We start from the raw sequence: 57671 nt of genomic DNA, 5'->3' as shown, positions 1-57671 counted from the left end.
CGAGCATCGCATCGATGGTCACCGCACCGGATTTGTAGCCGGATTGAGTACCGGTCTCGGCGGCTCCGGCGATCGTGCCTCCCGTGGCCAGAATGGTCACGTGCGGCTTCCTCTGCTCCGCGGCCACGGCCGCTTGCCAGCAGATCGCACAGAGCAACAGTGCAATCAGCGACCCCGCCCAGCTTCTGAGTGGCGCATTCATACCCTCCTCTCCTTTCCCCGACGGGGTCGAGTCAGCGTGGATATTTGCTCTTGTCCAGATTCGCCAGCTTGACCGGATCGAGCAATTCCTTGATCTGTTCCTCGGTCAGGACATGCTTCTCGCGGATGATCTCCAACAGCCCCTTGTTGGTGGCATAGGCTTCGTTCGCCAGCTCGGTGGCCTTCTCGTAGCCGATGACGGGATTCAGCGCGGTGACAATGCCCACCGTTTCCTCCAGAAAGCGGCTGAGCACTTCTTCATTCACCGTGATGCCGTCGACGCATTTGGTTCGCAGCGCGTCCATGCCCCTCGCCAACAATTGCTGCGATTCCATTACTGCCAGGCCTACCAGCGGCTCGTAGGCATTGAGTTGCAGTTGACCCGAGTGCGCGGCCATCGCGACGCCCGCGTCGTTGCCGACGACGCGGAATGCGATGATGTTGACGAGCTCGGGCATGACCGGATTCACCTTGCCGGGCATGATCGAGGAGCCCGGCTGAATTGCCGGCATATCGATCTCGTTCAGACCGGCGCGGGGCCCGGACTCCAGCAGAATCAGGTCGCTGGCAATCTTGGACAGCTTGATGGCCACGCTCTTGAGCGCCCCCGAATACACGACGAAGCCCTGCTGATCCCAAGTGGCGGCAAACAAGTCGCTCGCCGACACGATGGGCTTGCCGGTGAGCTTGGCCAGCTCCTTTGCAACGGCCTGCGCATAGCCCCTGGGCGCATTGATGCCGCTGCCGATCGCAGTCGCACCCATGTTGACCGCATACAGGTATCGCTCCGCGTCCTTGAGCAGATCGATCTCGCTTTCCAGCGACGCACCGAACGCATGAAACTCCTGACCCACGGTCATCGGTACCGCGTCCTGCAGCTCCGTGCGCCCGATTTTAGGAATCTCCAGGTACTGATTGCCTTTGGCACGAAACGACTTCGCCAGCTGCTGCAGCTGGTCGATGACCTTCGCGTTGCGCAGAATGAAGGCAATCTTGATCGCGGTCGGATAGGAGTCATTGGTCGACTGCGACATGTTGAGATCGTCGTGCGGATCGAGGTACTGGTATTCGCCCTTCTTGTGCCCGGTGAGCACCAGGCCGACGTTCGCCATCACTTCGTTGGCGTTCATGTTGGCTGACGTGCCGGCGCCGCCCTGATACCAATCGACCAGGAACTGATCGCGATAGCGGCCGGCCTTGATGGCTTCGTAGGCTTTCTCGATGGCCGCGAGCCGCTCCGGCTTCATCGCGCCGACACTCGTGTTGGCGCGTGCCGCCGCCACTTTCACAATCGCGAATGCCTCGACGAACTCTGGGTAGTAGTTCATCGGCACATTGGAGATCTGGAAGTTCTCCAGGGCGCGTGCCGTCTGCACGCCGTAGTACGCGTCCGCCGGCACCGCCTTTTCGCCGAGCAGATCATGCTCGATGCGCGTTCCCTGCGTCGCCTGTTTTTTCTGCGCGTCGGCAGCAATCGAAGTGAGCGGCAGACAACAACACGCGAGGACCGTCGCGAATCGAGCTGTCCGGGTCATTTGCGTTTTCCCCTCGCCGAGGTACGCAGAAGTATGAGTCGCGGCGACACCAATAAGATGCGTAGTGAGGGCACCGCGGACAGCTGGCGGCGAGATCGACGGCGCTCAGCCGTTCATATTGTTTAGAAGTCGGCACGCCATACGACGGCGTGCCGACGAGGCGCGATTACTGCTTCTGGGGTTGAGGCACGACGCGCAGATACGACTTCACGGTCTTCCAACCCTGCGGGAAACGTTGCTTGGCTTCCTCATCGGAGACCGACGGCACGATGATGACGTCTTCGCCGTGCTGCCAGTTCACCGGCGTTGCGACCTTGTGTTGCGCGGTGAGCTGAATCGAATCGAGCAGACGTAACACTTCATCGAAATTGCGGCCGCTGCTCATCGGGTAGACGAGCAGTGCCTTGATCAGCTTGTCCGGGCCAACGATATATACCGTCCGGACGGTTTGATTCGTGGCAGCGGTGCGGCCCTGCGAAGTCGTGCCGGCATCGCCAGGCAGCATGTCGTAGAGCTTGGCGACCGCCAGGTCGTGATCGCCGATCAGCGGATAGTTCACCGCGGCGCCGCCGACGTCCTTGATGTCATTCAGCCAGCGCTCGTGATCCGTCACCGGATCGACCGACAAGCCCAGGATCTTCGTGTTGCGCTTGGCAAACTCCGGTTCGAGCTTCGCCAGATAGCCCAGCTCGGTGGTGCACACCGGCGTGAAGTCCTTGGGATGCGAAAACAGAATGCCCCACGAATTGCCCAGCCATTCGTGAAACTTGATGGGGCCCTTAGTGGTCTGCGCCTGGAAGTCCGGCGCCTGATCGCCAATTCTCAGTGACATGGTGTTGCTCCCGTTCAATCGCTGACTGCACGTCACTATAGAACGAAGACAGCGGCGCTGTCGCTGACTGAAATGTCACTAACCGGCCCACTTGCGACGCATCGCGACGTCATGTCGCGGCACGCTCAAGCGGCCTGTTTGAACACCTGGCGCAGATACGCAAGGAATGTCTCATCGGAGCACAGCGTCTTGCCCGGCGTGTCGGACAGCTTGGCAACGGGTTGCCCGTTGCACTCGGTCAGCTTCATCACGATGTTCAGCGCCGGCACGCCCAGGTCGTTGGAAAGGTCGGTGCCGATACCGAAGCCGCATTGCACTCGGTCCGAGAAATGCTCGTGGAGCCGCAGCGCTTTCGGAACGTTGAGCGCATCGGAAAACACCAGGCGCTTGGTGTGCGCATCGATTCGCAAACGCTGATAGTGAGCCAGCGCCTTCTCGCCCCACACCACCGGATCGCCCGAGTCGTGGCGCAGGCCATCGAACAGTTTTGCGAAATACAGATCGAAGTCGGCCAGGAACGCGTCCATGCCGACCACATCGGTCAGGGCCACACCGAGATCGCCGCGATACTCGTGCACCCAGGCTTCCAGCGCTGCCTTCTGGAAATTTCTCAACTGCACGCCCACCGCCTGGAAGGTTTGCAGATATTCGTGCGCCATGGTGCCAATGGCTGCGAGGCCGTACTTCTTCGCGAGGTACATGTTCGAGGTGCCGGTGAAGTACTGCGGCACTTCACGAGCCAGCGTGGCTACGACCTCCTCGTGCCATTCACGAGCAAAGCGGCGGCGCGTGCCGAAGTCGAAAAATTGGAACGGATGGCGGATCGTGTGCAAAGCGCCGCCGGCCAGCGGTGCCGTCGTGCCGTTCGCAAACTTCAACACGTTTGGCGCCGGCACTTCCGCCACCGGGCTCTGCGTTCGGAAATCGCGCAGCATGAGCATCTTTTCCGCGAGCCGCTGGCGCCCCTCCTGCAGCACCTCCGGGGTCGCGTAACGCCGGAAGTACAGCTCGTTGATGATGGACAGTACGAAGATCTCGAAGCCCATCACATGGATCTGCGGGCCGCGCGCCGTCACGTTGAGTGCATCGCCGTCGGTGCTCACCGTGATGTAGCGCCGCTGGAAATGGAAGATCCGCAGGAAGTCGATGAAGTCGCTCTTGAAGAACGACTTGGTGCCGAGGTAGTCGAGTTCGTCCTCGGTGTATGTGAGCGAGCATAGATGATCGAGCTGCTCCTCGACCTCGGCCTTCAGGCTCGCGAGCGGATACTGCGGGGTGTTGCGACAGACGAAGTTGTAGACCGCCTGATTGGCTGGGAACCGATGCAGCATCGGCGACAGCATGGTCAGCTTGTAGAGATCCGTGTCGAGCAGCGAGCGAATGATGGGTGTGAACATGGAGAACTCGCAGCTCAATTCCTGGAGATTTCAGTCAGCGCTTGCGCACTGTTCAAGGTTCGCGCGCCGCACGTCACGGACTTGTCGAGGAACGCTTTGGCGTTGGCTTCGAAGCCTGACACTGGACTCATGCAATCCTCCAACAGCACCACGCGGCGACTCTCGTCGTCCGAGAAGGCCTCGAACAAATCCTCGAGCGTCGCCGCCACACAGTGGCTGGCGGCCTCGCCCGCCACGAGCAGCAACCCCGACCTGGGCCGGCACTTCTCGATCAACTCGTGGTCGGTCTGAGTGCGAGGATCGTCCGCTCTCGGCACTTCAGCGCGCACCGCGCTGTACTGCTCGGTCAGCGGATTCTGCCCCTTCAGCGCTTTGAACGCTCCGCGTTGTACCTGCCTCTCCCACTCACCGACCGCATCGAACACGGGGCCGTAAATATTGTGCCCCCAGGCGCCGATCACACAGTGGACCGGCCAGACCATCAATTTATACCGTCCCTGCGACTCCAGAGCTTGCAGATACTTCAGGACTTCTGGGAGCAATGACGCGTCGATCGGAGCGTACTCGCTGGCCGCGACCTGCTCATGGGTGATCTGCGTGAAAGGTGCCACCGGCCGACCATCGCCGCGCTTCCAGAACGTCGGACGCTCGATGGCGACGCTCGGATGCGAATCCAGGGTGACCACGACTTCGCCCAGCCGGCTGCGGGCCGAGCGGACAAACCCCGCCAGCCGCTGCATGTCCTCCCCTGCGCCGGGGACGAACAGCGTCCCCTGCCGGTCGCAGAAATCGTTCTGGGGATCGATGATCAAAAGGGTGTGCATGAGTTGCTCCAACCGATGCACCACCTTAACACCCCGACAGCAACAACCGGAGTGCCCCGAAGCGCGGCAATGAGGTATTCAGACCATCCAGCGAACACAGGAGCCAAGCCGTGCACTCGCTATGGCGCAGCTGTTTTCTGACGCTCACCTCTTCGGCGGTGCTGGCCGAGTCCATCGACTCCGGTCGTCTTTATGACGTGACCACCGAAACCAGCATGCCCCACCTGGAGGAAAACCTCAGGTACGCCATTGAGCACGGTCAGCATTGCTTGAGCCGGGACGATCTTGCGTCGGCCTTTCCGGTGCTTCATCACCCAGCGCTCGCCGGCTGCAAACTGCGCGAGCAATATCATGACGGGGACACTCTCTCCTACTTGCTGGTTTGTGAGGGGTCCTCCGCAACGACTGGCACAGCAAAGTGGCGTTTGGGAGAACACATCATCCGCGGCACGCTGTATGTGAAGCTGGGCGGTAAGAACATGACCTTCTCTCAACGCATCACCGGCAGGCTCATCGGAACATGCCCGCCTGCTTGAGACTTCTCAAATAGTTCGCCTGGTTGTTCGTGTACGGCGCGTAGGCGAACCAGCGAGCGACGCCTCGCGTCCCGTGTACGAGCTGCATTCAGTGTAGCTTCGGAGCCCAACTGTACTGCTGACAAGTCGAAACGATGCCCGGACGAATTGAAGATTATGCATTGATTGGTGATCTCGAAACCGCCGCCCTGATCGGGCGCGATGGCTCCATCGACTGGCTCTGCTGGCCACGCTTCGATTCGGATGCCTGCTTCGCAGCGCTGCTTGGCGACGCCGGACACGGCCGCTGGTTGCTGTGCGCACGGGATGCCGACGTCAAAGTGACCCGCCGTTATCGCAAGGACACGCTCATTCTCGAAACCAGACTCGAGAGCGACGCCGGCGCAGCCACGATCATCGATTTCATGCCGCCGCGGGGTAATGCGTCGGACCTCATCCGCCTCGTGATCGGCGAGCGCGGCGAGCTGCGTTTGCGCACCGAGCTGGTGATTCGATTCGGCTATGGCGCCGTCGTCCCGTGGGTGACGCGCGTCGCACCCGGCCAATGGCAGGCGACCGCAGGCCCGGACACGCTCGAGCTGTATGCCGACGTGCCGATGAAGGGCGAGAACTTCAAATCGGTGAGCTATTTCAGCATCAAAGCGGGCGAGCGCGTTTCGTTCGTGCTTACACACTGCCCGTCGCATCTGTCGCCGCCAAAGAAACCCGATGTCGACAAGGCGCTGAGCGAGACCGAGCACTTCTGGCGCGATTGGGTCGCGAAGGGTCAGCAAGCGCAGCCCTGGCCCGCCGCTGCGACTCGCTCGCTCATCACGCTGCGCGCTTTGATCTACTCTCCCACGGGTGGAATCGTCGCGGCGCCCACCACCTCGCTGCCGGAAAAGATCGGCAGCGTACGCAACTGGGACTATCGATTCTGCTGGCTGCGCGATGCGACGCTAACGCTGCTCGCCTTCATGAATGCCGGTCATTTCGAGGAAGCGGAGGCCTGGCGTCAGTGGCTGTTGCGCGCCATCGCGGGCAGTCCGGAGCAGTTGCAGATCATGTACGGCATCGCTGGCGAGCGCCGGCTCACCGAGTGGGAGGTGCCCTGGCTGCCTGGCTACGAAAACTCGGCGCCCGTGCGCATCGGCAACGCGGCTCACTCACAATTGCAACTCGACGTGTACGGCGAGGTGATGGATGCGCTTCACCAGGCGCGCAAAGGCGGCATCGCCATGCTGGAAACCGGCTGGCGACTGCAATGCGAGCTGCTGGAGCATCTGGCGAACATCTGGGAGCAACCGGACTATGGCATCTGGGAAGTTCGCGGTCCGCCGCGACATTTCACCTATTCCAAAGTCATGGCCTGGGTCGCATTCGATCGCGCCATCAAAGATGCGCGCAGTTACCAGCTGGACGGCCCCATCGATGAATGGCGCATGCATCGCGCTCGAATTCATCGACAGGTGTGCGAGCAAGGCTATGACTCGCAGCGCAATTGTTTCGTGCAGTCCTACGGCTCCACCTGTCTGGATGCGAGCCTGCTGTTGATTGCCCAACTCGGCTTTCTGCCGGCTGACGATGAGCGGTATCAGGGGACGGTACGCGCCATCGAGGCCGGCCTGTTACAGGAAGGCTTCGTGAAGCGCTACGACACGCAAGTCACGGACGACGGCTTGCCGCCTGGCGAAGGGGTGTTTCTTCCCTGCAGCTTCTGGCTCGCGGACGCTTACGCGATGTGCGGACGGCTGGATGAAGCCCAGGTCCTGTTCGATCGCTTGCTGGGATTGTGCAACGATGTGGGCCTGCTCGCGGAAGAATACGATCCAGTGGCGCGCCGGCAGGTCGGCAACTTTCCGCAGGCGTTCTCGCATCTGTCCCTGGTGACCACGGCCTGCAATCTTGCGCACGCGAACAAGCCAGCTGAACAACGCTCGGAGGTGACCATGCTCACGCGAGCAAGCGCTCAGATGTGAGTTGGTTTTTATCCCTAGAGATGTACGCTACCATCCCTCGCCAACACAGGACGAGGGACGGCAATGATTCGAGGGATAGTGGCGGTTGCCCTGGCGTTGGCGTGTGCCTCCGTAGCGGCCCAAGTGGGTCGGCAGTTTCCGTCCGAAAAACAGACCGTGGTCGATCGAGTCACCGGTCGGCCGCTGGCCGTGCTGACTGCCGGCACCAGCAGCGACGCCAAGATCTACCCCACCCATCCGCAGTGGGCCGCCGACGGCGTGCACATCCTGTTTCGCTCCTCCGACCGCAGCACCGACCGGACGCCGCAGATTTTCGTGGTGAACGAGATCACCGGCGTCATCACCCAGCTGTCCGACGGCCCGGGCGTCGACGCCGGCAGTATCAACGTCGCCCGCCAGACGAACAAAGTTTATTACCTGCGTCGAGCGGCCAACGATGCGCCAGGAACCCTGATCGAAGTCGACCTCGATGCGTTCTTCCGAGCCGTCGCCAATGGTGAGGCGGGTGCGCGTCGTTTCGAAAGAACGGTTGGAACGTTGCCGAAGAATTTCATCGGCGCTGGCGGTTTCACCCTGGATGCCGATGAAAAGACCGCTTACCTCGGCTTCGATCAGCGCCGCGCTCCTGCGCGCCAGCCCGGCCAACCCGTACCGCAAGTGCCCGGCGGCTTGCTCGCGATGGATCTGGCGAACGGCAAGACCCGCACCGTGCTGGAAGTGCCGTTCCGCATGGGTCACGTGCAAGCCAATCCGCTCAAGCCGGGCGAGATTTTGTATTGCCACGAAACCGGCGGCGACGCTCCGCAGCGCATGTGGATCGTCAATGCCGATGGCTCCAACAATCGCCCGGTGTTCCCCGAGCACGATGACGATTGGGTCACTCACGAACAGTTCGCCGACGCCGATCATGTGATCTTCAATCTCATGGGCCATACGACCAGGCTGCGCCAGCGCCCCACGGGCATCATGGTCGTGAACCTGCGCGATGGCACGATGGAGAATCTCGGCCAGCCCGACAGCTACTACAATGCCGCCCAACAGCAGCAGTACTCCGATCCGAACATTCCCAGCGGCAACGAAGCTCGCGGCGGCTTCTGGCACAACGCTGTGACTTACGACCGCCGCTTTGCCGCTGGCGACGATTTCGACGGCAATGTGCATCTGATCGATCGACGCACCGGCGGACGCACCCTGCTCACCACCGGCCATCGCATGCGCCCCGATCACACGCATCCAAGCTTCAGTGCCGACGGCACCCGCCTGCTGATTCAGTCTGGCCTGCTCACGGACGGACAGCGGCTGTCGCTGATCGTCGTTCCCACGGGCGTCACGGTCGGGTCGCGATAAGGAGCCGGAATTTAACATTCGACACTCCAGCTGGAAGATGCAGCCTCGAGAGTCGAATCCGCGCTTCCTTCTCCGATCGCCACGCCCTTGTGCTTCTCCGCGGAACGGGTATCGCTTGATCGGCGCATCGAACGCGCTTGCCCCCTGATGACGCCAGATTGACGCTGGTAGCGATGCGGCACTATCTTGACCGCCGGGCGGAGCCCGCTGCGGTCGTATTACTGCCCGAATCACTCGATAAATGCCCTAAGTCATGAAGAGAGCGGACCAAAGCGGCAAGCTGAGCGAATCTGCCTGGGCGATACACCGCACTTTCGCGGCACCCGAAAGTACGGCGCGGCACGCAGTGCCGCGGTTGGGCGGCCGATACAAGAGTTAGATGCTGAAGAATAAATAATGGATGACACACTCTCGAAAACGCTCTTCCTATTTCTGGGCTGGCTGCTCGGACTATTCAGTCCAGTCATAGTCGACGCGATTAAGCGTCGCAGAGAAAATCGGGAGATTCGCGATGCCCTCCGCATCGAGCTCTCGGAACTCAGATATCGGCTGGCGTGCGCTCATTACTTCATCCAAATGCGGTTTGGTACGGTCGACAGGGCGCTGCTGAGTTGGGTCAGCCCCATTTTGAAGAACTACACTGGCTTGAATCCGTCGGAAAATATCTCCAAAAGCATAGAAATGCAGCTGAGCCTTGATGATGGGCAGATCGCGGCACTGGCTAGAAACGACAAGGCATCCCCGGATGCCGGTCTTTCCGTGAAAAAGTACACGGCACCATTGCTCGAGTCGAAATTTGCATTGCTTTCGGGACTTGATACGCCGCTCCAGAATCGATTGCTTGAGATCCGAACGAATCTGAATTTGCTCAATGAGGAAGTGGATCAATCTCGATACTATTTCCAGCTGACGTTCAACAGTGGCGTTACGGAAAACAACCGGTCCAGGGCCGTAGACAATTTGGGACAGTGCTATCTCAATCTAGCGTCGAGAGCGAAGAACGTGGCGGACCACATCGGTCAGATCTCGTGGTAGGAGCATCTAACAAATTGCTGCACGCGACGCGCAAAACGCGCGCGCGTGAGCAATGGCGTTGGGCAGTGAGGGAATAAGATGCTTGATCTGGTCGAGATTGGCGAACTCTTCTTGTCGTGGCGTCTCTATGTTGGATTGGCGCTGACCGGCTTGTTATGCTGGCTCATCATCTTGATAGTGCCAGGCGAGGCTTTGCAGCTTCTCATCTGCATCCCCGTTGGTCTGATTGGTGTCATTCTCGGTTTCCGCTGGCAGATCAGAGTGGACAGAGCCTGATGCTACACGCGTCGTCAGCGAGGGTTGTCGTTGGTGCGCGGCCGTTGCCCAACAAGCCGCTGGTTCCGACTCGCACAGGCGAGGCGCCTGTGCTCGCGGCACAGCGGCAGCGTTATGCAACAGAGGAAATGCCAGCGTGACCGCAGGTGAGCAAGCATTCCAGCGGTTCTGCCTATTCAACTCCATACCTTGTGAAAAACTGGCTGAGGCAGGAACGCCTGTGCCCGACTTCACAATCGAAGTCGGCAGCGCTCATGTATTCGTCGAAGTGAAAGACATTGAAGAGGATGAAAATTTTCGTGGGCCAGTGATGACAAGAACAGTAGGAGCGCACGTGCGCGCCAAGATCGGAGAAGCAAGGCTGCAGCTGCAGCCAGTGGCAAGGTCGGGTGTGCCGACGATGCTGCTTATTTACAACGCCCTCGACCCGTTTCAAGCGTTCGGAACCGAACCTCACGACTTCCTGGCAGCGATGTACGGTGATCTCACTGTGTCGATTGATCTAAGTTCCCGCCGGGCGGGCAAGCCTTTCCATGGAAGGAATCGGGCAATGGGAGAGAACAAGAACACGTCCTTCAGCGCCGTCGGAGGCCTCTACGCGCGTGGCGAAAGCTTGTCGGTCGTTCTTTACGAGAACGTCTTTGCAAGAAACCCTCTCGATTACGGCGCTTTGCCCGCCTGTTTCGGCGCTAGGCGAGTTGAGCTGGTTCAGAACGAAGATGCATAACAAGCGCGTCAAGTTCGCGCCCTTCGGGCGCCCGACTCGCAAAAGCGAGGCGCTTTTGCTCGCGACTTACGCGCGGAGTTAGACATTGCGGAGAATGCCGGAGTGAAAGAGAGCCTCGAGCGAACAGCGACCCACATTCTTCTGCTCCTTGCGAAGATAAGAGCAACGCCAGACGTTCCTGACGAAGTGGATGGTGAAACTCTGAGAAAGATCACTGAGCTGTCGGTGAACGATATTAATGATGCTTTCTGGCTGCTCAAGAATTCAGGCTATGTCGATTCCGTGCAGTACCTGGAAACGCGCGATTACAACTTCACCAAGGTTTGGATCACACCTCTAGGACGCTATGAGGCGGAGCGTATCACTGGGCCTCTATCTGATCCCATAAAGTTGCCGGTCACAGGGCGGATGAGCGCTGAAGAGCACCGAATCTCTCTCCCGCCTGCGCCAATTGGCTCTCCCTTCGGGTTCACTGATGAAGACTGGGAGTTTATCGCCCGTCAGAAGAGTAACGAGGAGCAGCTGGTCGTGGTGATGGGATATCAGTTTCGCTCCGAGTGTTACGACACAAATCTGCTTCAGCGAAACGTCAAATCGATGTTTCAGGATGCGGTAGACCGCTACAACGCCACCGCTGGTGCTTTACAGACCGCGCTATCGTTCCGTTCCCTGGCTGCAGGGTACGGAGAACACCTCTTCAACGAGATCGCGCGAGACATCATCGCATCTGACATCGCTGTATTTGACACTTCCGACTTGAATCCAAATGTCATGCTAGAGCTCGGCGTCGCTCTTACGTGGGGTATTCGCGTGCTTCCTATCAGGCTTCACTCCAAACCGCCGCCTCCTTCAGATATTTCGGGACAGACTTGGGCGCAGTACACAGACAATGCGGCAGCGTTTCTGGATGCGGACCATCCAGACAAGCTCGTTCGAATGGTGGAGCGCGCGGTTCGAAAGAAGGGGCGTCACAGATGATGTCTAGCAAGCGAATCGAGTGCGCTCCCTTCGGTCGCCCGACTCGCAACGGCGAAGCGCCATTGCTCGCGGCTCATTCGCGGCGTTGTGCGTCATGAGTTGCAACTTGCATTGGACTACCTATATGGCGGCACTTGCGGTACCTAGCATCGCGGTCTTGGGTGCCGTTATCGCCTTCCTCCAGTCTCGTATAGCGCGTAACAAGTTGAAGCTCGATCTCTTTGATCGAAGGTTCGCGGTGTATGACAAGACGGTTCTCTACTACCAAGCCTATCATTCGTCTGGCTCAGACCCAGATGCAGTAAGCATCGCTGCAGGGGAATTTATTCGAGCGTACCGAGAATCTCGGTTCTTGTTTGGCCCCGACTCTGAAGTCTATAAGGCGATGACAAAGGTGAAGGACACGCTCAGCTTTCTGGTCGGGTATGAGGAAAAATTTCGATCTCAGCCCTATGACGAGAGCGAGCACAAGGCTTGGTCGGAGCTCAAGGCGGAGAAGCCGGATCTGAGCATGCTCATGGGGGCACTTGAAAATGCGTTGGTGCCTTGGTTAGATTTTCGCGGAGTCAAATGAGACAACATCATTGCATGCCCAACAATCCGCTGGTTCCGACTCGCAACGGCGAAGCGCCGTTGCTCGCGGCACAACGGCAGCGTTAGGCATCCAACGAGAAAACCGCCAGATTCAGTGTGAGCCTTTCTCATTGAATCTTCCTTGTCCCAGGAGGAGTGTCATGAAGCGACTCAAACTAGTTTTTGCTGGCGCCCTGATCTCAGCTCTCACCGCGGCATTCTCAGCTGAACGGTCTTCCCCGCCGACGTTTAGGATCGAAGTGGACCTCTCGGGTTCCCAAGCCAAGATGCGCTGCACCGCCGGCTGTACCTGGACCACAACTTCGTACTCATGCGGTGCTGCTAACAGTTGTACCTTTGTGGTTGATGAGTCGGGAGTAGGTGGCGTTGCGCCGGCCGGACGTTGAGTGAAGCGTAACAACGCCATCAACACGGACGTCGAACACGCACGCGCCGCTGGCGCGCACGTATTCGCCGCCGGTTATGGCGAGCGTTGGGCGGGCGGACAGAACCAGAGGTCCATCCCCCACCGCTGCTCTCAATGCTTCATTGAGCCGGAACAATCGTGATGCAGCCATCGGCGACATGCACTCTCACGCGTTGTCCCGCGGAGAATCACGCGTGTTGCAGCCAGTAGCCACGCAGGCGTAAATAGGGAACCTCGGGTGGCCGCGGCCAGCGGCCATCTAGTTGATATTCGTAGCAGGAGCCGGTGATACTCAGCAGGCGGGGCTTGTGCGGAACGGAAACGTGAGCAGCCATAATGGCCCGAGTCCGCTCCCTTCGGTCGCCCGACTCGCAAAAGCCTGCGGCTTACGCTCGCGGTTCATTTGCGGCGTTATGTCCCGAACTATCCTAGGCCTGTCCCGTCTGATAAATTCGATACCGCTCTACGGAGATACGCATGAACGCCTCAGTCAAATCGCTTGGAATTGATCGCCTCCCCCTCGAGGAACGGCTGGCACTGGTTGAGGAAATCTGGGACAGCATCGCCGCCGATAGCGGGGCAGTACCATTGACCGAGGCTCAACGTGCCGAACTCGAGAAGCGGATCGCCGAAGACGACGCACATCCTCATGACGTAACACCCTGGGAGCAAGTCAAAGCATCGACCCTTGCTCGTCTGGGGAAATGAGTTTACAGCCTGCTTTCCGAAGAGCTGCACGTCTTGAGTACGACGAAGCAGCGGGTTGGTATGAGAGTCAGCGGGGCGGGCTTGGAATCGAGTTCGTTTCCGAAATCGAACATGCATTGTTCCAGGCATGCGAAATGCCACAGCGATTCCCCCGAATGCTGGCCGATGTTCGTTGCGTTCGGGTTCGGCGCTTCCCGTATTCCATTTTCTTTCGCGTTCGCTCACCCCAGCTCATCGTGCTTTCAGTATTTCATGTACGCCGCGACCCTGCCATTTGGCGTGAAAGAACATAACAAATAGCTCGCGTCGCGATTCCAGCGACGCGAGCCCGATAGGAGTCAGTTACCTCCGCGGTCGTGGAAAGTACAGCCGGGGCGCCGGCGGCAACTTCATGTCTGTGCCAAGGAAGAAGCCGGGATGCGGCGGCTGGTTGTACGCAACGTTCTGCCAGGCGACGGCCAGACGGTACGTCGGATCATGCATCAGCGTACGCAGCTTATGCTCCGTCGGTGTGGTCGTGGTGTAGATGCGCAGCTCGCTGCTATCTTGCGAGCGCCAGAGCACCTCTTCGCGCCAATCGCCGAGGATGTCAGCTTGCAACGCCGGCGTTCCCTTGGTGCCGTTGTTGGAATACGTGCCGTCGGCAACCAGGGTGGGCACCGAGACACCATTCAAGTAATCCCACTTGTCGATGCGGCCGACGCCCGCGCCCGCTGCCGCGTCATAGCTGTGATCGAGCAGCTCACGTGACAGATCGCCGTCCCACCAGATGCCGAAGTTGATCGACGAAGGAATTCCCGTGAGTGGCTCGCCCCTCGCGGTGTGCAGTCCACCGCCAGTGCTGGACCACATTTCCTCACCGGGATGCGTGGGATCGATGTCAGCAGACATTCCGCGGCCTGTATCCGCACCGGTAAATTTTCCCCACAGGATTTCACCGGTGGCCGCATCCCAGGCGGCCAGACCATACGGTGAGGCTCTCGACTCCATGACTTTGAACACCTCGAGCCCGGGCCGCGTCGGATCCAGATCGCCAACGTGCAACGCATCGCCGTGGCCCAGATTGGTGTTGTAGAGCGGCGTGCCGTCATCGTCGATCGTCATGGCGCCGAACACGATCTCGTCCTTGCCATCGCCATCCACATCAGCCACGGCCAGCTGATGGTTGCCCTGCCCGCGATACTCCGCGCCGGAAATGTCCGAGTCGAACACCCAGCGCTGCGTGAGCTCGCCGTGTTTCCAATCCCACGCCACGATGACCGTGCGCGTGTAATAACCGCGACTCATGATCAAACTCGGACGCCGGCCATCGAGATAGGCCACCCCACCCAGGAAACGATCGACACGGTTGCCGTAGTTATCCCCCCACGATTCGACCGCTCCGCGCGCTGGAACGTAATCGATGGTGGCCAGCGCCTTGCCGGTGGCGCCATCGAACATGGTCAGAAACTCCGGGCCGCTGAGCACGTAGCCGGCGGCATTTCGATAGTCGGCGGTGGGATCGCCGATCACGGTACCTCGCGCGTCCGTCGTGCCGTCCGCTGTTTTCATCGCCACTTCGGCTTTGCCGTCGCCGTCGAAGTCATACACCATGAACTGCGTGTAGTGCGCGCCGGCCCGAATGTTTTTTCCCAGCGAGATACGCCACAGCAGCGTGCCATCGAGCTTGTAGGCGTCGAAGAAAACTTCACCGGTGTAGCCGCTTTGTGAGTTGTCCTTCTGATTCGAAGGGTCCCACTTCAAGACGATCTCGTACTCACCATCGCCATCCAGATCGCCCACGCTCGCGTCATTGGCGTGATAGGTGTACGCCTCACCCGCCGGCGTGACGCCACCCGCCGGCCTTTGCAACGGAATAGGAAGATACGACCCTCCCCAAACGGTGGCGGAATCCGCCTTGCCGCGCCGTCCCTGCGTCAGCGCTTCGATCAATGCAGCGAGCGGTTGCTCGCGGCCGTCAAACACACGACGCACGGTGTATGTCGAATTTACTGTGCCTGCAGGATCGAGATAGTTCGTCGTCGCAGTCAGCGGCTTGCGATTGAGCTTCTTGCCGTTGCGATAGAGATTGAAGCCCGCGTCATACGATTCGTCGCCCAGCAATCGCCAACTCAGAAACACGCCCTGATCCGTCTTCACCGCCACCAGTCCGCGATCCAGAAGCTCCGCCTGCCTTGCAGGCAACCCCCGGGTGGTTTCGGCCTCTACACCGGCCTGAACCATAGGCACCATCAGTCCGATACAGCCAGCGGCAATCCCCCGCCGCCATCCTTTCAGCTGGTCCATCGAGCACTCCTTATATATGAGCGACTTTCGTCGCCCGGATGACGCCCCCTAATCGAATTTGCTCGAATTTGCTCTTTACTGATTTATTTTGCAACCAAAGTGAGGTCGAGGCGGTTGTCGGCTGAGTTAAAGTAGCCGCCTTTCGAATTCCTGGAGTTGCTTTAGTGATGACCTCACCCCCCGCGACCTATCCCATCGGCACCCCCGGCGTTCCATGGGGCACTGACGAGCGGGCGCAGTGGCTGTCGCGTCAGGTTCGACATCGCAGCTATGACGACGACGTAGCGAAAGCAGTGGAGCGGCTGGCAGATCGATTCGATGTCGAGGTGTATGGACAGCTCGACTATCCCCCCGACCAATATCGTTTGTTTGCTGTTCGCAGCCGCAACTGGCGCGATGATCTTCCCGTCGCGCTCGTAACCGGCGGCGTCCATGGCTATGAAACCAGCGGCGTGCACGGCGCGCTGCAGTTTCTCGAGCGTCGCGCCGCTGACTATGCGAACCGGATCAACTTGCTGGTTGCGCCCTGCGTGAGTCCCTGGGCCTATGAGCGCATTCATCGCTGGAACGCGAATGCCATCGATCCCAATCGCTCGTTCCGCGAGAACAGCCCGGCGGAAGAGTCGGCGGCATTGCTGCGTTTGATTGCTCCCCTGCGCGGACGCTTTCTACTACATGTCGATCTGCACGAGACCACCGACACTGACGAAAGCGAGTTTCGACCCGCCCTCGCCGCACGTGACGGCAAAGCGTTCGAGCCCGAGGGCATTCCCGACGGTTTCTATCTTGTCGACGACAGCGAGAATCCGCAGACACCGTTTCAGCGAGCCATCATCGACGCCGTGAGCAAGGTCACTCACATTGCGCCGCCCGATGAGAAGGGACAGATCATCGGATCGCAGGTCGTCTCGCCGGGCGTCATTCAATACGCCCTGCGCTCACTCGGCCTGTGCGCCGGTATCACAGGTGCGCGGTACACCACGACGACCGAAGTCTATCCTGATAGCCCACGCGCCACGCCCGAACAATGCAATGACGCTCAAGTCGCGTCGGTGTGTGCGGGCATCGAGTTTGCGCTGGGCGCGGCTCGTTAGTGCGGATTACTGAGTGTTGACGATCTCGTAGCTCAACGAGTGCTTGTCGCCGAGCAGATCGACGCCCAGCTCGGCCATGGCATCGTCGTCGACTTCGACCAGCCAGCGCACCTCGATGTTCGCGCCGTCACGAGCGGCGCCATCGAGCAAAGTCAGCAGCTGTTGCAAGCTTCGGGTACTGGAGCTGTTGACGTATGCAAACTGCAGCGTGACCGTCGTTTTTCCCGACGGCTCGCTGCCGCTCGTATATGCACGCAGCGCCGCCAGGATGGGGCCGTAAAACTCCGCGGCGTTTTCCGGATAGGACTCGCCCTGCAGGATGAAGGCGCGGCTCGTGTAATCGAAGTCCACCAACGGCGTGAACTGAGTTGCGGGAAGAGTCAGACGTTCCATGGCGCTCTCCTGCTATTGAACGACGGTGTGGATGGTGAGTTGCAGCCTGCCGTCATGCGACGGCACTGGCATCAGCTCAAAATCGATGGGCTCGACAGCGTTGCGAGCGATGGTGAGCAAGCCGAGTCCCGCACCACCGGTGGGGCTCGCATCCTCCGTGTACTGCAGATTCGTCAGCCGCAAACGGAACTCGAACCGGATCTGCTCCGGCGTGAGATCGCGCAGCGCTGCGAGTCGCTGCTCGATCGGTGGCGCGTTGACAGCCGAGATCAAGCTGCGCGAGCGCAGGTGATAACGCTGGTCTTCCTGCCACACCTCGATGGCGCCGCAGCGGACGATCTTCACATCCCGCGCCCCTTCCGGCTCGCCATGATGAATGATGTTGTAGGCCAACTCGACGAAGCTGGAGAATATCTTGCGCGCGCGATGACTCTCCACGTTGAGCGCTGCCAGCCGGGCTCGCAACGATTCACCCGTAGCGCCGACGATGCTGGCGCTGACCGCGCCAGAGTAACTGAAGATCTCTCGTTCGGATGATTCCGGCATCATCCGATGTGCAACATTGGCATTCATCTAAACCTCGAACATCAATAACGTCGCATCGTCGCGGCGGGTCTGAGATCCCTGCCACTGCCGGTAACGTGACAACGTCGCTTCGAAACTATCTTGCAGCCCCGTACCGGGGGCCGCACCCAAGGACTGCGCGAACCTCGCTTTGCCGTAAGCAATGGCACGCGCTTCACCAATTTGATCGAACAGTCCGTCAGTGGCGAGCGCCACGCGCATGCCCTCCTCCAGCGGCGTCTCGCTGACCGGCCATTCGGTATCGTCGGGCGTGTCGGCGTAACCGACGCCCGGCCGGCCCGCTGGCAGACAGATCCATGAGTCGCGACTGGCATATGACACGAACACCGGCAGCCGCGCGCCCGCGAACTGCAATCGGCCCCTGCGCCGATCGATCAGCACCAACGACGCGTCCATGCCATCGTCGGAAGCGTCTTCAGCTACGTCATCGCCTGGCGCACGTTGCCGCTGCCCTAACGCAGCACGTGCGCGCCGATTGATGCTTGCAAGCAGTGCACTCGGATCCCAGGAATCCACCTCTGCGATGGATGCTTCGAGATTCGCCGACATGATCATGGTCAGCAGCGCGCCCGGAACGCCGTGGCCAGTGCAATCGAGCACGGCGACGAAAACTCGATCCTGGTCGCCGCGGCAGAAGTAATAGTCGCCACCGACAATATCCCTGGGCTCCCAGAAGATCCGATGCTGCGGCAAATGCTCGGCGAGATGCTCGTTCGAGATATGCAGGAACGCGCGCTGGATCCGGCTGGCGTAGCGGATGCCCTCCATCACTTGCCGGCTGCGCTCGACTTGCATATCGGCGAGCACTTGCATCAGTGTCGGTCCAGTGCAGGTGCCCAGATACTTGCCCCGGGTGGTGACGATTACGCCATCGTGCAGCGCTCGTCGCGAGTCGCTGGCGGCCACTGCACCGACGGTAGCGATCGAATCCGCCTCGTCGACCAGCAGCGGCTGCTGATCCATGAACAACGAGCAGCTCTTGTTGCCGAACAGCTCGTGGTGGAACGGCCGGGAGAAGCGCTCGAGCAGAATATGGCGCGTGACCAGCCCGACCGGGCGCTCGTCGCTGACGATGGGCAGGATGTCGTAGTCGGGATGGCTCGAAAAATAATCCAGCGCCTCTACGCAGGTATGGCGCGGCGTCAACGATGGGCAGGCAATCGCCAGCTGTCCGATGCGAAACATTGAGCACAACGGTTGGAGGACATGCACGCCATTGTGCTCAACGCCCCTCACAGCACAGTAGGACGCAAGTCCTACTTTGTAGCCGCTTCACGAGACTGTCACATTGCAGAACAGGCACAATAGCGCACTGCATCGATCCCTCGGAGCTGCAACCGCGTGGAAAGCATCACCGTCACATTGTTCCTGTTGCTGGCAGTGGTCGTGAGTGGCTGGCTGCAGCGGGGCCTGCCCTGGTCGGTGCCGCTGCCCATCGTGCAGATCGCACTCGGAGCGCTGATCGCGCTGGTCGCCAAAGCGCCGGTGGAGCTCAATCCGGACGTGTTCTTCCTGCTGTTCCTGCCGCCCCTGCTGTTCCTCGATGGCTGGCGCATTCCCAAAGAAGGCCTGTTTCGCGACAAGGACACCATTCTCGAGCTGGCCGTGGGCCTGGTGATCTTCACCGTCGTCGGCCTGGGCTTCCTGATCAACTGGATGATTCCGGCGATGCCCCTGCCGGTTGCGTTCGCACTGGCCGCGGTCGTTTCGCCCACAGATCCGGTCGCAGTCTCAGCGCTGTCGTCACGCGCGCCGATTCCCAAGCGCTTGCTGCATATTCTCGAAGGCGAATCGCTGCTCAATGACGCGTCGGGTCTGGTCTGCATGCGCTTCGCGGTCGCGGCGGCCATGACGGGCTTGTTCTCGCCGCTCAGCGCGATCGGCACGTTCTTGTGGCTATCGCTGGGTGGCATCGTCATTGGCGTGGTGGTCACCTGGGTCATTACGCGCCTGAAGGACTGGCTGAGCTGGCGGCTCGGCGAGGACAGCGGTTCGCAGATTCTGATCAGCCTGCTGATTCCTTTCGGCGCCTACTTGATGGCCGAACATCTGCATTGCTCGGGCATTCTGGCCGCGGTCGCCGCCGGTATCACGATGAGCTATGCGGAACTGAGGGGCCGTGCGCTGGCCACGACGCGGGTGCGCCGCTCTGGTGTGTGGGACACGATTCAATTCTCGGTCAATGGCGTCATATTCGTGCTGCTCGGCGAGCAGATGCCCAAGCTCATCGAAGGCGCGACTCGCGTCGTGCAGGACGCCGGCCATCATGACCCGCTGTGGCTCATCGGATACGTCATCGCGATCAATGCGGCACTGGCCGCGCTACGCTTCGTCTGGGTGTGGGTGTCGTTGCGATTGACGCTGTACCGCGCATCGCGGGCCGGTCACAGCACACCGGCCCGCCGGCCGAGCTTGCGATTGGTTGCCGCCACTTCGCTGGCCGGCGTTCGTGGCGCGATCACGCTCGCCGGCGTGTTGACGCTGCCTTTGTTTCTTCCCGATGGCTCGCCGTTTCCCGCTCGCGATCTAGCCATCTTCCTCGCCGCCGGCGTGATTCTGACTTCGCTGGTGGCCGCCACCATCGGCCTGCCCTTCGTGCTCGGTGGTCTGCAGATTCCGGCGGAACCTGCACACGACGAACAAGAGGACGCCGCGCGAATCGCTGCCGCCGAAGCAGCCATCAAAGCGATCGAGCATGCTCAACACGAGTTGAGCAAGAACCGTCCCGACGCCGATCTATATGCGGATACAGGCGCGAAGATCATGGATGTGTACCGCGCACGCATGACCAGCCAGCCACGCAGCGTCGAGGAAGCGGAGAAGATGCGGTTGATCGGCGAGATCGAACGTCAGCTGCGCCTCGCGGGATTGCGAGCGGAACGTGACGAGCTGTATCGGCTCGTTCGCGGACGACAGCTCTCCGAAGAGCTGGTGCGCAAGCTGGTTCGTGAGATCGATCTGCACGAGGCGCGACTCACCGCTAGCTAGCCGCCGCTCAGACTGGAACCGCCGACCGCCAGCAGCAGCTGCGCTGTGTTCACGAACCGTTTGGATTGCGCGTCCAACAATCCGAGTCGCGCTTGCAGACTTTGCCGTTCGGCAACCAGCACTGTCAGCACGCCAGTGTTGCCGGCGCTGTAACTTCTGCGAGCGAGGTCGACGCTGGAGCGTGCGGTCTCCATCGCCTCGGTCTGCGACAGCAACAGCTCCTCGTCGTGTCGCGCCGCCTGCAGCAGGTTTGCGACTTGTCCAAATGATTGCAGCACGGTCTGCTGATAGTTCGCCGCGCTCACCTGCACGGCCTGCAATGCCGCGCGGCGCTCGGCTCGCAATGTTCCACCGTCAAACAACGGCGCAGTGATGCCGCTGATGATGCCCCAGGCAAGGCTCGAAGCATCGAACAGATGGCCGGTGGTGGTTGCCTGCTGGCCCACGTTTCCTGACAGCGTGATCTGCGGATACAGGTTTGCGGTGGCGACACCGACGGCAGCGGTCGCCGCATGCAACTGCGATTCGGCCGACAGAATATCCGGTCGATGTCGCACCAGCTCGGATGGCAAACTCACCGGCAGCTGCTCCGGCAAGCGCAGATCGCTTGCCGACGCAAATTGGGTTTTCGCATCCGCCCACTCACCGGGCGCCTTGCCCAGCAACACTGCAAGCGCATGTCTCGCCGTATCCAGCTGCTGCCGCAGCGGCGGAAGCAACGTCGCATCCTGCGCCAGCTGCGCACGTGCGCTCAGCTCGTCCACCTTCGTTACCATGCCCGCCTGCTGTGCGCGAGACACCAGGTCAACATTGGTTCGATCTTCCGCCAGCAGGTCTTCGAGCGCCTGAATCTGCGCCTGCGTGAACACGATGGTGAAATATTGAACTGCCACATTGCCCGTGAGCGACAACCACGCGGCGTCCAACTCGTGCTGGTAGTACTCAGTGAGCGCCCGTTGCTGCTCGATGGAGCGCGCGATGCCACCCGTGTAGTCGAGGGTGTAGCGAACATCCGCGCCAATGGCATAGTAAGTGAACGTCGGCAGATGAAAATTACCGAGCGACTGCGCGCCCAACTGTTGTCGACCTGCACCACCGGTCAGATCCACTTTGGGCAAGCGCGTGCCGCTACGAGCCGCGAGCAACTCCTCGGCTTGCGCCAATGACGCGCGCGCCGCGGCGAGGGTGAAGTTGTTCTCCTTCGCCTGCTGCATCAGCCGGTTCAACTCATCGTTCTGGAACAGCGTCCACCACTCATTGGGCGGCGTTTCGCCGTAGATGAAACGTTGCGTTTGATCGGGTGCCGCGACATAGCGGCTCGCCGTCGGCGCGTCCGGCCGCTTGAAGTCTGGCCCGACCGCGCACGCCGACAGCGCAACCATCGCGCCGGCCGTCACTAAACTACGAAACATTCGACTCATCATCTCGTCAACCTTGGGCCTTAGTCCGCATGCACGACGGGCGCCGGCCCGCTTTGAGCACGGCGCAGGAACAGGACCAGTGGCGTCACGGCCAGCGTCATTATCAACAACAACTTGAAATCGTTGATGTACGCGATGAGCGTGGCCTGGTGCGTCACCACGCCATTGATGCCGTACAGCCCGGTCTGTGTAGACACATCGAATACTGGATGCGTGCGCGTCGCCAAAGCATACGGAGTGATGTGCTCGGCCAGGCGCGCGTGCATGAACTGCACATTGCGCGTCAACAGTGCGGTAACCACAGCCACACCGATACTGCTGCCGATGTTTCGCAGCAGATTGAAGATGGCGCTTGCCTCGTTACGCTGACTGGGCTCGAGCGTGCCGAACGCGATCGTGGTCAGCGGCACCCAGGTGAAGCCCAGGCCGAAGCCTTGAATCACGCCGCTCCAGATCACCAGGTGGCTATCCATTTGCGGCGAGAAGCTGGTCATCAGCCATAGCGACAGCGCCGTGGTCAGCAGACCGAACGTCAACATGACGCGCGCATCGATCTTGCCGATCACCCGCCCCACGATGATCATCGCCACGAACGTTCCGATGCCGCGCGGCGCGGTGACCAGACCGATGGTCACGACGGGATAGTCGAACAATCCCTCGAGCAGCGGTGGCAGCAGCGCCAACGTCGCCAGCAGCACGATGCCGATCAGAAAGATGAACACCGAGCCGAGTGCGAAATTGCGATCCCTGAACAGGGAGGGACTCAGGAACGGCTGGCGTGCCGTGAGGATGTGCACCAGGAACAGATAGAACGCCACCGCGGCGACCGCCGCTTCGATGATGATCTCGGTGGAGCTGAACCAGTCGAGCAGCTGACCGCGGTCGAGCATCAATTGCAGGCTGCCGATGGCAGTGCTCAGCATCGCAAAGCCAAAGAAGTCGAACGGCGTCCGCCGGCGTTGCGTCTCGTGCATGAATTTCGAGGACGCCAGCATGGCAACCACGCCGAACGGAACATTGATTAGAAACACCCAGCGCCAGCTGTGCATCTCCGTGAGCCAGCCGCCGAGTGCGGGGCCGAGAATCGGGCCGAGCGTCACACCCATGCCCCACATCGCCGTCGCGCGCCCGTGCTGATGTTTCGGATACAGGTCGAGCAGGATGGCCAGCGACAACGGCACCAGGGACGCGCCGGCCACGCCTTGAATGGCGCGATAGAGCACGAGCTCGGTGAGGTTGTGCGCGATACCGCACATCGCCGAGGACACGGTGAACAAGGCGATGGAGAATAAAAATACTTTCTTCCGCCCGACCGGTCCGGTCAGCCAGCCCGCCAGCGGCGTCATGATGGCGGCGCCCACGATATAGGACGTGAGCACCCAACCCATCTGCTCCTGCGTCGCCGACAACGCACCTTGAATGCGCGGCAAGGCAACGTTGGCGATGGTGGTATCCAGCGCCTGCATGACCGAGCCGAGCATCACCGCCAGCACGATCCAGCCGCGATTTCGCAGCTCCTCGGCGCTTGCTGTCGGAACAGAATCGCTCATCGACTGGTCGCTGCGACGGTCTCGGTTTCAGTGTCGGGCGCAGTGTCGGAGCGCAAGCCGAACAAGGTGCGCTGGCGACGCGTGTCGACTTCGACATTCGCGCTCAGACCGGCACGCAGCGGCACGTCCGCGGCCGTCTTCAGTTCCAGCCGCACCGGCAGACGCTGCACGACTTTCACCCAGTTGCCCGAGGCATTCTCGGCGGGCAGCAACGAGAACTCCGCCCCCGTACCCGGGCTCACGCTGACCACAGTGGCAGCGAGCTTGTGACCGGGATATGCATCGATCAGCACTTCGGCCCGCTGCCCCGGTCCCATGTGCGTCAGCTGCACCTCTTTGAAATTTGCCTCGATCCAAATGTTCTGTGAGGACACGAGCGCGAACGCCGGCCTCGCAGCGTTGAGATAGTCGCCCACCTGCAACTGCTCGACTTTGGTGACGATGCCTGCCGCCGGCGCAGTAACCGTCGTGTAGGAGAGATTCAGCTTGGCGCGATCCAAAGCTGCCTGCGCTTGCTGCACGCTCGGATGATTGTCGACTGCGATGGCCGGATCGCCGCCCAGTGTCGCCAGCACCGCAGTGATCTGCGCACGAGCGGCTTCGAGATCCTGATGAGCGGCATCGCGCGCCACCTGCGCCTTCTCGACCTGCGCCTGAGAAGAGATTCCCGGCTCGAGCAGACCCTGCTGCCGGGCCAGTTCTTTGGTCTGATATTCGAGCCGCGCCTGCGCGGAGGAACGATCGGCCAGCCGTTGCTGATAAGTGGCCTTGAGCGATTCGACTTCCAGCTTCGCCGAAGCCAGGCGCGCCTGCGCCTCGTCCACAGCAATGCGAAACGGACGATCGTCCAGACGGAACAACAGATCGCCCTTGTTGACTTGCTGGTTGTCGCGAATGGCCAGCTCGCTGACGCGGCCAGCGACGTTCGCACTGACAGTAATCTGCGCCGCGCGCACATAAGCATCATCAGTGGACTCGTATCGCCCACCGGTCACATAGAAGTACGCGGCGACGGCCACAACCAGCAGCGGGCCGCCAATCATCAAGGGCCGGCGCAGCTTGCTGGGAGCCGGTTCATTGTCAGCAGCATCGGACACGGCGCTGGCAGGATCGGACACGGAATCGTTCATCGGTTGCGGGGAACTCATGGAATCACTGCGCCTTCTTGCGGATTGGCAACGCCGCCGGCTCAGCCTTGGAGACCAGCAGGTTTTGATACGCGTGCTCGAGCAGGCTCATCAGTTGATTGCGCTGCTCGGCGCTCAGGCCGGCGAGCGCTTCTGCACGCATCTGCGCCGACATCTTGTCGATCTGCTCCAGAACCGGCTTCGCGCCGGCCGTCACATACAGCGTGCGGGCCCGGCGATCGTTGGGATCCGGCCGTCGCTCCACCCAGCCATCGCTCTCCATGCGGTCGAGGATGCGCACCAGAGTCATGGGCTCGATCTCGGCCAGCTCGGCCAGCCGCTTCTGACTGATGCCCTCGTTGCGTGCCAGGTTGAACAGCGCCTTGCATTGAGGCAGCGTCAATGACAGCTCCTGCGCCAAGGCTTCGAAGCGCTTGGTGTACAGGCGCTCGAGGTTCTTCAGGACGAACCCGAAGTTCCGGATGCGATCCACGGGCAACTCCGCAAACGAGGGGATGGCCGCCCGACAGGGGCGGCTGGATAGTAGCGAACTATATAGTCATCGCTGAGATAGTATCAAGTGTTATTATCGCAACCGTGAAGCAATCCTCTGCCTTCACGAGGCAGGAATCACGTCAAGGCGAGGTCAATTGCACCCTGATGTCGGTAGTCGCCGCGGTCCTGCCGCTGGAGCTACCGCAAGCGCCGCCGTTGTCGCAATCCCACACATCGATGACATGCGTCCCCGCCTCCCTCAAGGGAAACGCGATCGCGCCCTGGGCACTGTCTGCGGACCCGACCAGACGTCCCTGGCGATAGACGAATGCCATCGAGCGTTTGCCGAGAGCGCTGGCGAGGGACAATCGCACGGTCTGCGGCTGCTCCAAGTCGAAACGCAGGAAGCGGTGGATGCCCAGCTTGTTGCTCGGGCCCGCGCTGTTGCTTTCAATGCGGAAATCGACACTGCTACGTACAGTGACGGGTGCGCCGCCCAGAATGATGGGACTGTAAACCGGCAACACGCCCGGGGAGCCAGCATCGTTTGTCTCGGTGCTGCCGAACTCATCGTTCACGGGCTGGATGCCGTAAGGGTATGTGAGCGTATCGATGTCCGCGCTCACGTCGGCCCGCTGACGCTTGAGCGTGGCGACGAACGAAAAGATGGTGGTCAGCGCCGGGGTCGATCGTTGCTCGACCAACGCGTTCCAGAGCGGCTGCCATCCCAGCGCGACAGCATCGTCGGTTTCGTTGGCCGCATCGTACAAATCCCAAAGCAGTTCTCCCACAGCCACCTCGGAGTACCACCCCCGAGCGGCACCCGTTTCCAGATCGCGCTGGGTGCCCATGTGCGTCGTCCCGGTGATATCGCGTGCGATCACCGAGAAGGCTGTCGCAAAGCCTTCGCTGAACGCGTTGCGAGGATCGAGAAATACCTCGGAAAAATGTTCGCCCCCGCGCGAGTCGTTGCGAGCCAATGCTTCCTGCAGGTAATGGCCGAACTCATGGAGCACGACATCCGGGTCGAACTCATGCAGGTCGATGGCCAGCGTGCCACGCAATGAAATCATTCGCGTGGGGGCGCGGGCATAGAACGTGCTGCCGCCACCACGCGGTGCTGCAGCGTTCCAGTCGAGGTCGAGCGGCGGAAACTCCGCTGCAGGCGCCACGGCAAGAACGGTGGTGTAGCCGAGATAAATCGAATCCAGGATGGTGAAAGCGCCGGACGCTTGCGGTCCGATGACCTCGCCGCTCGCAGACCATCCGGAAGGAATGCTCACATCCGCCGGCGTACCCGCTACGTCAGCGACGAATACGTCGCCGTCGAACCAATATGGATCGCCGGCGCCCGGCACATCCCGCACCTCGAAGCGCCATCGTGGCAGGCTGTGATCCTGCTCCATGCTGGCATGGACACGGATGAAGAGCGGCTCGTTGGGCGGCACCTCGACGGAGTAAGCGCCAGATGCATCGGTGCTCGCGGTTGCAACGATCGTCTGCGACTGCGCAGCGATGACTTCGAGGCGCAGTCCCCTGCTCGGCTCGAACGCCTGACGCGCAAAATCAGAAAACACCACAGTGGAAGTCGCTGGGACACGCTGATGACGCACGACGCCGCTGACGGATGCGGTGGCAGTCACCGGCAGCACCGTGATCGTCACTTCATCGGGTGCGCTGTCGGCGCCGAATCCATCGGTTACGACGAGCTGAAGAACCAGCGCTGTCGGCCGGTCCACCGTCGGTGCCACAAAGGATGTGATTGCAGCTGCAGAATCGACCAGCACCACCTCCGGGCCTGCGACCTGTTGCCACCGCTGAGTCAGGATGGGCCCCTCGGCATCGCGGCTGTGAGTGCCACGCAGCGCGACGCGTACGCCCGGCAACACGGCACGATCCGGGCCCGCGTCGGCCACCGGCAATTGATTGGCTGCAATGCGTACCGTTCTCGAGGTGCTGCCGCCCGGACCATTGCAGGTCAAAGTAAATTCGGTGGTTGCGTTCAGCGCGCCTGTGGTTTCGCTCCCGCTCGTCGGGCGCGCACCGCTCCAGGCACCGCTCGCCATACAACTCGTGGCATCGACCGTCTGCCATTGCAGCGCGGTTGCACCGCCGACGTTGACGAACAACGGCTCGGAACCAAACGTCACAGTGGGTGGAGGCTGTGACGGCGTGCGATCGCCCCCACCGCCATTGCCGCCGCAGCCGTGCAAGAAACCGAGAGCAGAAAGAAGGAGAACGCAGCGTTTTGTTATGTTCTCAATTGCTGAATCGGCCATCCCTGAACCCTGGTCTCTACGGCGTCCGCAGGATGCCACATCGAATTCGACCTCACCAGGACGCCCGTGGCGAAGATCGTGAAAGTATGTGACGAGCGCGGCGCGTCAGCTGCCCTTGGCGGCAGTCTGACGCGCCCTGAGGAGAAGCTAGGGCGTCGAGGGCGTCGAGGGCGTCGGCGTTGAGGTCGACGTCGTCACGGTGATGACGCCATAAGCGCCATCTGCTTCATCGTTCGGTCCGGCGGCCCAGAACAGCGAGTTGGTTGGCTGTTCCTCGACGCCATTGCCGAACTGCATGCCCCACAGACCGTCCACGACGAGGGGCTGATTGTTTGCTCCATTCAGACTGCCCAGCGCTCTGCCGGTGCGCGGGTCGTAGCCATGGATCTTGCCGTCGCCGAGGTTGCCGATCAGCAAGGCGCCGCCAAGAGAACCGAAACTGGCGGGCGCCAGCGCGATGCCCCAAGGTGCATTTTCCAGAGGGGCCATTTCGAAGCGATGCGGCGGATCAGATTTCCTTGCGGATCGAACACATTGACGATGCCCAGGCCCGCGCCATGCACCTCCTCGGCGCTGCCCGCCTCCTCCTGTTTCGCATAGGTCACATAGATATCACCGCCGATGGCCTGGATGCCGAAGGGCGCATAGTTCTCGGGCAGCTTCGGATCGTTAAAACCGCCAGGCACATCGACCGACTTGAAGGTACCGTCGAACACGTCGATGCGCGCCTGGCTGAAGTTGGCCGCGTATAGCAGATGGGTGGTACCGTCGCCGCTGAGCGTCAGCCCGGTGTAAGCCGCCTTCTGGCCCGAGTTATCCACCACCGTGATGGCGTTCGTGGCATTCACGTTGGGTGCCCAGCCCGCGATCGTTCCCTGGCCGGTGGCAAATAGAAATCGGGCCGGCCCATTGGTGGTGCCACTGTTGACGACGAAGTCCATCCCTGCGCTGAACACGATGCCGGTTGGATTGGAGGGGGCGCCGCCGACCCCGGGGATGGTCACGACCAGGTCTTGCGGCTCCCCGTTACCGTCGAACAGCAGCGCTTTGCCGGTCCCCTCGGCATTCACCCACACGTATGCCGTCGGGTTAAATGCCACGCCCCAGCCATTGATCAGATTAGAATCGGTGAAGTTCGCGGACATGCCGCCGTTGGAAACCAGCACCTTCGATTGATATGTACTGTTACTGTTCCCGCCAGAATCGTCTTGCGCGATGGCGGGAATGGTTAGCAGCGTCAACACGGCGCATGCCAAGCCTGACCAAGGTAATTTAGCTGTGCTCATGGGAGTTGCCCTGTGCAGGAGTGATCGATGGAGCACGCATCGTGAAGCGTGCTGATGTGAGTACCGCACGGTGCAGTCGCGGTTCACCATCCGGGCCGCAGGTAAGGCGCTGGATCAGGGAGCTTGATGCACAGGTCAAGCGTTGTGCGGAAACACTGTAGGAGAATGTGGAGGCGACATGCGAGCAAAGACATCGACAAAAAAGACCACGACGACGAAAGCCCCCTCTCACAAGGCCAAGGGCAAGAGCAAGAGCAAAGCCAAGGCCAGCTGGGCGGACACCATGAAGCAGGCCTTGGAAAAACGACAGAGCGGCGGCGGATTCCCCAAACAACCGAAGCCGCGCGATTCGAGCGTTCATCCATTGCGGAAGAACGCTTTCTGAGATTGGCGAGAGCGCCCAGCGCTCTCACAGCTTGACGTTGATCCCTGCCAGATAGAAACGGCCGAGCGGGCTGTCGCTCATTGCGAAGCCGTCGCGAAGGCCTGCGCGCGTGCCATTGCCGGAGTACGCGCCATTGGGTGCGTCGGCATTGAACACGTTCTGGACGTTCACGTAGTACTCCATGGTCATTGCGCCCGTTCGATGCTGGTAGGCGACATTGATGTTGGTGGTCGCGAACGACTCGACATGGTTGCTGACCCAGGACTGGGTGGGATCGCCGCCCAGATCCATGGCATTGCGCCAGCGCTGCATGAGATCGACCGTGAAGTTCTCGACCGGCTGGAATCTCACCAGGCCGGTCAGACGCACGCTCGGGCTTGCAGCCGCGCCGAGCGGGCCGAAGCCGACGCCGCCCTGATCGGTGACCGGCAGATTCGGCTGTCGATAATAGATGTGCGGCTGGTACGCGCCGAGGAAACGAATCGCGAGCGGCCGATCGAACAGGGTGCTGTTCCAGTTCACTTCCAGATCGGCGCCATAAGTTTCGATCTCGGAAATATTCAGCCACACGTTGTACCAGGCCGTCACGGCATTGGCGGCCGAGGTATCGGTGAATCCGTTCGGCCGATCCTGCAGTTCGCAATAAGGCGACGTGCCGCCGCTGGCATAGCACTGGTTCTGGAACGCCGTCGTCGCGCCGTTCACCTGCGTGATCGCATCCGAAACAACGATGCGATAGCCGTCCAGCGCCACGCTCAGCTCCGGCATCGGTCGCCACACAAATCCTGCAGTCACCGTGTTGCCGATCTCCGCGGTCAGAATCTGATTGGATCGATCGCGCGACTGCACGCGCGGCGACGTGCCCGTCAGCAGATCGGTCGGCTGCACATAGACGAAATTGTCCGGCGCATACAGATCGCTCAGCGTTGGCGCGCGAATGTCGCGTGAGCGGGTCGCACGGAATCGCAGCGAGTCGAGAACTTGCCAGTCGACGCCGAACTTCCAGGTCCAGTAGTCGCCGCTGGTGTTGTAGCTCGTGTAACGGCCGGCGGCGCTGAGATTCACCGAATCCTTTACCAGCGGCACGCCAAACTCGAGCGCGGTCTCCCAAACGTTCTGGCTGACCTTGGGCACGTCGGCGAACGACTGGATCCAGATCGGATCGCCGTCGCGACAGTTATTGAAGCGAATACCGAGGCCCGCACAGTTCAGCACATTCGAGGGCTCGCCATCGCTCTCGCCCTCGAAGGACTGGTCACGATATTCGGCCGACAGCGCCACGTTCACCGGGCCCGCCCAGTTGTCGAACGGCGAGCCACTGATGTAAGCCGAGACATCGCTCATGTTCGTCTCGCCCGCGAAACGCGTCGGCTGCATGACGTAGTCAAACGCCGCCGCATTGGCCGCGGTCGGCCCGAAGACATTGAGCGGAACGCAGTCTTGGCCGAGCGACGGATTGGTCAAGGTGATGTTGCAAACGATGTTGCCACCGGAATCTCGCACCGCATCGAGTGCGTACGCCAGACGCTGCGCATTTACGTTCCGGCCAAGCGCGGTCTCCAGCTGAGTCGTGCCGAACACATAGCTCACGCCCCAGTCATACTCGCCGAGCGATCCTTTCAAGCCCGCGGTGTACACGCGCTGGTCGGACTCCGAATTGGACTCGAAGCGCGGACCGGTTTGCAGCAACCCGGTCATGCGGAATGTCGCCTGGCCGGCAGCCTGCATCGCCGCCTGATAGGTCGGGCTCAGAAAAGCGTTCTGAGCGCTGAAATTGCGGTCGTACAGCAAGTATTCGCCAAAGACTTCGTTGCTCTTGATGTTGCCGGCGATCTGCACGTAGCCCTGCAGGCGATCGGTGAAGTCGAATTGGAAGCGACCGAAGTACTGATGCCCTTCCATCGGCGCGAGCAACGACGAATCGTAGTAGCCACCTCCTCCGCCGATCTGCAAGCCGTTGGTACCCGTCGGTGTGCCGGCAGCGAATGGGCTCAGCACGCCATCACTGCTGAAGGTTTGGTTCGTATATATGCCGCTGCGAATCAGACCACCGAACGGATACTGGGCCTGCCGCAGGTCGCTATACATCTCATAAGGATTCTGCGCCGAGCCGGGACTCGGTGCGCCGGGCACCGAGCCGGCCACGCCGACCAGATTCATATAGGGACGGTCGGAGCGCGACGCAATGCCCTCTTCCTTACGATACTCGTAACTGGCTTCGATATGGCCCCGGCCATCGAACAGTGCCGTGCCTGCCGCAATCGCCGCGTTGTATTTGTTCGCATCGCCATAGTCCGAAACACCGCCATTGACGCGCGTTTCGAGGCCCTGGAATTTCTTGTTGAGGATGTAGTTGACGACGCCGCTGATCGCATCGGAGCCGTAGACTGCGGAGACGCCGCCGGTCACCGTATCCACTCGTTGCACCAGCATCTGGGGGATCAGATCGACGTCGACGATGCCATTGATCAACGTCGGCGGCACGCGCAAACCGTCGAGCAACACCAGCGTGCGAATCGCACCGACGTTGCGCAGGTTGAGCTGATTGGCCGACGCGTTGCCTGCCGACACGGTGCCCGTCGAAGTCGGGTTGCTGCCCGAGCCGCGCGATCCCGAAAACACCGGCAGGATGTTGAGCGCGTCGGCCAACGTTCCGGGCTGCGCTGCGAGCACCTCTTGCGTCGAAACGACCGTGACCGGCGTCGGGCTGTAGTCGCCATTGGTGATGACGCGCGACCCCGTGACCGTCACCTCTTCGAGGGCAGGCGCGTCATTCTGGGCCTGCGCATGAGTCAACGTGGAAACCATGCCTGCTCCGCCGGCGATCAGCATGGCAGCGATGCGACGATCCATTGTTATCCCCCATTGTCATAGGCGCGCTCGCCATGAGGCGAGGCTACGTTTTATCGGATCGCATTCTGCCTTTCGCAGCGATCCGTGGAGGAAACAGATACGTGCCCGGAGCGATTAGTTTTTGCTGGGTGGCTCGCTCGTCAATAGATTTTCAAGCCGCCGAACCTTTTGCGGAGACGACGCGCGAGCATTTGATAGCCACCGGCAAAACTCGCGGCGCCGACCAACAGCATTGCGACCAGCCAGCCCATGACACCGGTTGGTGCGGTGGTCGGAAAAGCAGCTGCTTGCATCGGAGCAGCGGGCATCTCGGTGATCGTTTCACCCTGCGGCGGTGGTGACGCGACAGGCGCGACGACTCGTGCTTGCAGCTCACTCACTTGTCCACGCAGCGTGGTGTTCTCTTTCTTCAGCTGCGCAATCTCTTCTAACGATGCTTTGTCCACGCGGGGTGCGGGAGTCGGCTGCTGACGTTGCAACTCACGCAGGCGAACGATCGCGGGCGCATCGCTCGTCAGATAGCTCGCCCCCACCCAACCTTCGCGCCCCTCTGCCAAGCGCACCCGGACCAGGTTGCCGGCACGCTCCAATTCCTCGACCGCATCGCCTGTCTGAATGGTGGCGATGCGATCGCTGCCCTGATCGGGCTCGGAATAAACATTCAACACCAGCTTGTCGGAGACGAAACGTTGCTGCGGGGCCGGTTCAGCAGCCGCCGCCGTTTCGACCGTTGATGTTTCCTGCGCAACGCCGCTGAGCGGCAATGTTGTCGCAATCACCAGACAGTAGATCGCCGCTGAATTTTTCATATCAGCGGATGTTTTCAGAGTTGCCGGACGCGGGCAACCGCCGCAAGCTGAACGGAGTTCCGTACTCCGTCAGCTCATGTCAAAAGTTTGAACCGGATCGCAGCGCGTGGACTCACCGGAGCGAACGCAGCTTGAACGCGCCGAGGATTTGCAGCATGCCGTAGACCATTGCACCCGCGCCAATCCACCATGCGGCAACGACCAGCCCGGTCAGCGGACTCATGAAGAAGAGTACGCCGAGGATGATGCTGAGCACGCCGCTAAGCGCGATCAACCATTCTCCCTTGATCTCCTCGCGCACCTTGATGGCGACGACAATGCGATAGATGCCGGCGACGATCAGCCATGCGGCGAGGAACAGCAACAAGGTGCCCGCCATGGTCACCGGATTCATCACGGCCATGATGCCGAACAGAATCGATAGCACCGCATACAGCGCCACCCAACCTTTGGGCACTCCAACTTTGTTGCTGAAAGCGGCAAACAAGCTCACGAGGCCCTCCGCGAGCGCCAGCACGCCGATCGCCCACACCAACGCGGTGGCGGCCGACAACGGCCGCGCGAGCGCGAACAAACCGAAGATCACACCCAGGATGCCGTACAACAACAACATCCACCAGCTACGGCCGACCAAGGGAAACAAGCCCGGTACCGATTCCCGTTCCAATGTGCTCATGTTCATCTCCTCATCAGAGATTCACGTCGATCTGCCGCGAGGGACTCCTGGCACTCCGATTTCGCACTCCAACGCGGCACGATCCCATTTGCCACACACCGCCGCCGCTTCATAAGTCGATTGCAGGAAGCTCAGCAGTTCCGCGGCAGGGTCTTTCGCCGTACGCACGCGCTCGTACGGCAATACAAACTCGCCCAGCGCTTCGTTGAATTGGGCCGCCTGCGGTTGCACGCGATAGTCCTTGAAACCGGGTGGCGGCGGATAGGCATAGGAATAAAACGATGCGTCGATGCCGGCGCTGCCGGGCCAGAAACCGGCGCTACTCACCTCGTGCGAGTACGCTTCCTGCATCACATCCTGACGCAAGCCCGGCGCCTTGCCGGTGAACAGCGGTGCCGTCTTGCCTGAGAAACGCGTCACCGCCAGATCGAAGCTGCCCCAGAAGAAGTGCACCGGGCTGCTCTTGCCGAGAAAGCTGGTCCGGAATTTCTTGAATACTTGATCGACCTGGCGCAGCACCTGCGCAAAGCGCTCCACGTACTGCCGATCGTAGGAGGCGTGAGTGTGATCGCGAGAGAATGGAATCCCGTCGGGAATCTCGCTCGGCAGATCGTCGATCTCGATATGAATCCCAACCGAGTCGAGCTCCCGGAACACAGCCGTGTAAAAGTCTGCAACCGACATGGGGCGTAGCGCGATCCGACGTGTCTGGCCATCGCTCACATCGATATCGAGATGATGTTCCCGCAGATCGAAACTCAGCTCGAAGGTGCGATTGCCATCCGGGATCGGTGAGGTCGTCAGGCCGCGGGTGGTCACGAAAAACGTCACCTGCCAGCCATGGTTGAGCCACGGCGCGCGCGCCAGTCGGATCTTGCCGACAATCTGCGTCCACAGATGCAGCGTCGTACAGGTGTCCTGCCACTCTGCGTAGGGCAATTCCGGCCACGGATCCAGACTCATGGGAAGCACGCCTCAGAGCGGGTCTAGGTGGCGAGCATCTTCCGGCCGTGGACGGTGCCACGGCAAGTCAGGGTTGCCCTCCCTGCGGCTGTGGGCAGGCACTCGTTCACCACGCCTGGATCCCACAACCAGGCACCTGCCCACGGTGCCGTTATCTATGCTGCGTGTGAAGCCTGTCGACGCGCGCGCACGGCGCCTGCGAGCTGTTCCAGGATCTGCACGGAGGTCTGCCAGTCGACGCAGCCATCCGTGATGCTCTGGCCATATTCCAGTGCCTTGCCCGGCAGCAGATCCTGACGGCCCGCTTTCAAATGACTCTCCACCATCACACCGCTGATCCGGCGCTCCCCGGCCTCGATGCGCCTGGCGATATCGGCGATGACCAGCGGCTGATTCTCGGGTTTCTTCGAGCTGTTGCCATGGCTCACGTCGATCATCACGCGCGCCGGCAGCTTGGCCGAGTCGAGTTGCCTGCACACTGAATCGATGTTGGCCGAATCGTAATTCGGCTCCTTGCCGCCGCGCAGAATCACGTGACAATCGCCGTTGCCGCTGGTGGTGGCGATGGCGCTGTGACCCTGTTTGGTCACGGCCAGGAAATGATGCGGGAACGATGCCGCCTGCACCGCGTCGATCGCGATCTTCACATTGCCGTCGGTGCCGTTCTTGAAGCCGACCGGACACGACAGGCCCGAGGTCATTTCACGATGCACCTGACTCTCGGTGGTGCGTGCGCCGATCGCTCCCCAGGTGACCAGATCGCCGATGTACTGCGGCGTGATGATGTCGAGGAATTCGCAGCCGGCCGGCAGGCCCAGATCGTTGATGTCTCGCAACAGCTGGCGGGCAATGCGCAGGCCGCGGTTGATGTTGAAACTGCCGTCGAGATCGGGATCGTTGATCAGCCCCTTCCAGCCCACCGTGGTGCGCGGCTTCTCGAAATACACGCGCATGACGATTTCCAATTCACCCTGGAAGCGCTGCCGCTGTTCCCGCAGCAGGTGCGCGTAGTCCATCGCCGCTTTCGTATCGTGAATCGAGCAAGGCCCGATGACGACAGCGAGCCGGTCGCTGCGGCCGTGCACGATGTCCTGCATCGCTCTGCGGCCCTGCTCGATGGTGGCAGCCGCGGTCTCGCTACAGGGGTGCTCGCTCATCACCTGATGAGGAGTAACCAGTTCGCGGATTTCACGAATTCTTAGGTCGTCGATACGGGCGTTCACAGGGGCTCCAGGGGGCTTGCCGGCGGCGCAAAAAAAAACCGCCAGTTTTGCTGGCGGTTTTCTGAGTGACTCGGTTTCGATTCAGTCAAACGAGCTCAGTCCGTCCGCCAGTGGTTGGATAGGTAAAGTAGAACCAATAGCGGGCGAAAGAAAATTGCATGGGCAGATTGATAACACAGGGATATTGACCTGCGCAACTGGCGGATTCTCAATCTGTAAGGAGATGCGACGCTGACCGGACTGATGGCCGGGTCCTGGAGGCGTAGCATAGCGCTTCCCTCTCACAGGAGCCGCGCCATGGCTGCAACGCAATCCACGATGCTCGAGCTCGGCACAGCCGCGCCGGACTTTCGACTGCCCAGCTTCGACGGCAAGGTGACCGCGCTCGATGACTTCCGGGACGCGCGAGGGTTGGTGGTCGCCTTCATTTGCAGTCACTGCCCGTTCGTCAAACACATCCGCGACGAGTTCGCGCGCTTCGCTCGTGACTATCAACCGAAGGGCATCGCGGTCGTGGCGATCAATTCGAACGACATCCAGGCCTACCCTGCCGATGGGCCGGCCGGCATGTCCGCAGAAGCGAGCAGTGCGGGCTATACGTTTCCCTACCTGCTCGATGAGACCCAGGCAGTCGCCAAGGCCTATCGAGCAGCGTGTACGCCGGATCTGTTCCTGTTCGACGCACAGCGCAAGCTGGTCTATCGCGGCCAGTTCGACGACAGCCGCCCCGGCAAAGGATCGCCGACCGGCGCCGATCTGCGTGCCGCGTCCGATGCCCTGCTCAACGGCACCGGCGTGCCGAAGGATCAGAAGCCGAGCATTGGCTGCAATATCAAATGGAAGAAATGAGGTTGCGGCGAGTCAGACTGCAAACTTACGGCGCCCCCGCTCGGCCGACATGCGGTGAGTGCCTGCCAACGCAGTGCTACGCGTCCGAATGGTTTTCATGAACAACCATTCGCCGGTGATCCGCTGCGGAGTGATATCGATCATCATGTAGCCGCGTTGACTGGTATCGGCCCAAGCCAGTTCGGCATTCGTGGTGATGAAGGCACGAGCGACATCTTTGGGAGCCACGCCCAGCTGCCCCTCGATGCCCGGAGACGTCACGCTCTGACTCGCGAACTCGATCCCCGCAGGCCGTCCGTCCTCGGCCAGTGCATATGCCCAGGCATTGTGACTATCGCCTGACAGCATCACCAGATCCGCATCCGCCTGCTGAGCGGATTTCAGCAGGCGCGAACGAGCGGCGGGATAGCCGTCCCAGCGATCCATCCACATCGGCACGCCGAGTTTGGAACCACGCACATTTCTCTTTGAACGCGTCCCAACGACGCGCGCTCCCGCTTTCGGGGGCGCACCCCCAAATCGGGGTGCCACGTCCGGCATCAAGGTGCGTCCCATGATGGTTGCCATGCCGACCATCTGCCAGATGGAAGCAGAGGCATTTGCGCTTTTGAATTTTCCTGCGCGAGCCACGCTTTTCCTTTGCGTCGAAGCCAGAGCCAAGCATCGTTGCAGCCGGATCGCGCCAAACTCCATCACGGAACGCGCGCAGCGCTGCGTCGGGATCGCTGGCTTTGTGTGCGTTCGACAGCTCCGAGTATGCCGGCCGCGTACGCGCGAACACACGTGATTCAGTACGATACAGAGTGGCAAGCGTACCGATCGAATACGCCTTCCAAGGCTCCTCCGAAACCGGCATCCACTCACGATAGGCCTGAATCGAGGCGGCGCGACGGATGCTCCAATCCCCTTCGGACTTGGGCTGGTGATTCTGCGCACCGCCTTCCCAACTGTCGTTGGCGCTGTCATGGTCATCCCATAACGCCACCATCGGCGCCCGCTGATGCAGCCTCTGCAGATCCGGATCGGCGCGATAACAGGCAAGCCGCAGGCGATAGTCGGCCAGGCTGATCATCTCGTGATCGTGCGCGGGCATGACCTCTCGTCCAGCGACGAGGTGTTTCTCCCCGTACACAGCAAGCGCGTACTCGTAGACGTAATCGCCGACGTGCAACCACAGGTCGAGATCGTCACGCGCGGCCGCATGCGCGTAGGCATTGAACCAACCTATCGGCAGATTCGAACAAGAGAACACGCCCAACCCGAAACGATCGACGGCGCCGACCGGCAATGTCCTGGTGCGTCCCACCGGCGACTTGGAACCATCGGCCGCGATGAATCGATACCAGTAGGTCGTTCGAGGTTGCAGGCCGTTGACGGTGAGCTTCACCGTCCAGTCGCGATACTCGCCGGTGCGCACACTGCCGCCCGATACAACGCGCGTGAACTCGGGATCCAACGCGACTTCCGCATCCACACGAACTTCATCGACGTCCGCCGCCGGCACATAGCGAGTCCACAGCAGCATGGAGTCGGCACCCGGCTCGCCGCTGGCGACGTTGTGCGTGAAGCCCTTCGCTGCCAACATTGCTTCGGCAAGACTGCGCCCGATGGGCAGCAGCAACGCGCCCAAGCCCAGCGCGCCTCCGACGACGAGACGCCGGCGATCTATGTTCACAGTCATCGTGCCTGTTCCGAAGTCACGGGAATAAAAGGCTGGTTGGCATCTCCTGTCCATCGCATCAACGTGAGATCCGCACTCTGGGCGCCTTTACCGCCCGAGTTCACCGACAGATAAAAGAGCTGCTGGCCGACTGGCTGAAATCCCACATCGGCCTTCTGATTCCAGCCGCGCACGCCCGTCGCAGCATCCCTCAAGCCGTCATCGGCCAACGTGAGCAGTTGCCCTTGTTCCCACCCCTTACCGTCGCGATGAGGCACACCGACCAGGAAGCCCGCCTTCGGTGGCGTACGTGCATCGACCGCAAACAGCAAATAATTCGGGAACGATGGCTTCTTGCCCTGGTAGACGCCCAGGAACCAACGTTGCAACGAATCGTCGTAAGAAAGGTTCTGCACGCCCCACGTCGTGTTACCGGTGCGCACGAAGTACTTTCCTTGCAGAGTGTCGGGGCCGCTGCGGTGGGGAGCCGCTTCGTTCAGCGGCCTGGCGTGTTTGCTCCAATCGTTGATGTCGTACTGGAGCAGTACTTGATGGTCGTTGTCGTCGCGCCCCGGATCGCCGTAAACACCGTACGCAACGGTGAGCAAGCGAGGACCATCGACATGACCGAATGCGGGACCGAAGCCAACGCCATCGATGCCGGAGCAACCGTAACGATGACTGCGCTTGCCGTCGATATCGGCGGCGAAGTCCCTGGTCACTTCCGGAAGATAGACCGTGCGGAAAATCTCGGCCTTGCTCGCCTCGATGCCGACGCGATCGAGGCGTTCTGCATCGATCACCGCAATGTAGAACGCCTGATCCTTGCCGTATTCCAGCGAGCCGTAAACCTTGCCGTCGGCTGGATTGAAGTCGAGGTCGCCGAGATGACCGGTCCAGCCCACCAGCGTGCCGACCAGCTGGCCGCTGAAATCGTATTTCGCGAGCAGATTGGTGAAGGAGTAATAGATATAGCCGCCCTGCACGTCCACGGCGATGCCTTGCACGTGACCTGAATTCCAGGTGCCGCCGTTCTGATGAAGCGGCAATCGGGGCGCGTGTGTGGCGACGGGTTCAGCCGCCGCCACACACGTCGAGATCAGCAGCGCGGCGGCTGCGACAAAAGTACGGACCATCAGAACGTGACCTTCACGCCGAGGTTCCACATCGAGCCGTACACGGTGTACTGCTGACGACGGCTCTCGATATTGGAGTAGATGATGTCGGGCGCATTGAAGATGTTGCGGCCGGCGAGCTGCACTTCGAGGTTGTCTCCATACTTGTAGCTCGCGCTGATGTTCCAGAGATCGCGCGAGGTGTGATACAGGATGCCGTTGTTTGCCGTGGTCGGCGTATTGCTCAGCGCGCTGACGCGATACTTGGACTGATAGTTGCCGTTGACCTTGAAATCGAACGGACCGTAGCTGTAGCCCACACCGAAGTTGGCCGCACGCTCCGGCGTATTCACTCGCTCGCCGTCCGGCTTGACCCGCGTGACCGAGCCAAACACGCTCAGCCCCTTGAGCGCGCCCGGCAGGAACGTCATCTGCTGGCTGTATTCGAGCGTCAGGCCCTCGTTGGTGCTGGTGCCGGACACGTTCTGCGCGCTGCGGAAGGTGTAGGCGGAATAGTCATCGGGACCGAAGCCCGCGTCCTGCGGATCGATCGTCAGGCCGGCCACCTGCATGTCCTTGATGTCGAGCTTGTAGTAGGACACGCCCACGATGCCGGAGGGCTCGAGGAAATATTGCAGACTCGCGTAGTACTTGGTGGCGCGCTCCGGCTGCAGTTCCGGGTTCGGCACCGTGACGATCTGGGTGTCTTCGTTGATCGATACTACGCCGCCGAGGTTGCCATAGTCGGGACGCAGAATAGCCTGGCTGAAAGCGAGTTGACCGACCAGGTTCTTGGTGAAGTCATACTTGACGCCACCGCTCAGGAACCAGTCGTCGTATTCGCCGTGACGCTTGGAATACGTGCCATTGTAGTACTGATACAGCAGCCCCTCGACCGTGCTGGTCGACAGTCCGGCCGCGGCCACTTCGGCCGCGGTGCGAACCTCTGCAACCTGCGCCGCCGTCTTGGTCTTCTCGTAACGCACGCCCAGGTTGAAGCGAGCATCGCCGACGCGAGTCTCACCTTCGAGATAGGCAGCCTGGACGTCTTCCTGAACCTGCTTGTCGTTGTCCAGCTTGCGCTTCAGGTTGCCGACGGTGTCGGGCACGAAATATTCGGGGTGCGCCTGGTAGATCTGATAAACGGCATAGTTATTGTCGGCGCGCCAGTTCTGCGCGTTCATGTTGCCGGCGTTGAAACCGTTGATCGCGAAGTTGTAATGCTGGGTCCAGGGAATGACGGCCGCGGGGTCCTGCTGCGTCAGATCGCCATTCGGGCCGACATACTGGAACTGCTGCCACGAGCCTTCGTTGGTGCGCCAATCGTTCTTGCGGCTGCCCACGCCGGTCATGAAGGTCACCGGCAGATCGCCGAAGGTGAGCTGCTTCTTCAGATCCAGTTTGGCGCCGTACTGCTCGTTGATGGCATCGGACTCGGAGGTCCGGATGTTGTTGCCGATGTCGTGGTCACGATTGAAGTTCCTGGGATCGCTCCAGTCGCGCCCGGCAGTCTGTGTCAGCGTCCAGGCATTCGAATCCGACGACGGGCGGTCGAGCGTGAAGCCGATGCCGGTCAACCAGCTGTCGGTGCGCACGAAGAAGCCGTCGCTGTTGTCGCGAAAGTTGAATTCGGAGCGCGAATAGGTGGGCATCAGCGTGACTTCCGTCGTGTCGCCTTTGAATTCCAGTCGCGGGGCGATCGTGTACGTCGGCGTGCGGGCATAACGATGCGAATATTCGGTTCGCAGGCGTGTGTTGGTCCCGTCGGGATTCACGACGATGTGAGTCGGCGTGGAATCCGGCGTGGCATAGGACTGCGAGGCCGTACCGAAGTACAGATAGGTGTACTGGTTGAAGTACTCGACGTCGTACAACGAATAGGTGCTGCGCAGAGCGAACACCAGCTCATCGGTAATCTGATAGTCGGCACTCAGGTTGGCGGCCGTGCGGCTGGTCATCTTCGGACCGGGGCGCCACATGAGGCGATAAGGCATGACGCGTCCATCGGGGAGATACGACCAGTCGGTCTGGGCACGATCCTGCTGCACGTAGTTGGCGTTGTAGCTGGTGTTGAACGCGATGCCCAGGCGCCCGTCCAGGAAGATGTCGCCGTAGCCGAACTGCGCCGACGGATAGATGGTCGAATGCTTCTTGTCGTCCGGGAAGTACTTGCGCGAGGACGTGGAGTCGGACGTGCCGACGCCGCCAAGCTGCAGGACCACTTCGCGGCCGGCGCGATCGAAGGCGTACTTGCTGCGCAGGTTGATCTGACCGCCCGGCGAGTCGGCATCCATGCGGGCCGTGAGCGTGTTGCTGAGCTCGATGGCCTCGATGCCGGTGATCGACATTTGTTCGAAGGAGTTCTGGCGGCCGTCGTTGTTGTTGGAGGTCGCGGTGGCCATGCGGGCACCGTCGACGGTGAACGTCGAGTACTTCGGAGCGAGACCGCCGATACGCACGGCAGTCGCGTCCACCTCCGTGTAGTCCAGCGACAGGCCGGGCATGAACCTCATGAACTCGCCCACGTCGCCCATGGTGAGCGCGCCGAAGTTGTCGGCGGGGACCACGTTCTTCGCATTCATGGCGGCGCGACGCTCCATCAGGGCGCTCGCCTGGCCATCGCGCTTCGCGGTAACGATGACCATGTTGAGCTCGTCCGCCTCGCCGCCAGCATCGGTGTACGAAGGCACGCGCAGCTCGACATCGAGCGTGACGATCTGATCGGCAACCACGGTGACTGCGGCTTGCGACTCTTGCAGGCCCGTGTATCTGACGACCACCGTGATTTCGCCGGCAGGCACGCCGTTGAGCCGGAAATTGCCGCCGCTCTCGGAGTAAGTAACGATCGTCGTGCCTTGGACACGGATCTCGGCATTGCGCACGTACTCACCGGTCGCCTTGTTGAGCACGCGACCGCGCACGCCGCCGGTGCCCGCCTGCTGCGCCGACCGCGTACGCACGGTGGTGCCGCCGGCCTGCTCCAGCAAAATCACATTGCCTTCATCGGACTTGATGGTCAGGTCGGTGCCCGCCAGCAATGTGCGCAAGGCTTCGCGCGCATCCATCTCGCCAGCAATCGCCGGCGTGTCGATTCCTTCCAACGAACCCGCGGGCGCAATGATTTGCACCTGTGCCTGACGAGCCAATTCCGGAATCGCAGTGACCGCGGACTGCGCAGGCACTTCGAATCTGCGCTGTTGCGCATTGGCGTGAGGAGCAGCGGCCAATGCAGCGGCGATGGCACTGGCCAACAGGACATTCTTGTAACGATTCATCGACAGCGTTCTCAACATGCGTGTAGCGAGGTTGAGAACAGAGAGCGCTGATGAACGATTTTCCGTCAGCCTGTCAAAAAAGATTCAAAGTCGCGCCTCACTGAGCGCGCGCAATGACGATTCGATCGTCCTCCTGTCGCACTTCGGCGCCGAAGACTTCCGCGACGGCGCGACTGAACCCGAGGGGATTGTTGACAGTAAACAGCCCCGTGACCGGCACCTGCGCCAGATCCGGATCCGCGATCACGATCGGTGTATCGCTGTAGCGCGCATAGACCGCCACGGCTTCCGCCAATGTCTCGCCCTGCAGGGCAATCTTTCCTTCGCGCCAGGCCAGCTCACGCCCGAGCTGTCCGAGCGAGAGTGCCTGCAGCTGCCAGCCTTGTTCTTGGTCTTCGAGCAGCGACGCGCCGGTGTTCGCCGCGAGCGGAATCGTTGGCTGATTGTCTTCAGCCAGCACGACACGACCGTCTTGCACCAGCACCTGGGCGGGCTGATCTTTCAACTTGCGGACCACGAAGGTCGCCGCCGCCCCTTCCAGCTGCTTGCCATCGACTTCAACCAACGTCGACGCGGCACCGGCGCCTTCGATCAGCACTTCACCGCGCAGGACGCGGATTCGCCGCCGTCCGTCGGCGTCGTAAATCTTGATCTGGGTATCGGTGTTCAGTGTCACCGTGGTGCCATCTCCCAGTGGCACAGTACGCATCTCGCCTTTGGCCGTCGCATAGGCCGTAGGCATCTGCAGTGTTGCCACCAGCATCACGACGACCACGAGCGAAGCGGCCAGCGCCCCGCTCCACTTCATCATGGGTCGTCGACGCTCGACCCGAGCGGGAGGCGGCTCGGTTGGCGGAGGTGCGGATTGAAAGTTCTCCGGATCGTAGTGCGGGCCCAGCGCACGCGCGGATTCACTACGCAGCCACAGCGCCTTGGCACGAATGAAGGCGCCGCGTCGGCGTCGATCCCCTGCCAACCAGTCCTGCAACGCTTCGACTTCACTGGCGGTGAGCGGCGCACGATCGGCCCGAACCACCCATTCGGCAGCGATTCGCTCAATGTCCTGGCTGGTTTCGCGCTCTTGCACCGGCTCGCCTTTGTTCACGTTTCATCTTGTTAGAGCTTTTGGCGGGTGGGTTTCCGCCACCGGCGAACCAATCTGCCAACCAGCGCAGTCCCCGCACGATGTGCTTCTCGACGGTGTTTTCGGAAAGGCCCATGTGCGAAGCGATCTCTCGCTGCGACAGGCCCCTGACCCGGCGTAGGACGAATGCCTCGCGCGTTTGCCCCGGCATGGTGGCGATGACTTCGGCCAGCTGGCGCAGATCGTCATGCGCGATCACCCTTTGCTCGGGAGTCGCCGCGTCATCGGGCAAGTCCAGCAGCCCGAGATCTTCGACGGCGAGGATGGGCACGATCCGCGCCCGGCGAATACTGCGAACCACCAAGGAATGGGCCACCTGAAACAGGTAGGCGCGCGGGTTCAGGATGTCGTCGACGCGCTCGCGCTCGGCCAGGAGGGCGTAGCTCTCCTGCACTATGTCATCAACATCGAATGCCGCAGGTGCGCGCCGGCGTGCCAGCCAGCCTCGGAGCGCTGCCTCATGCGGCAGGATGTGATGCATGAACCAGCGCGCTCGCTCGTCATCGTCCAGAGGGAATTCCCTGTCCCCCGCTATTTCCGTTCGATCAGGCACCCGACTCCCCGGTCAGGAAAAATGACCGCAGATGCTAGGCGCGCTGCATGACGGAAATGTTGCAGCCCCCCAATCAAGCTAACAATTCGTGATCTGCTGATGGCTGCTCGGCATGAAAGGTGACCATTTCGTGACCGCCCTGCGACTGAACCGGTATCGAGCACCTCCTAGGATAGCTGCCACGAACAGTAGCCACTCGTGCGCTGCTGACTGGCCAAATCAACAAGGATCACAAGAAATGCGCGGACCACAGAAAAACGGCGAGTCGCTGGGCTACTCAGCCCTGCTCGCTCTGATCGTTGCGGGGAGCGCGAACCCGGCGCTCGCAGCGGAAGGCGATACCGACACGAACGCTTCAGCGGATTCGCGCATCGAGAGCGTGACGGTCACTGCACGGCGCCGCGAAGAGGCGATCCAGGACGTGCCGCTGGCCGTGTCGGTGCTCAATGCCGACAAGATCGAACAGACCGGCACCATCAACGTCGGCCGGCTCTCCCAGCTGCAGCCGTCGGTGCAGTTCTATTCCAGCAACCCGCGCAATTCCAGCGTGAACATTCGCGGCCTGGGCACGCCGTTCGGGCTCACCAACGACGGCATCGAGCCGGGCGTCGGCATCTATATCGACCAGGTTTATTACAACCGTAACGCCACCGCGACCTTCGACTTCCTGGACGTCGAGCGCGTCGAGATCCTGCGTGGCCCGCAGGGCACGCTGTACGGTAAGAACACCACTGCCGGTGCGGTCAACATCACTTCGCGCAAGCCGACGTTTACGCCGGAAGCGCGCATCGAGCTGACGCAAGGCAATTACGATTACACCCAGGGCAAGGCTTCGGTGTCCGGTCCGTTGATCGGCGACAAGCTCGCCGGCCGGCTGAGCGCCTCGTACACCTCGCGCGACGGCACCATTTATAACGTCACCACCGGTCAGCACATCAACGAGCTCGACAACCGTGGCGTCAAAGGCCAGCTGTTGTGGCAGGCGACGCGCGATTTCAAAGTCACTTTCTCCGCCGATTACACCGAACAGGATCCGATCGGTTACGGACAGGTGTGGGCGCGGACCGGGTCGACGCAGCGGCCGCTCAACCGCCAGTACGCCTCGCTCGCCCAGGCGTCCGGCAACTATCAGCCGCCGAGCTTCAATCCGTTCGATCGCCTGACCGACCTGGACTCCCCGCTCACCGCCATCCAGCAATTCGGCGGCGGCTCGGCGCTGGCCGAGTGGAACATCGGTTCCGGTCAGCTCACCTCGGTGACCGCTTATCGCAAGTGGGACTGGGGCCCGGCGAACGATCGCGACTTCATCGGCTTGCCGATCACCACGGTTTCCGCGAATCCGTCCAAGCAGCGTCAGTACTCGCAGGAGCTGCGCTACGCGGACTCCGGCGACAAGATCGACTACGTGGTCGGCGTGTACGGCTTCTATCAGACCGTCGACACTGCCGGCGTGCAGGAGCAAGGCCCGCTGGCCAGCCGCTGGTTGTTGAGCGGCGCGAATGCCAACGATCCGTCCATCCTCAACGGGCTGCGCTCGGAGAACAACATTGGCCTGAAGAACACCAGCGTCGCGGCGTTCGGTCAGCTCACCTGGCACATCACGGATGATCTGCGCGTGCAGCCGGGTCTGCGCGTCAACTACGACAAGAAGGAAGGCAAGTACATTGCAACGGTGACGAATGCGACCCACACGCCGCTCACCGCTGCGCAGATCGGCGTGCTCGCGCCGCAGAGCTATCAACCTCAGTTCGACGACACCAACGTGTCGGGCGACTTCACTGTGTCGTATGACGTGAGCGACGACGTGCTCGCATATGTGACTTATGCGCGCTCGTTCAAGTCGGGCGGCATCAACCTGTCGGGCTTGCCGCTGGATGCCAACAATCAGCCGATCACCGCGGTGGAAACCGTGGCGCCGGAAAAGACCAATCACTACGAGGCTGGCCTGAAGACCCAGCTGTTCTCGAAGAGTGTGACGCTCAATCTGTCTGCGTTCTGGACCGACATCAACGACTATCAGGCGACGGTCACCAACAGCCAGGCCAATGTGATCCGCGGTTACCTCGCGAATGCCGACCAGGTGCGCGTGCGTGGCTTGGAATTGGAACTGAACACCCGGCCGCTGGAGAACCTGAACGTGTTCGCCAACGCCGCCTATACGGATCACGAGTATGTGAGATTCCCAGATGCGCCGTGCCCACCGGAGCTGGCGGGCGGCACCGCTGCGAGCGCCGCGAATCCTCCGAGCGCGCCCGGCACACCGGGCGGCTTCAGCCCGCCCGCTTGCGATATTTCCGGTCAGTGGCTGCCGGGCATCTCCAAGGTCGCGCTGTCGTACGGATTCGAATATGACTTGCCGCTGTCGGCGCTCGGCTCGGATGGCGGCGCGTACTTCGCGTTCGATGGCAGCTATCGCTCCAAGTTCTCGTCCAATCCATCGCGCTCGGTCTACACCGATGTCTCCGGCTATTCGCTGGCGAACTTCCGCGCCGGTGCCCGCTTCGGCGAAGGCTGGAATATCTACGGCTGGGTACGCAACGCCTTCAACAAGGACTACTTCGAAATGCTGTCCACGCAGTCGGGCAACACCGGCCTGGTGGTAGCGCAGTTGGGTGATCCTCGCACCTACGGCTTGACGGTGAACAAGACCTTTTGATCGCTAGTCTTGAGGCGGCGGGCACCCGAGATGCCCGCCGCCACCGCAAAACCATCGCGCTTCGTTAGCGGATGGAACAGAATGTCCCACCCGATCTTTACTGACGGTGGACACCTCACTGAACACCCTCTTCAGCATCGCACTGGGCATAGGGCTCGCGGCGGCGACCGGCTTTCGAGTGTTCGTGCCGCTGCTGGTCGCAGGACTGGCGGCGCGCGCCGGATACATCCCGCTGGCCGACTCTTTTCAATGGCTGCAAAGCACGCCTGCCTTGATCGCCCTGGGGACGGCAGCAGCCATCGAGACGCTCGCCTTCTACATTCCGGGCGTCGATCACCTGCTCGATGTGCTTGCCGGGCCGTTGGCGATCGTGGCGGGAGTGCTGGCCAGCGCTTCGGTGATGGTGGATCTGCCCCCTGAGGCCAAGTGGCCGATCGCGCTGATTGCAGGCGGCGGGATCGCCGGCATCACCAAAACTGGAGCCGCCCTGCTCCGGCTGAAAAGCACGGCGTTCACCGGCGGCCTGGGCAATCCCGCCGTGAGTACTGCAGAGACTGCGGGCGCCGCGACGCTTTCCATTCTCGCGATCGTGGCCCCGATCCTGTGTGTGGCGGTAGCGCTGGTGCTGGCGATTTATCTCTTCCGACGATCGCGCCGGGCCCGCGTTCGCGCTCGCTAATCAGGGCTGGCATCTCGCCGCAACCTTCTCCAAGGAAGGTGCGTCAGAATGTCGTTATGGAACACAGAGTAACAACGATGCAAGGAATCGGTCTGGCCGTTCTGATCTGTGGCTTCGCTTGCTCGGCATCGGCCGCAGCCGCGCCAGGCCCGGAAATTCAAATCGAGGACGTCGAGCGCTTCTACGAGATCTACACCGCCACAGCGGGCCGGCCAACCGTCGAGCAGCTCCAGCGTGACTATCTGGATCGGGGCACGGACGGACTGCACACGTTGGCGAAGCTTCGCAATGTGACCGCACAGAGCATTGCGGACAACGTGGCGAAGCGACCCGAGATTTATGCCAACGCCAAAGGCTGCCTCGACGTCCTGCCTCGCGTGCGGCAGCGCCTGGAAGTCTCATTGCGCGAGTTGGTCAGACTTTATCCGCAAGCCCGCACTCCGCCAGTCACGATCGTCGTCGGCCGCGGCAAACCCGTTGGCATAGGGTACCCCGCCACGGGATTGCAGATCGGACTCGAAGCGCTGTGCGCGGTCGACTGGTTCACTCCGAATCTCGAGGACCGCTTCGTACACGTCATCGCACACGAGTACGCTCACGTTCAACAGGTGGCCGCCGCAGAGCAAGAGCACCTGACGGTATTGCAGCGATCCCTGCTGGAAGGCGCCGCCGAATTTGCAGCGGAGCTCACATCAGGCAAGACCGCCTATTCGCATTTCGAGCCGCTGACCCAAGGTCGCGAGAAACAGATCGAAACCGCCTTCGTGGCCGACCAGGATAAAACCGATCTGTCTGCATGGCTGGACAACAGCACGCTGCAACAGCCCGGCGATCTCGGCTACTGGGTCGGCTATCGGATCGTCAAGGCTTACTACCAGCACCACCCCGATCCGTCCCAAGCCTTCCGTGACATTTTGGAAATGAGCGACGCGAAAGCGTTCCTCGCCCGCAGCGGCTGGTATCCGGGTATTGAACTACCAACGTCTCCCAAGAGATGACGCTGCAAGCACTGACAGAGTTGACAGTCGGCGACAGCGCGCAAAGTGCGTAGCCTCTGTTTCCAGGATGGCGCGGTGGCCGATCGGTGAGGCAGGGGTTTGCAAAGCCTCTTAAATAGGTTCGATTCCTGTCCGCGCCTCCATCCCTCACGCCCGGCGCCAGACGGTTATGCCGCCGGGCTGATCCTCCAGAATCACTCCGGCGCTGTCGAGCTGCTTGCGGATACGATCCGCCTCTTGCCAGTTCTTGCCACGGCGTGCCGTATTGCGCTCCTCGATCAGCAACTCCACCGTTGCATCTGCGATATCGGCCTGCCCTGCGCTGCGCAGCCATGCATCCGATTCGGACTGCGCCAGTCCGAGAACACCGGCTAGAGAACGCAGCTCCGCGCCAAGCAGCGCAGCCTGTGAGTTGTCACCCGCAGCTCGTGCCGAGTTGATACTGCGTACGAGCGACTGGAGCACGGCCAACGCTTCGGGAGTGTTGAAATCGTCGTCCATCGCCTCGCAGAAGCGCTCGGCGTAAGCACTCGGCTGCACCTCGTGAAGTCTCGGCAGCTCGCGAAGCGCGGTGTAGATGCGCACGAGCGCGGCGTCTGCCTGTTCCAACTGCTCGAGCGAATAATTGATCGGCCCGCGATAATGGCTCGACAGCATGAAATAACGCATCACTTCCGGGTGACGCAGCTTCGCGAGCACCTCGCGCAAGGTAAAGAAGTTGCCGAGCGACTTCGACATCTTCTCGTTGTCCACATTCACGAAGCCGTTGTGCATCCAGAGATTCGCAAAATGCGAGTGGCCCGACGCGCCGCAGGACTGCGCGATCTCGTTCTCGTGATGCGGAAACTTCAGATCCAATCCGCCACCATGGATATCGAAATGGTCGCCAAGCAGCGCCGTCGACATGGCAGAGCATTCGATGTGCCAGCCAGGCCGCCCGCTGCCCCACGGTGAATCCCAGGCCGGCTCACCGGGCTTGGCCGATTTCCACAGTACGAAATCGAGCGGATCGCGCTTCGCCTCGACCACGGCGACTCGCGCGCCCGCTCGCAGATCCGCCAGACATTTGCCGGATAGCCGGCCATAGCCTTCGAACTGCGCGACCGCGTACATGACGTCGCCATTCGACGCCACATAGGCATAGCCGCGCTCGATCAAGCGCTCGATCATGAACAGGATTTCAGGAAGATATCGGGTCGCGCGCGGCTCGTGATCCGGAGCCGCGATGCCCAATCGCTCTCGATCTTCGTGCATGGCACGGATGAAGCGCTCCACGAGCGCCTCCATGGACTCACCGTTCTCCGCCGCGCGACGGATGATCTTGTCGTCGATGTCCGTGATGTTCTGAACCAGCGTCACTTCGAAGCCGCGACGCTGCAGATATCGCCGCACCATATCGAACACGATGAACATCCGGGCGTGGCCGACGTGCACATAGTCGTACACGGTGATGCCACACACGTACATTCGGACCTGGCCCGGAGTAATCGGCGTGAGCGGCTCTTTCTGCCCCGAAAGGGAGTTGTGGATGCGAATCATGGGCGCGCCCCTTGCAGGTTAGACCAGCTTCAGGCTGACCGCTCGAACGATGGCCTGGATCTTGTTCGAGGCGCCGAGCTTCTGGATCACGTTGTTCATGTGGAACACGACGGTGCGCTCGGTGATGCTCAGGATTTGACCGATCTCCCACGCGGTCTTGCCGTCGGCGGACCATTTCAGACATTCGCGCTCGCGGGGAGTCATCGCGATGCTCTGCTCGGGCAGCAATTTCGGCACCTCGATCCGCACGACCGCATCGTGCAGCATGCTGGCAAACATCTGCGCCCGCCCGATCAACGCCGCCATATCGGGCGCCGGCAGATTCAGCGATTTGTCGCGCGACAGACTCATGAGACCGGTGAGACCCGGCTGCCCGTGAACCGCGAAGCTCATGCCGGCTCGCAAGCCCAGCGAAACACGCTTTTCTTTTCCCCAAGAACTCGCGGGACTCGCCGTTTGTGAAACTTCTCTTCGCTCCAGATCGCCGGCAATGAGCTGTTCTGGGCGTAATGCACGACCGGATCGATTTTGAAATATTCCCGAGCGAGGTAGCGCTCATGCCACGCCAGCGGAAAGCCGTTGATGACGTGGTGCTGCAATCGTAGGGACGGCGCGCTGATGGTCAGCACGTAGGCGAAGTGTTCGAAGCCGCTTTGCCGTGCGAACTTGTCTATTTCGGCACGCAGCTCATCGGAGTTGCGCGCGCGCTCCATGGCATCGTAAGCCTCGCACAGCAAGTTCAACGTCCATGAGCTTCCCATAGGTGGCTATTTGCTCGGTTGCTGTAACCACGAGCCCTTCGCCCCCCTCGACTGGCTCCCTGCGTTTTTCTCGCTGCGCTGGCACTGCGGGGCGTTTTTACATGTCCGGCCCTTCTGCACCCACCATCGCGCTGCCGGGGACACTATACGAGATGAGTTTCAGAAAGGTAACAGGCACGTTAACCCGACGCGCCCCGCGAGCTCAACGCGGCTTGTTCAGACAACGTTCGCCCGCCAGCAAGTCCTGTACGGCGCCGCCCCGCCACGGCAGCGACTCGATCCAATGGAACAGATGAATCTGCGCGAGCGCGGGCGGCTCGGAGCTGCCGGTGCGCGAAATGAGCTGAATGTTGGTGCGAATCTCGTTCGGACTCACCAGCACGATGACGCCGTCGAGCACGGCCCAATCCCAGCCGATGGACACGGTCTGGTTGTGCCAGTCGCCCACCCATTCGGTGATGCCCGTGATGGTCGCACCCCCGCCGGGCACGGCAATAGAGGTGTCCTTCTCCGAGATCAGATGGCGCAGCTCGACCTCAGCGAGTGCCTCAGTGGGTATCCGCACGTAGCCATCCGGTGTGTTTCCCTCACGCTGCATTATTCAGACCGCCCTGGCGCCCGACTTTGGGGGGCGCGTCCGTACCGCCGTGACAAATCGCAAATCAGGCTGCCACCCCTGCCGCATCGGCATGCGACAAATCCAATGAGAGGTGCGCGGGAGCAGGTGCTACAGCCTTTTCTTTCTCGACCTCGATAAACAAGGCCACTGTCAGCTGTCCGTCTACCAAAGCCGGTGGACCGATGCGGTGAGCCGGTACTCCGGCCCGTAGCATCAATCGTTCTACCCCGATCGACGTGACGAAGATCAATCGGCGTATGTTATGGCGCTGGGCACACTCCAACACTTGATCGAGAAAGTCCAGCGTCGGCTTGGAAAGCGCAAGAATACGCCCTTCGCCGGTTTCGCGCACGCTGGTCGCGAAGCGGCTCAGCTCCCAGATATTCCAGGCTCTCGGCGTATCGACGCCGCCGAGCAACTGGGGAAACAGGTCCGGCAGCATGTAGCTCTCCGTCGTCGGCAACAGCCGCGCACACGCCGTGATGCGATCGGTGTCGTCGGTGAGGACGACGTATCTGGCACTCGCCGTGTCGTACTGATCCCGCTCCACCCCATCGCTCGCCGGCAGCGACCACTTGAGTCGCTTCACGAACACCTCGTGACGAAACTCATGCATCAGACTCAGGAGGGCGGAGCTGAGTTGCCTACAGTTCCCGATGGAGAGAGTTGGCATGCCAGTGTTTCCTTATCGGGCCGTCCGTGGAGGGATTAGATATCAGTCCGGCCAGCGCCGGTAACTGACAGGTTTGACAGTCGGTAGCCTTTACGCGTCACAGGATCGTCACCTTGTCGGCGTCGACTTCGACGCTGACGCTGCTGCTCAGCAAAGCCGCATTGATGACCAGGCGATCTTCATTCTTGATACGAATGAGCTCGCCCTGAATGCCCATGAAAGGTCCGGCGACGACTTCGACACGCTGGCCCGGCATGAGCCGCGGATTGACCGCGAGCTGCGTGCCGCTATCGACCAGGACGCGCACCGCATCCAGATCTTTCTCCGGCATCGCAGCTGGCTTGTCGCCGGCGAAAATGAGTCCGCAGGAACCGCGGATGTAACGCATATTCTCGAACTGATCCTCGCGCGGCTGCACGAAGATATAACCTGGAAACAAAGGCGCTGCGACGAAGGTCCGGGGACCGCTGACACGGCGGCGCGGCACAGCGTGTTTCGGCAGATAGGCATTGATTCGTTTCTGCCGCAGGCACTGCTCCACCGTGTTCTCTTGATGGCTGCGCGTTCTAAGCACCAGCCAGGGATCGATCTGCGACTGAATCACTGCCCGCCCTCCGTCTGTGGGGAGTGACATTACGTCGATCCGCCGGTGCGGCGTAGCTGGAAACTCTGGCAGGTAAGTCGATCGCTAACTCGCTTCCAGACACATGGCACAGTTGATGCCGCTGAAGCCAAGACTGATTTTTACTGCGCGCTGAATTGCGTGATCTACGGGTTGCACTCGAACCCAATTGCAGCTGTCGTCGATGGGCTGTTCGAGATTTCCACAAGGATGCAGTCGTCGCGCCCGCATCTGTAACAGCGTTGCAACGAGCTCGCTTGCGCCCGCGGCACTCAGCCCGTGACCGATGAGTGATTTGGTCGTGTTGATGTATGCGTGTTTCAGTCCCACCTCCTCTATCGCTTTGACTTCGGTCGCATCGCCCAGCTTCGAGCCGGTGCCGTGCGGATTCACATAGTCGATTGACGCTGGATCGAACCCGGCATTGTTCAGCGCCTGTCGCATCACACTGACTTCGCCTTCGAACGACGGATTGGGATTTCTGTTCGCATCCATTCGCATCGCCCATCCAGCAACGCGTGCGTAGCTCCCCACGCCCGCACGCCGCGCCGCACCGGCTCGCTCCACCACGACGGCTCCGCAAGACTCACCAAAGATGAAACCATCGGTGCGGCGATCGAAGGGGCGACACGCCAGCTGCGGCTGGTCGGCGAACTCATCCGATCCCATCGCTCCCAGAGAGCGCAGACCCTGGCATTCCCAATGAGACAGATCCATCAGCGCGCCGAGCGCAATACAAACATCCACCTGACCCGACGCCACCGACTGAACTGCATGGATTGCGGCGAGCTGTCCGCTGGCCGACGCGCCACCCAATGTGTATGCGAAGCCTTTGATGCCGAACACCTCGCTGCACATTCCGGAGATGTCGCTATCCATGAATGACAAGCCGTAGGTCGGACGCAGAAACTGCGGGCGCTCGCGATACGACTCGTGCGCACGGCTCAACTCTCGTTGTTGCACGTTCGAGCCGCCGACCACCAGGCCAATGCGAACCGGATCGACGTCGGTCAACCTCGCATCGCGCCAGGCTTCATGAAGCGTGGCGAGCGCCACTTGTCCCGACAGCGATGCGGTTCGCAGGATGCCGGCGGGCAATCCTTCAGGCGGCGAGAAGGAAGGGATCTCCGCGCCGATGAAACGGGTAGCCGGCTCATCTCCTGCCGCACACTGCCGGCCCGGCCGCTTCATCACTGCAAAATTGCGCTTGCCCTCCAACAAGGCCGCGATGAAGTCGCCCGCGCCGTGGCCGATGGCACTGGTGATGCCAACCCCGGTGACCAGGACCGCGGATGAGTCAGAGCTTGGCATGCAGCACGTTGACCAGCTCGCCGATGTTGGTCGCCTTGACCGTCTCGACCAGCGGGATGCGCAGCGCCAGCGACTCGAGCGTCATCATCACGATCTCGGAGCGATCGATGGAATTGGCGCCCAGCTCGCGCAGCGACTGGCTCGGTTGAAACTGATGGCCGCGCAGCGCAGGAATCACTTCCTGGGTATGGCGGGTGACGATGGCAAAAATGTCTTCTTTGTTCACGATGTACTCCTGTGAAGGTGGGCTAACGCCCGAAAAGAGTCTCGATGCGATCCCGGATCTCGGGCCGGTGGAAAGTCCGCTCGTGCATGGCCAGCTCCTGATCGATGGTCGCAGGCAGCCCCGCTCGCAACGACGCAACCAGGTGATCCTTGAGCGTGACGAGCGAAATTCTCGGCTTCTCCGCGATGTCCTTCGCCAGGTCGAACGCATAAGCGGCGACTTCGGCACGCGGCAGCACCGGAAACGGCACACCCCGCCTCTGCAGCTCCTCGCCGCGATAGGTGCGGGCGACGATCATCATCTCCTCGGCCAGGGTGATTCCGAGCTTTCTGGGCAGAATGAACGTCGCGCCCATGCCGGGCGTGAAGCCGTACTTCATGAAGTTGGTGGTGTAGATGCTCTCGCGACTGAGGATGGGGAAATCAGCAAACATGCCGAGCGCGAAGCCCCCGCCGATGCCGTGGCCCTGCATGGCGGCGATCACCGGCACGGGGCAATTCAATGCCAGGCTGTAGAGATCGACGTCGGTGAACTTGCCTTTGCCATCCGAGAGCAGCAGCAGACTCTCCTTGGTGCCGCCGCTGGCGAAGTAGCTGTCGTAACCGGTCAGGATCACGACTTTGCAGCGTGCATCCTCACTGACCTCGCCAAACGCCGCGATCAAGCCCTCGGCCAGCGGCATCGAGAACGTGTTCTTGCTGACGCGATCCTGCATCCTGATCTGAGCGATGCCGTCGTCGACGTAGCGCAGCTCGACCGCGGGTTCCATGGCTACTCCGCTTCCCATGGGAACTGCCCGGTGCTGACATACCGCGCGATCTTCTGCAGATTCGCCCGGTCGGAGAACACCTCGATGTTTGCTTCCAGCGCCTTCGGCTTGGCCGCTTCGAGCGTGTCATCCAGAGCCTGTGCGTAGCGCTTGTACCGGTGAATCGCGGCTTTCGACAGGCGTCGCAGGCGCAATAGCTTCTTACGCAGCAGATTGGCGCTATCCGCCGCGCAGTCGTCGACCAAGCCCCATTCGACCGCGGTCTTCGCAGTGACTGGCTCGGTCATCAGCGTCATGTAGTTCGCGCGAGCAAAGCCGACCCTGCGCACCAGGAACGGCAGCACACAGGCCGGCATCAGCCCGAACAGCAACTCCGACAGACTGAACGTCGCCTTCTCATCGCAAATCACCATGTCGCAGGCAGCGACGAAGCCCATGCCGCCGGCATTCGCCTGGCCGCGCACGTGGGCGATGGTGACGAACGGACCCGAAGACAGCCGGCGCCACAGCTCATACATAGGCTCCGGATCCATGACAGCGGGCCTGCCCGTGGCTTGAAAGCTTTGCTGCAGCCCCTTGAAGTCAGCGCCGAAGCAGAACACTTCGGGACTGCCTTCCAGCACCACGATCTTGATCTCCGGACCGCAGCGATCCAGCGCCGCGGTGAACTCTTCGATCAGCCGATCGTTGATCGAGTTGTTGGCGTCGGGACGATGGATCTGGATGAAACACACATCCTGGGCGACCCGCACCCGCAGCGTTTCATACGGGAACGCTTCCGCGATTACTGCACCCATTCGTACTTCCTTCCATATTCCTTGATTTCTTTCAGGAACAGCGTCGGCCGGCCGTGCGTGGTGCGTGCCTTGGGAATGAAACCCCGGTCCAGCACCACGTTACGCGTCCCGAACTTCACTGCGTTGCTGCCGACCAGCAGGTCGTCGTATTCGTCCATCGACAGCTCGTAGCGGCGATCGAGATGCTCCTTGATGCCCATGGCACGAACCCGCTCCTGCCCTTCCTTGGTGGCGACGCCGCTGAAGAACTCCGAGCAGCAACCCGATCCATAAGAAAACACGCCGACTCGCTGCGGCTTGTCGAAGTTGCCATTGGCGATGGTGCTCGCGAGCGACAGCATGGCGGTCGCGCCCATGATGTTGCCCACACGCTGGCAGTACGTCAGACCGGGAACCATGCGCCGCTCGAAGTCTGCTTCGATGTCCGACGGCGTCACGCCGCGCACGTGTTTGCGCATCAAGCTGCGGTGTGCGCCTTTCACCATGCCACCAAACGGCGTGTGATAAGCGAGGTAACCGAAGGTACGCCCATAGTCCGCACCGCTGACGCGCTTTTGGTACTCGAGAAACGCGTTCTCGCTGCAGTCCAGGTACGACGTGAGCGACAGATCCGAGTCGCCGGCTTCGCTGTCCGTGGAAGGTCGGCACGTGTCCATCACTTCGTAACCATAGGAGCCGATGGCACCCGGATCCACTTGGAAGACATACGGCGTTTCGCTGATCAGCAGCGCCACCGCGCCGGCCCCGCTGCTCGGCTCGGCGAACGACCACTCCATGGTGAGCGCGTCGCCGCCCTCTTCGATCATGAAACGGGAAATGTCCGTGGCGATGACCAGCGCCTTGGCACCCGGGGAGACTTGCGCGAGTACGAAGTTGATGGCGTTCTGAAAGCCCGCCACCCCGGAAAAACAAGCGTTTTTCACCTCGAACAAGCGACAGTTTCGATTCAAGCCGAGCAGGTCGTGACAGTAGGTGCTCATGGACTTGCCGAAATCGAACGCCGACTCGGTGCAGGTGATCACCATCTCGATGCGATCGCGCTCCTCGGCGCTCAGGCTGTCGATGATGGGCTTGGCGGCATTGACCGCGAACGTAATCGGATCCTCGTAAGGCAAGGTGACGCTCTTCTGCTTCATCAGCAGATTGTCGAAGCGCCTGCGATCCAGATTGCGATGCTCGGCCAGCTTTTTGACGTCCAGGAACGTGGTGCCGGCATACACGTTCATTGCCTCGATTCCTGCCTTGACCATGACGAGCTACCTACCTGCTTGATTGATCTGCGTTCGTTGCGAGAATGGGTTTAGCGAGCCAGCAACGGCACGACCTCGTCGAGATCGAAATAGCCGTTGTAACCTTTCATGTAGACCGCCGCGCGGTGACCGAACAGAACCATCGCCGGCGTGCGGGTCTCCAGCGACTGGTCGTCCATGAGGGTCGAGCGCACGCGAGTGCCCACGGGATACCTGATATTCCAGGCGACCACCTTGCCGGTCGGATCGGCGGGCGCCCGCGCTGGCACTGGCGCCGGTCGCGGAGACGAGCCGGCTCGTCGCAGTTCGGCTCGATACGGTTCGAGCGCCGACTCCGGCGTCTGCCGTTTGATGGTCTGGAAGATTCGAGTCAGGACATCGCCATGTCCGACCTCCTCGAACACCGCG

At 61.2% G+C, this 57671-nt stretch carries 55 protein-coding genes, 1 tRNA gene and 1 pseudogene (2 of these 57 cut by a window edge); 18 read left to right on the top strand and 39 right to left on the bottom strand.

Going from position 1 to position 57671, the window contains the following annotated elements; genetic code table 11:
• From D0550_RS21245 to D0550_RS21225, 5 genes are all read right to left on the bottom strand, one after another.
• Window positions 1–202, bottom strand: partial view of a type II asparaginase gene (locus D0550_RS21245; RefSeq protein ID WP_116811189.1) — the 5' portion only. It extends 878 nt beyond the left edge of the window; 202 of the gene's 1080 nt are visible here — the first part of the coding sequence; it begins with the start codon at window positions 200–202; the stop codon falls past the left edge of the window.
• 31 nt (window positions 203–233) lie between these two features.
• Complete coding sequence (locus D0550_RS21240; protein ID WP_116811188.1) at window positions 234–1736, bottom strand: aspartate ammonia-lyase; 1503 nt, start codon at window positions 1734–1736, stop codon at window positions 234–236.
• A gap of 166 nt (window positions 1737–1902) precedes the next feature.
• A complete protein-coding gene (locus D0550_RS21235; protein WP_116811187.1) occupies window positions 1903–2568 on the bottom strand; it encodes a peroxiredoxin in 666 nt (221 codons plus the stop codon).
• A 125-nt stretch (window positions 2569–2693) separates the two neighbouring features.
• On the bottom strand, window positions 2694–3965 hold the full coding sequence (pncB, locus tag D0550_RS21230) for a nicotinate phosphoribosyltransferase (protein WP_116811186.1): 1272 nt from the start codon (window positions 3963–3965) through the stop codon (window positions 2694–2696).
• Between the two features lie 14 nt (window positions 3966–3979).
• Window positions 3980–4789: a cysteine hydrolase family protein gene (locus D0550_RS21225; protein WP_116811208.1), complete on the bottom strand. Its 810-nt coding sequence runs from the start codon at window positions 4787–4789 to the stop codon at window positions 3980–3982.
• 110 nt (window positions 4790–4899) lie between these two features.
• Between D0550_RS21225 and D0550_RS21220 the strand changes: the two genes are divergently transcribed.
• The 10 genes from D0550_RS21220 (at window position 4900) to D0550_RS37170 (ending at window position 13647) form a co-directional block, all read left to right on the top strand.
• Window positions 4900–5325 (top strand): DUF3617 domain-containing protein, encoded by a 426-nt coding sequence (locus D0550_RS21220; protein ID WP_153067257.1) that lies wholly within the window; start codon window positions 4900–4902, stop codon window positions 5323–5325.
• Window positions 5326–5459: 134 nt separating this feature from the next.
• Window positions 5460–7283 (top strand): glycoside hydrolase family 15 protein, encoded by a 1824-nt coding sequence (locus tag D0550_RS21215; protein ID WP_116811184.1) that lies wholly within the window; start codon window positions 5460–5462, stop codon window positions 7281–7283.
• 63 nt (window positions 7284–7346) lie between these two features.
• Window positions 7347–8630, top strand: a complete 1284-nt coding sequence (locus tag D0550_RS21210) for an oligogalacturonate lyase family protein (RefSeq protein ID WP_116811183.1) — start codon at window positions 7347–7349, stop codon at window positions 8628–8630.
• A gap of 396 nt (window positions 8631–9026) precedes the next feature.
• The gene (locus D0550_RS21205) at window positions 9027–9665 is read left to right on the top strand and encodes a hypothetical protein (RefSeq protein WP_116811182.1); all 639 of its coding nucleotides are present in this window, start codon (window positions 9027–9029) and stop codon (window positions 9663–9665) included.
• Window positions 9666–9743: 78 nt separating this feature from the next.
• Window positions 9744–9941: a hypothetical protein gene (locus D0550_RS21200; protein ID WP_116811181.1), complete on the top strand. Its 198-nt coding sequence runs from the start codon at window positions 9744–9746 to the stop codon at window positions 9939–9941.
• Between the two features lie 136 nt (window positions 9942–10077).
• Complete coding sequence (locus D0550_RS21195; protein ID WP_206606449.1) at window positions 10078–10668, top strand: hypothetical protein; 591 nt, start codon at window positions 10078–10080, stop codon at window positions 10666–10668.
• Between the two features lie 102 nt (window positions 10669–10770).
• Window positions 10771–11646 (top strand): hypothetical protein, encoded by an 876-nt coding sequence (locus tag D0550_RS21190; RefSeq protein ID WP_116811179.1) that lies wholly within the window; start codon window positions 10771–10773, stop codon window positions 11644–11646.
• Between the two features lie 106 nt (window positions 11647–11752).
• Window positions 11753–12220, top strand: a complete 468-nt coding sequence (locus tag D0550_RS21185; protein ID WP_161965962.1) for a hypothetical protein — start codon at window positions 11753–11755, stop codon at window positions 12218–12220.
• A 903-nt stretch (window positions 12221–13123) separates the two neighbouring features.
• Window positions 13124–13354 carry an addiction module protein gene (locus tag D0550_RS21180; RefSeq protein ID WP_116811177.1) on the top strand — a complete coding sequence of 77 codons (231 nt, stop codon included), beginning with the start codon at window positions 13124–13126 and terminating at the stop codon, window positions 13352–13354.
• The gene (locus D0550_RS37170) at window positions 13351–13647 is read left to right on the top strand and encodes a type II toxin-antitoxin system RelE/ParE family toxin (RefSeq protein ID WP_116811176.1); all 297 of its coding nucleotides are present in this window, start codon (window positions 13351–13353) and stop codon (window positions 13645–13647) included. The genes D0550_RS21180 and D0550_RS37170 overlap by 4 nt, the downstream gene beginning before the upstream one ends.
• A gap of 49 nt (window positions 13648–13696) precedes the next feature.
• On the opposite strand, the gene D0550_RS21170 is transcribed toward D0550_RS37170, so the two are convergent.
• Window positions 13697–15640, bottom strand: a complete 1944-nt coding sequence (locus D0550_RS21170; protein WP_161965961.1) for a rhamnogalacturonan lyase — start codon at window positions 15638–15640, stop codon at window positions 13697–13699.
• A 167-nt stretch (window positions 15641–15807) separates the two neighbouring features.
• Here D0550_RS21170 and D0550_RS21165 point away from each other — a divergent pair, with 167 nt between their 5' ends.
• Window positions 15808–16734: a M14 family metallopeptidase gene (locus tag D0550_RS21165; protein WP_116811174.1), complete on the top strand. Its 927-nt coding sequence runs from the start codon at window positions 15808–15810 to the stop codon at window positions 16732–16734.
• Between the two features lie 6 nt (window positions 16735–16740).
• Here the strand turns inward: D0550_RS21165 and D0550_RS21160 are convergent, their stop codons facing one another.
• From D0550_RS21160 to D0550_RS21150, 3 genes are read right to left on the bottom strand one after another with little or no spacing between them, the layout of a single operon-like run.
• Entirely contained in the window at window positions 16741–17127 is a 387-nt protein-coding gene (locus D0550_RS21160; protein ID WP_116811173.1) for a DUF1987 domain-containing protein, read from the bottom strand.
• 12 nt (window positions 17128–17139) lie between these two features.
• Window positions 17140–17700, bottom strand: a complete 561-nt coding sequence (locus D0550_RS21155) for a SiaB family protein kinase (protein WP_116811172.1) — start codon at window positions 17698–17700, stop codon at window positions 17140–17142.
• Window positions 17701–18897, bottom strand: coding sequence for a SpoIIE family protein phosphatase (locus tag D0550_RS21150; RefSeq protein ID WP_116811171.1), 1197 nt, complete (start codon window positions 18895–18897; stop codon window positions 17701–17703). It abuts the gene before it with no gap.
• A gap of 156 nt (window positions 18898–19053) precedes the next feature.
• Between D0550_RS21150 and D0550_RS21145 the strand changes: the two genes are divergently transcribed.
• Window positions 19054–20700 (top strand): Na+/H+ antiporter, encoded by a 1647-nt coding sequence (locus D0550_RS21145; RefSeq protein WP_116811170.1) that lies wholly within the window; start codon window positions 19054–19056, stop codon window positions 20698–20700.
• Here the strand turns inward: D0550_RS21145 and D0550_RS21140 are convergent.
• From D0550_RS21140 to D0550_RS36450, 7 genes are all read right to left on the bottom strand, one after another.
• Entirely contained in the window at window positions 20697–22112 is a 1416-nt protein-coding gene (locus D0550_RS21140; RefSeq protein WP_161965960.1) for an efflux transporter outer membrane subunit, read from the bottom strand. The two genes, D0550_RS21145 and D0550_RS21140, sit on opposite strands and share 4 nt — an antisense overlap.
• Window positions 22113–22141: 29 nt before the next feature.
• A complete protein-coding gene (locus tag D0550_RS21135) occupies window positions 22142–23671 on the bottom strand; it encodes a DHA2 family efflux MFS transporter permease subunit (protein WP_206606448.1) in 1530 nt (509 codons plus the stop codon).
• Entirely contained in the window at window positions 23668–24819 is a 1152-nt protein-coding gene (locus D0550_RS21130) for an HlyD family secretion protein (protein ID WP_206606447.1), read from the bottom strand. Before D0550_RS21130 ends, D0550_RS21135 begins: the two co-directional genes overlap by 4 nt.
• Before the next feature lie 4 nt (window positions 24820–24823).
• Window positions 24824–25291, bottom strand: a complete 468-nt coding sequence (locus D0550_RS21125; protein ID WP_161965959.1) for a MarR family winged helix-turn-helix transcriptional regulator — start codon at window positions 25289–25291, stop codon at window positions 24824–24826.
• Window positions 25292–25433: 142 nt separating this feature from the next.
• The gene (locus D0550_RS21120; protein WP_116811167.1) at window positions 25434–27443 is read right to left on the bottom strand and encodes a PKD domain-containing protein; all 2010 of its coding nucleotides are present in this window, start codon (window positions 27441–27443) and stop codon (window positions 25434–25436) included.
• Between the two features lie 276 nt (window positions 27444–27719).
• Window positions 27720–28061, bottom strand: a complete 342-nt coding sequence (locus D0550_RS36455) for a TIGR03118 family protein (protein ID WP_206606446.1) — start codon at window positions 28059–28061, stop codon at window positions 27720–27722.
• Window positions 27983–28858, bottom strand: a complete 876-nt coding sequence (locus tag D0550_RS36450; RefSeq protein ID WP_206606445.1) for a TIGR03118 family protein — start codon at window positions 28856–28858, stop codon at window positions 27983–27985. Before D0550_RS36450 ends, D0550_RS36455 begins: the two co-directional genes overlap by 79 nt.
• 178 nt (window positions 28859–29036) lie before the next feature.
• Between D0550_RS36450 and D0550_RS21110 the strand changes: the two genes are divergently transcribed.
• Window positions 29037–29243, top strand: coding sequence for a hypothetical protein (locus D0550_RS21110; protein ID WP_116811166.1), 207 nt, complete (start codon window positions 29037–29039; stop codon window positions 29241–29243).
• Window positions 29244–29267: 24 nt separating this feature from the next.
• On the opposite strand, the gene D0550_RS21105 is transcribed toward D0550_RS21110, so the two are convergent.
• From D0550_RS21105 to D0550_RS21085, 5 genes are all read right to left on the bottom strand, one after another.
• A complete protein-coding gene (locus tag D0550_RS21105) occupies window positions 29268–32096 on the bottom strand; it encodes a TonB-dependent receptor domain-containing protein (RefSeq protein WP_116811165.1) in 2829 nt (942 codons plus the stop codon).
• 140 nt (window positions 32097–32236) lie between these two features.
• Entirely contained in the window at window positions 32237–32905 is a 669-nt protein-coding gene (locus D0550_RS21100; protein WP_116811164.1) for an SH3 domain-containing protein, read from the bottom strand.
• A 112-nt stretch (window positions 32906–33017) separates the two neighbouring features.
• Window positions 33018–33581 (bottom strand): HdeD family acid-resistance protein, encoded by a 564-nt coding sequence (locus tag D0550_RS21095; protein WP_116811205.1) that lies wholly within the window; start codon window positions 33579–33581, stop codon window positions 33018–33020.
• A 21-nt stretch (window positions 33582–33602) separates the two neighbouring features.
• Complete coding sequence (locus tag D0550_RS21090) at window positions 33603–34544, bottom strand: DUF5996 family protein (protein ID WP_116811163.1); 942 nt, start codon at window positions 34542–34544, stop codon at window positions 33603–33605.
• Window positions 34545–34699: 155 nt separating this feature from the next.
• Window positions 34700–35767 carry a 3-deoxy-7-phosphoheptulonate synthase gene (locus tag D0550_RS21085; RefSeq protein WP_116811162.1) on the bottom strand — a complete coding sequence of 356 codons (1068 nt, stop codon included), beginning with the start codon at window positions 35765–35767 and terminating at the stop codon, window positions 34700–34702.
• A gap of 297 nt (window positions 35768–36064) precedes the next feature.
• Here D0550_RS21085 and D0550_RS21080 point away from each other — a divergent pair, with 297 nt between their 5' ends.
• Window positions 36065–36616 carry a thioredoxin family protein gene (locus D0550_RS21080; protein WP_116811161.1) on the top strand — a complete coding sequence of 184 codons (552 nt, stop codon included), beginning with the start codon at window positions 36065–36067 and terminating at the stop codon, window positions 36614–36616.
• A gap of 12 nt (window positions 36617–36628) precedes the next feature.
• Here D0550_RS21080 and D0550_RS36445 read toward each other — a convergent pair whose 3' ends face one another.
• From D0550_RS36445 to D0550_RS21055, 6 genes and pseudogenes are all read right to left on the bottom strand, one after another.
• On the bottom strand, window positions 36629–37156 hold the full coding sequence (locus D0550_RS36445) for an alkaline phosphatase D family protein (RefSeq protein WP_275129266.1): 528 nt from the start codon (window positions 37154–37156) through the stop codon (window positions 36629–36631).
• A 175-nt stretch (window positions 37157–37331) separates the two neighbouring features.
• Window positions 37332–38141, bottom strand: a pseudogene (locus D0550_RS36440) (alkaline phosphatase D family protein); the annotation flags it as partial.
• Window positions 38142–38293: 152 nt separating this feature from the next.
• Window positions 38294–39412, bottom strand: a complete 1119-nt coding sequence (locus D0550_RS21070; RefSeq protein ID WP_116811160.1) for a YncE family protein — start codon at window positions 39410–39412, stop codon at window positions 38294–38296.
• Window positions 39412–42666, bottom strand: a complete 3255-nt coding sequence (locus D0550_RS21065) for a carboxypeptidase regulatory-like domain-containing protein (protein ID WP_116811204.1) — start codon at window positions 42664–42666, stop codon at window positions 39412–39414. Before D0550_RS21065 ends, D0550_RS21070 begins: the two co-directional genes overlap by 1 nt.
• A 97-nt stretch (window positions 42667–42763) precedes the next feature.
• The gene (locus D0550_RS21060) at window positions 42764–43771 is read right to left on the bottom strand and encodes a FecR family protein (RefSeq protein ID WP_116811159.1); all 1008 of its coding nucleotides are present in this window, start codon (window positions 43769–43771) and stop codon (window positions 42764–42766) included.
• Window positions 43722–44291, bottom strand: coding sequence for an RNA polymerase sigma factor (locus D0550_RS21055; protein WP_116811158.1), 570 nt, complete (start codon window positions 44289–44291; stop codon window positions 43722–43724). Before D0550_RS21055 ends, D0550_RS21060 begins: the two co-directional genes overlap by 50 nt.
• A gap of 310 nt (window positions 44292–44601) precedes the next feature.
• Here D0550_RS21055 and D0550_RS21050 point away from each other — a divergent pair, with 310 nt between their 5' ends.
• The 4 genes from D0550_RS21050 to D0550_RS21035 all read left to right on the top strand — a co-directional run bounded on the left by D0550_RS21050 (window position 44602) and on the right by D0550_RS21035 (window position 48839).
• Window positions 44602–47019: a TonB-dependent receptor gene (locus D0550_RS21050; RefSeq protein ID WP_116811157.1), complete on the top strand. Its 2418-nt coding sequence runs from the start codon at window positions 44602–44604 to the stop codon at window positions 47017–47019.
• A gap of 106 nt (window positions 47020–47125) precedes the next feature.
• Complete coding sequence (locus D0550_RS21045; RefSeq protein WP_206606443.1) at window positions 47126–47698, top strand: DUF4126 domain-containing protein; 573 nt, start codon at window positions 47126–47128, stop codon at window positions 47696–47698.
• A 56-nt stretch (window positions 47699–47754) separates the two neighbouring features.
• Complete coding sequence (locus tag D0550_RS21040) at window positions 47755–48696, top strand: DUF2268 domain-containing putative Zn-dependent protease (RefSeq protein ID WP_206606442.1); 942 nt, start codon at window positions 47755–47757, stop codon at window positions 48694–48696.
• A 69-nt stretch (window positions 48697–48765) separates the two neighbouring features.
• Window positions 48766–48839 (top strand) — tRNA-Cys (locus D0550_RS21035).
• Between the two features lie 4 nt (window positions 48840–48843).
• On the opposite strand, the gene cysS is transcribed toward D0550_RS21035, so the two are convergent.
• The 12 genes from cysS to fabD all read right to left on the bottom strand — a co-directional run.
• The gene (cysS, locus tag D0550_RS21030) at window positions 48844–50235 is read right to left on the bottom strand and encodes a cysteine--tRNA ligase (protein ID WP_116811155.1); all 1392 of its coding nucleotides are present in this window, start codon (window positions 50233–50235) and stop codon (window positions 48844–48846) included.
• Between the two features lie 18 nt (window positions 50236–50253).
• Window positions 50254–50628, bottom strand: a complete 375-nt coding sequence (locus D0550_RS36435) for a helix-turn-helix transcriptional regulator (protein ID WP_116811154.1) — start codon at window positions 50626–50628, stop codon at window positions 50254–50256.
• Window positions 50625–50996 carry an autoinducer binding domain-containing protein gene (locus D0550_RS21020; RefSeq protein ID WP_116811153.1) on the bottom strand — a complete coding sequence of 124 codons (372 nt, stop codon included), beginning with the start codon at window positions 50994–50996 and terminating at the stop codon, window positions 50625–50627. The genes D0550_RS36435 and D0550_RS21020 overlap by 4 nt, the downstream gene beginning before the upstream one ends.
• 202 nt (window positions 50997–51198) lie before the next feature.
• Window positions 51199–51561 (bottom strand): DUF4902 domain-containing protein, encoded by a 363-nt coding sequence (locus D0550_RS21015; protein WP_161965958.1) that lies wholly within the window; start codon window positions 51559–51561, stop codon window positions 51199–51201.
• Between the two features lie 97 nt (window positions 51562–51658).
• Window positions 51659–52288, bottom strand: coding sequence for an acyl-homoserine-lactone synthase (locus D0550_RS21010; protein ID WP_116811151.1), 630 nt, complete (start codon window positions 52286–52288; stop codon window positions 51659–51661).
• 97 nt (window positions 52289–52385) lie between these two features.
• On the bottom strand, window positions 52386–52922 hold the full coding sequence (nusG, locus tag D0550_RS21005; protein ID WP_116811150.1) for a transcription termination/antitermination protein NusG: 537 nt from the start codon (window positions 52920–52922) through the stop codon (window positions 52386–52388).
• Between the two features lie 54 nt (window positions 52923–52976).
• A complete protein-coding gene (locus D0550_RS21000; protein ID WP_116811149.1) occupies window positions 52977–54221 on the bottom strand; it encodes a beta-ketoacyl synthase N-terminal-like domain-containing protein in 1245 nt (414 codons plus the stop codon).
• Entirely contained in the window at window positions 54208–54447 is a 240-nt protein-coding gene (locus D0550_RS20995; RefSeq protein WP_116811148.1) for an acyl carrier protein, read from the bottom strand. Before D0550_RS20995 ends, D0550_RS21000 begins: the two co-directional genes overlap by 14 nt.
• Before the next feature lie 22 nt (window positions 54448–54469).
• On the bottom strand, window positions 54470–55216 hold the full coding sequence (locus tag D0550_RS20990) for a polyketide synthase (protein WP_116811147.1): 747 nt from the start codon (window positions 55214–55216) through the stop codon (window positions 54470–54472).
• A 2-nt stretch (window positions 55217–55218) separates the two neighbouring features.
• Window positions 55219–56013, bottom strand: coding sequence for an enoyl-CoA hydratase/isomerase (locus tag D0550_RS20985; protein WP_116811146.1), 795 nt, complete (start codon window positions 56011–56013; stop codon window positions 55219–55221).
• Window positions 56001–57263, bottom strand: a complete 1263-nt coding sequence (locus D0550_RS20980) for a hydroxymethylglutaryl-CoA synthase family protein (protein WP_116811145.1) — start codon at window positions 57261–57263, stop codon at window positions 56001–56003. Before D0550_RS20980 ends, D0550_RS20985 begins: the two co-directional genes overlap by 13 nt.
• 50 nt (window positions 57264–57313) lie before the next feature.
• Window positions 57314–57671, bottom strand: the 3' portion of a protein-coding gene (fabD, locus tag D0550_RS20975; protein WP_116811144.1) for an ACP S-malonyltransferase. 785 nt of this gene lie beyond the right edge of the window; 358 of the gene's 1143 nt are visible here — the last part of the coding sequence; its start codon lies beyond the right edge, outside the window — the gene reads right to left on this strand; the stop codon is at window positions 57314–57316.

This window comes from Steroidobacter cummioxidans (assembly GCF_003104955.1).
Note: the sequence above shows the minus strand (reverse complement) of the source record. Positions and strands in the feature narration are given on the sequence as shown.

Coding starts and splice junctions, on each gene's coding strand:
- D0550_RS21240 (WP_116811188.1), bottom strand. CDS start 1,736: ATGACCCGGACAGCTCGATTCGCGACGGTCCTCGCGTGTTGTTGTCTG.
- D0550_RS21235 (WP_116811187.1), bottom strand. CDS start 2,568: ATGTCACTGAGAATTGGCGATCAGGCGCCGGACTTCCAGGCGCAGACC.
- pncB (WP_116811186.1), bottom strand. CDS start 3,965: ATGTTCACACCCATCATTCGCTCGCTGCTCGACACGGATCTCTACAAG.
- D0550_RS21225 (WP_116811208.1), bottom strand. CDS start 4,789: ATGCACACCCTTTTGATCATCGATCCCCAGAACGATTTCTGCGACCGG.
- D0550_RS21215 (WP_116811184.1), top strand. CDS start 5,460: ATGCCCGGACGAATTGAAGATTATGCATTGATTGGTGATCTCGAAACC.
- D0550_RS21210 (WP_116811183.1), top strand. CDS start 7,347: ATGATTCGAGGGATAGTGGCGGTTGCCCTGGCGTTGGCGTGTGCCTCC.
- D0550_RS21205 (WP_116811182.1), top strand. CDS start 9,027: ATGGATGACACACTCTCGAAAACGCTCTTCCTATTTCTGGGCTGGCTG.
- D0550_RS21200 (WP_116811181.1), top strand. CDS start 9,744: ATGCTTGATCTGGTCGAGATTGGCGAACTCTTCTTGTCGTGGCGTCTC.
- D0550_RS21180 (WP_116811177.1), top strand. CDS start 13,124: ATGAACGCCTCAGTCAAATCGCTTGGAATTGATCGCCTCCCCCTCGAG.
- D0550_RS37170 (WP_116811176.1), top strand. CDS start 13,351: ATGAGTTTACAGCCTGCTTTCCGAAGAGCTGCACGTCTTGAGTACGAC.
- D0550_RS21170 (WP_161965961.1), bottom strand. CDS start 15,640: ATGGACCAGCTGAAAGGATGGCGGCGGGGGATTGCCGCTGGCTGTATC.
- D0550_RS21165 (WP_116811174.1), top strand. CDS start 15,808: ATGACCTCACCCCCCGCGACCTATCCCATCGGCACCCCCGGCGTTCCA.
- D0550_RS21160 (WP_116811173.1), bottom strand. CDS start 17,127: ATGGAACGTCTGACTCTTCCCGCAACTCAGTTCACGCCGTTGGTGGAC.
- D0550_RS21155 (WP_116811172.1), bottom strand. CDS start 17,700: ATGAATGCCAATGTTGCACATCGGATGATGCCGGAATCATCCGAACGA.
- D0550_RS21150 (WP_116811171.1), bottom strand. CDS start 18,897: ATGTTTCGCATCGGACAGCTGGCGATTGCCTGCCCATCGTTGACGCCG.
- D0550_RS21140 (WP_161965960.1), bottom strand. CDS start 22,112: ATGTTTCGTAGTTTAGTGACGGCCGGCGCGATGGTTGCGCTGTCGGCG.
- D0550_RS21135 (WP_206606448.1), bottom strand. CDS start 23,671: ATGAGCGATTCTGTTCCGACAGCAAGCGCCGAGGAGCTGCGAAATCGC.
- D0550_RS21130 (WP_206606447.1), bottom strand. CDS start 24,819: ATGAGTTCCCCGCAACCGATGAACGATTCCGTGTCCGATCCTGCCAGC.
- D0550_RS36455 (WP_206606446.1), bottom strand. CDS start 28,061: ATGGCCCCTCTGGAAAATGCACCTTGGGGCATCGCGCTGGCGCCCGCC.
- D0550_RS36450 (WP_206606445.1), bottom strand. CDS start 28,858: ATGAGCACAGCTAAATTACCTTGGTCAGGCTTGGCATGCGCCGTGTTG.
- D0550_RS21110 (WP_116811166.1), top strand. CDS start 29,037: ATGCGAGCAAAGACATCGACAAAAAAGACCACGACGACGAAAGCCCCC.
- D0550_RS21105 (WP_116811165.1), bottom strand. CDS start 32,096: ATGGATCGTCGCATCGCTGCCATGCTGATCGCCGGCGGAGCAGGCATG.
- D0550_RS21100 (WP_116811164.1), bottom strand. CDS start 32,905: ATGAAAAATTCAGCGGCGATCTACTGTCTGGTGATTGCGACAACATTG.
- D0550_RS21095 (WP_116811205.1), bottom strand. CDS start 33,581: ATGAGCACATTGGAACGGGAATCGGTACCGGGCTTGTTTCCCTTGGTC.
- D0550_RS21090 (WP_116811163.1), bottom strand. CDS start 34,544: ATGAGTCTGGATCCGTGGCCGGAATTGCCCTACGCAGAGTGGCAGGAC.
- D0550_RS21080 (WP_116811161.1), top strand. CDS start 36,065: ATGGCTGCAACGCAATCCACGATGCTCGAGCTCGGCACAGCCGCGCCG.
- D0550_RS36445 (WP_275129266.1), bottom strand. CDS start 37,156: ATGCCGGACGTGGCACCCCGATTTGGGGGTGCGCCCCCGAAAGCGGGA.
- D0550_RS21070 (WP_116811160.1), bottom strand. CDS start 39,412: ATGGTCCGTACTTTTGTCGCAGCCGCCGCGCTGCTGATCTCGACGTGT.
- D0550_RS21065 (WP_116811204.1), bottom strand. CDS start 42,666: ATGAATCGTTACAAGAATGTCCTGTTGGCCAGTGCCATCGCCGCTGCA.
- D0550_RS21055 (WP_116811158.1), bottom strand. CDS start 44,291: ATGCATCACATCCTGCCGCATGAGGCAGCGCTCCGAGGCTGGCTGGCA.
- D0550_RS21050 (WP_116811157.1), top strand. CDS start 44,602: ATGCGCGGACCACAGAAAAACGGCGAGTCGCTGGGCTACTCAGCCCTG.
- D0550_RS21040 (WP_206606442.1), top strand. CDS start 47,755: ATGGAACACAGAGTAACAACGATGCAAGGAATCGGTCTGGCCGTTCTG.
- cysS (WP_116811155.1), bottom strand. CDS start 50,235: ATGATTCGCATCCACAACTCCCTTTCGGGGCAGAAAGAGCCGCTCACG.
- D0550_RS36435 (WP_116811154.1), bottom strand. CDS start 50,628: ATGAGCTTCGCGGTTCACGGGCAGCCGGGTCTCACCGGTCTCATGAGT.
- D0550_RS21020 (WP_116811153.1), bottom strand. CDS start 50,996: ATGGGAAGCTCATGGACGTTGAACTTGCTGTGCGAGGCTTACGATGCC.
- D0550_RS21010 (WP_116811151.1), bottom strand. CDS start 52,288: ATGCCAACTCTCTCCATCGGGAACTGTAGGCAACTCAGCTCCGCCCTC.
- nusG (WP_116811150.1), bottom strand. CDS start 52,922: ATGTCACTCCCCACAGACGGAGGGCGGGCAGTGATTCAGTCGCAGATC.
- D0550_RS21000 (WP_116811149.1), bottom strand. CDS start 54,221: ATGCCAAGCTCTGACTCATCCGCGGTCCTGGTCACCGGGGTTGGCATC.
- D0550_RS20990 (WP_116811147.1), bottom strand. CDS start 55,216: ATGGAACCCGCGGTCGAGCTGCGCTACGTCGACGACGGCATCGCTCAG.
- D0550_RS20985 (WP_116811146.1), bottom strand. CDS start 56,013: ATGGGTGCAGTAATCGCGGAAGCGTTCCCGTATGAAACGCTGCGGGTG.
- D0550_RS20980 (WP_116811145.1), bottom strand. CDS start 57,263: ATGGTCAAGGCAGGAATCGAGGCAATGAACGTGTATGCCGGCACCACG.